The sequence below is a fragment of the Enterococcus alcedinis genome (genome assembly GCF_014635985.1).
Lineage (GTDB): Bacteria > Bacillota > Bacilli > Lactobacillales > Enterococcaceae > Enterococcus_I > Enterococcus_I alcedinis.
In genome coordinates this window covers 115,343-167,879 of record NZ_BMDT01000005.1, presented here as the reverse complement: position 1 = coordinate 167,879, position 52,537 = coordinate 115,343, and the positions used below count along the sequence as shown (strand labels likewise).

General features: G+C 37.5%; 45 protein-coding genes and 1 riboswitch (1 of these 46 only partly in view). Of the genes, 33 read left to right on the top strand and 12 right to left on the bottom strand.

The features are described 5' to 3' along the window. The 3 genes from IEV09_RS07225 to IEV09_RS07215 all read right to left on the bottom strand — a co-directional run. Positions 1–214 (bottom strand): VOC family protein (locus tag IEV09_RS07225; protein ID WP_188367612.1); only part of this gene is annotated, 214 nt, incomplete at its 3' end. Between the two features lie 155 nt (positions 215–369). Further along, positions 370–813 carry a MarR family winged helix-turn-helix transcriptional regulator gene (locus IEV09_RS07220; protein WP_188367611.1) on the bottom strand — a complete coding sequence of 148 codons (444 nt, stop codon included), beginning with the start codon at positions 811–813 and terminating at the stop codon, positions 370–372. Between the two features lie 93 nt (positions 814–906). Beyond that, complete coding sequence (locus IEV09_RS07215; RefSeq protein ID WP_188367610.1) at positions 907–2,085, bottom strand: MFS transporter; 1,179 nt, start codon at positions 2,083–2,085, stop codon at positions 907–909. A 211-nt stretch (positions 2,086–2,296) separates the two neighbouring features. Here IEV09_RS07215 and IEV09_RS07210 point away from each other — a divergent pair, with 211 nt between their 5' ends. After that, a complete protein-coding gene (locus IEV09_RS07210) occupies positions 2,297–2,941 on the top strand; it encodes an MBL fold metallo-hydrolase (RefSeq protein ID WP_188367609.1) in 645 nt (214 codons plus the stop codon). Positions 2,942–3,029: 88 nt separating this feature from the next. Beyond that, positions 3,030–3,437 carry a YbgA family protein gene (locus IEV09_RS07205; RefSeq protein WP_188367608.1) on the top strand — a complete coding sequence of 136 codons (408 nt, stop codon included), beginning with the start codon at positions 3,030–3,032 and terminating at the stop codon, positions 3,435–3,437. Positions 3,438–3,491: 54 nt separating this feature from the next. Here the strand turns inward: IEV09_RS07205 and IEV09_RS07200 are convergent, their stop codons facing one another. From IEV09_RS07200 to IEV09_RS07190, 3 genes are all read right to left on the bottom strand, one after another. Beyond that, positions 3,492–5,177 (bottom strand): ABC transporter ATP-binding protein, encoded by a 1,686-nt coding sequence (locus IEV09_RS07200; protein ID WP_188367607.1) that lies wholly within the window; start codon positions 5,175–5,177, stop codon positions 3,492–3,494. Positions 5,178–5,436: 259 nt separating this feature from the next. Continuing rightward, positions 5,437–6,711 (bottom strand): helix-turn-helix domain-containing protein, encoded by a 1,275-nt coding sequence (locus tag IEV09_RS07195; protein WP_188367606.1) that lies wholly within the window; start codon positions 6,709–6,711, stop codon positions 5,437–5,439. A 143-nt stretch (positions 6,712–6,854) separates the two neighbouring features. After that, positions 6,855–7,079: a PF20097 family protein gene (locus IEV09_RS07190; RefSeq protein ID WP_188367605.1), complete on the bottom strand. Its 225-nt coding sequence runs from the start codon at positions 7,077–7,079 to the stop codon at positions 6,855–6,857. A 184-nt stretch (positions 7,080–7,263) separates the two neighbouring features. Here IEV09_RS07190 and IEV09_RS07185 point away from each other — a divergent pair, with 184 nt between their 5' ends. From IEV09_RS07185 to IEV09_RS07140, 10 genes are all read left to right on the top strand, one after another. Then, positions 7,264–8,043, top strand: a complete 780-nt coding sequence (locus tag IEV09_RS07185) for an HAD-IIB family hydrolase (RefSeq protein WP_188367604.1) — start codon at positions 7,264–7,266, stop codon at positions 8,041–8,043. Positions 8,044–8,726: 683 nt separating this feature from the next. Next, a complete protein-coding gene (locus IEV09_RS07180) occupies positions 8,727–9,038 on the top strand; it encodes a hypothetical protein (protein ID WP_188367603.1) in 312 nt (103 codons plus the stop codon). Then, entirely contained in the window at positions 9,039–11,015 is a 1,977-nt protein-coding gene (locus IEV09_RS07175) for a V-type ATP synthase subunit I (RefSeq protein WP_188367602.1), read from the top strand. Position 11,016: 1 nt separating this feature from the next. Then, complete coding sequence (locus IEV09_RS07170; protein ID WP_188367601.1) at positions 11,017–11,490, top strand: V-type ATP synthase subunit K; 474 nt, start codon at positions 11,017–11,019, stop codon at positions 11,488–11,490. A 10-nt stretch (positions 11,491–11,500) separates the two neighbouring features. After that, complete coding sequence (locus tag IEV09_RS07165) at positions 11,501–12,097, top strand: V-type ATP synthase subunit E (protein ID WP_188367600.1); 597 nt, start codon at positions 11,501–11,503, stop codon at positions 12,095–12,097. A 10-nt stretch (positions 12,098–12,107) separates the two neighbouring features. Next, positions 12,108–13,109 (top strand): V-type ATP synthase subunit C, encoded by a 1,002-nt coding sequence (locus IEV09_RS07160; protein ID WP_188367599.1) that lies wholly within the window; start codon positions 12,108–12,110, stop codon positions 13,107–13,109. After that, positions 13,102–13,419, top strand: a complete 318-nt coding sequence (locus IEV09_RS07155; protein WP_188367598.1) for a V-type ATP synthase subunit F — start codon at positions 13,102–13,104, stop codon at positions 13,417–13,419. Before IEV09_RS07160 ends, IEV09_RS07155 begins: the two co-directional genes overlap by 8 nt. A gap of 18 nt (positions 13,420–13,437) precedes the next feature. Continuing rightward, positions 13,438–15,216, top strand: a complete 1,779-nt coding sequence (locus IEV09_RS07150) for a V-type ATP synthase subunit A (protein ID WP_188367597.1) — start codon at positions 13,438–13,440, stop codon at positions 15,214–15,216. After that, the gene (locus IEV09_RS07145) at positions 15,217–16,596 is read left to right on the top strand and encodes a V-type ATP synthase subunit B (protein ID WP_188367596.1); all 1,380 of its coding nucleotides are present in this window, start codon (positions 15,217–15,219) and stop codon (positions 16,594–16,596) included. 6 nt (positions 16,597–16,602) lie between these two features. Next, complete coding sequence (locus IEV09_RS07140) at positions 16,603–17,247, top strand: V-type ATP synthase subunit D (protein ID WP_188367595.1); 645 nt, start codon at positions 16,603–16,605, stop codon at positions 17,245–17,247. Positions 17,248–17,430: 183 nt separating this feature from the next. On the opposite strand, the gene IEV09_RS07135 is transcribed toward IEV09_RS07140, so the two are convergent. Both IEV09_RS07135 and IEV09_RS07130 read right to left on the bottom strand, forming a co-directional pair. Continuing rightward, on the bottom strand, positions 17,431–18,045 hold the full coding sequence (locus IEV09_RS07135) for a sugar O-acetyltransferase (RefSeq protein WP_188367594.1): 615 nt from the start codon (positions 18,043–18,045) through the stop codon (positions 17,431–17,433). A gap of 252 nt (positions 18,046–18,297) precedes the next feature. Beyond that, positions 18,298–19,755: an amidase gene (locus IEV09_RS07130; RefSeq protein ID WP_188367593.1), complete on the bottom strand. Its 1,458-nt coding sequence runs from the start codon at positions 19,753–19,755 to the stop codon at positions 18,298–18,300. A 112-nt stretch (positions 19,756–19,867) separates the two neighbouring features. Continuing rightward, positions 19,868–19,966: riboswitch (TPP riboswitch) on the top strand. Positions 19,967–20,068: 102 nt separating this feature from the next. On the opposite strand from IEV09_RS07130, the gene IEV09_RS07125 reads away from it, so the two are divergent. The 8 genes from IEV09_RS07125 to IEV09_RS07090 all read left to right on the top strand — a co-directional run bounded on the left by IEV09_RS07125 (position 20,069) and on the right by IEV09_RS07090 (position 25,972). After that, on the top strand, positions 20,069–20,365 hold the full coding sequence (locus IEV09_RS07125; RefSeq protein WP_188367592.1) for a thiamine-binding protein: 297 nt from the start codon (positions 20,069–20,071) through the stop codon (positions 20,363–20,365). After that, positions 20,334–21,140: an ABC transporter permease gene (locus IEV09_RS07120; protein WP_209651427.1), complete on the top strand. Its 807-nt coding sequence runs from the start codon at positions 20,334–20,336 to the stop codon at positions 21,138–21,140. The genes IEV09_RS07125 and IEV09_RS07120 overlap by 32 nt, the downstream gene beginning before the upstream one ends. Next, positions 21,103–22,101 carry an ABC transporter substrate-binding protein gene (locus IEV09_RS07115; RefSeq protein ID WP_188367591.1) on the top strand — a complete coding sequence of 333 codons (999 nt, stop codon included), beginning with the start codon at positions 21,103–21,105 and terminating at the stop codon, positions 22,099–22,101. Before IEV09_RS07120 ends, IEV09_RS07115 begins: the two co-directional genes overlap by 38 nt. A 5-nt stretch (positions 22,102–22,106) precedes the next feature. Then, on the top strand, positions 22,107–22,847 hold the full coding sequence (locus IEV09_RS07110; protein WP_188367590.1) for an ABC transporter ATP-binding protein: 741 nt from the start codon (positions 22,107–22,109) through the stop codon (positions 22,845–22,847). A gap of 90 nt (positions 22,848–22,937) precedes the next feature. Continuing rightward, positions 22,938–23,891 carry an oxygen-dependent tRNA uridine(34) hydroxylase TrhO gene (gene trhO, locus IEV09_RS07105; RefSeq protein WP_188367589.1) on the top strand — a complete coding sequence of 318 codons (954 nt, stop codon included), beginning with the start codon at positions 22,938–22,940 and terminating at the stop codon, positions 23,889–23,891. Between the two features lie 178 nt (positions 23,892–24,069). Further along, positions 24,070–24,387 carry a PadR family transcriptional regulator gene (locus IEV09_RS07100; RefSeq protein WP_188367588.1) on the top strand — a complete coding sequence of 106 codons (318 nt, stop codon included), beginning with the start codon at positions 24,070–24,072 and terminating at the stop codon, positions 24,385–24,387. Further along, a complete protein-coding gene (locus IEV09_RS07095; protein ID WP_188367587.1) occupies positions 24,384–24,971 on the top strand; it encodes a DUF1700 domain-containing protein in 588 nt (195 codons plus the stop codon). The genes IEV09_RS07100 and IEV09_RS07095 overlap by 4 nt, the downstream gene beginning before the upstream one ends. Then, positions 24,968–25,972 (top strand): DUF4097 family beta strand repeat-containing protein, encoded by a 1,005-nt coding sequence (locus IEV09_RS07090; protein WP_188367586.1) that lies wholly within the window; start codon positions 24,968–24,970, stop codon positions 25,970–25,972. Before IEV09_RS07095 ends, IEV09_RS07090 begins: the two co-directional genes overlap by 4 nt. A 53-nt stretch (positions 25,973–26,025) precedes the next feature. Here the strand turns inward: IEV09_RS07090 and IEV09_RS07085 are convergent, their stop codons facing one another. Next, entirely contained in the window at positions 26,026–26,496 is a 471-nt protein-coding gene (locus IEV09_RS07085; RefSeq protein WP_188367585.1) for a TspO/MBR family protein, read from the bottom strand. Positions 26,497–26,675: 179 nt separating this feature from the next. Here IEV09_RS07085 and IEV09_RS07080 point away from each other — a divergent pair, with 179 nt between their 5' ends. The 10 genes from IEV09_RS07080 to IEV09_RS07035 all read left to right on the top strand — a co-directional run bounded on the left by IEV09_RS07080 (position 26,676) and on the right by IEV09_RS07035 (position 38,276). Beyond that, the gene (locus IEV09_RS07080; RefSeq protein ID WP_188367584.1) at positions 26,676–27,557 is read left to right on the top strand and encodes an SPFH domain-containing protein; all 882 of its coding nucleotides are present in this window, start codon (positions 26,676–26,678) and stop codon (positions 27,555–27,557) included. A gap of 21 nt (positions 27,558–27,578) precedes the next feature. Further along, a complete protein-coding gene (locus IEV09_RS07075; RefSeq protein WP_188367583.1) occupies positions 27,579–28,061 on the top strand; it encodes an LURP-one-related/scramblase family protein in 483 nt (160 codons plus the stop codon). 113 nt (positions 28,062–28,174) lie between these two features. Then, positions 28,175–28,906 (top strand): MurR/RpiR family transcriptional regulator, encoded by a 732-nt coding sequence (locus IEV09_RS07070; protein ID WP_188367582.1) that lies wholly within the window; start codon positions 28,175–28,177, stop codon positions 28,904–28,906. 165 nt (positions 28,907–29,071) lie between these two features. Further along, the gene (locus IEV09_RS07065; RefSeq protein WP_188367581.1) at positions 29,072–30,511 is read left to right on the top strand and encodes a 6-phospho-beta-glucosidase; all 1,440 of its coding nucleotides are present in this window, start codon (positions 29,072–29,074) and stop codon (positions 30,509–30,511) included. A 2-nt stretch (positions 30,512–30,513) separates the two neighbouring features. Next, positions 30,514–32,670 (top strand): glycoside hydrolase family 3 N-terminal domain-containing protein, encoded by a 2,157-nt coding sequence (locus IEV09_RS07060; protein ID WP_188367580.1) that lies wholly within the window; start codon positions 30,514–30,516, stop codon positions 32,668–32,670. A 154-nt stretch (positions 32,671–32,824) separates the two neighbouring features. Beyond that, positions 32,825–33,832 (top strand): LacI family DNA-binding transcriptional regulator, encoded by a 1,008-nt coding sequence (locus IEV09_RS07055; RefSeq protein WP_188367579.1) that lies wholly within the window; start codon positions 32,825–32,827, stop codon positions 33,830–33,832. A gap of 12 nt (positions 33,833–33,844) precedes the next feature. Next, positions 33,845–34,786, top strand: a complete 942-nt coding sequence (locus IEV09_RS07050; RefSeq protein WP_188367578.1) for an ROK family protein — start codon at positions 33,845–33,847, stop codon at positions 34,784–34,786. Positions 34,787–34,873: 87 nt separating this feature from the next. Then, positions 34,874–35,734 (top strand): ABC transporter permease, encoded by an 861-nt coding sequence (locus IEV09_RS07045; RefSeq protein WP_188367615.1) that lies wholly within the window; start codon positions 34,874–34,876, stop codon positions 35,732–35,734. A gap of 17 nt (positions 35,735–35,751) precedes the next feature. Continuing rightward, positions 35,752–36,624 (top strand): carbohydrate ABC transporter permease, encoded by an 873-nt coding sequence (locus tag IEV09_RS07040; RefSeq protein ID WP_188367577.1) that lies wholly within the window; start codon positions 35,752–35,754, stop codon positions 36,622–36,624. Positions 36,625–36,641: 17 nt separating this feature from the next. Continuing rightward, on the top strand, positions 36,642–38,276 hold the full coding sequence (locus IEV09_RS07035) for a type 2 periplasmic-binding domain-containing protein (protein WP_229731677.1): 1,635 nt from the start codon (positions 36,642–36,644) through the stop codon (positions 38,274–38,276). A gap of 668 nt (positions 38,277–38,944) precedes the next feature. Here the strand turns inward: IEV09_RS07035 and IEV09_RS07030 are convergent. Together IEV09_RS07030 and IEV09_RS07025 are read right to left on the bottom strand one after the other, a co-directional pair. After that, positions 38,945–40,168, bottom strand: coding sequence for an MFS transporter (locus IEV09_RS07030; protein WP_188367576.1), 1,224 nt, complete (start codon positions 40,166–40,168; stop codon positions 38,945–38,947). A gap of 168 nt (positions 40,169–40,336) precedes the next feature. Further along, positions 40,337–40,966: a TetR/AcrR family transcriptional regulator gene (locus IEV09_RS07025; RefSeq protein ID WP_188367575.1), complete on the bottom strand. Its 630-nt coding sequence runs from the start codon at positions 40,964–40,966 to the stop codon at positions 40,337–40,339. 241 nt (positions 40,967–41,207) lie between these two features. Between IEV09_RS07025 and scrK the strand changes: the two genes are divergently transcribed. Continuing rightward, positions 41,208–42,080, top strand: coding sequence for a fructokinase ScrK (gene scrK, locus IEV09_RS07020; RefSeq protein ID WP_188367574.1), 873 nt, complete (start codon positions 41,208–41,210; stop codon positions 42,078–42,080). Between the two features lie 38 nt (positions 42,081–42,118). Beyond that, positions 42,119–42,979 carry an AraC family transcriptional regulator gene (locus tag IEV09_RS07015; RefSeq protein WP_188367573.1) on the top strand — a complete coding sequence of 287 codons (861 nt, stop codon included), beginning with the start codon at positions 42,119–42,121 and terminating at the stop codon, positions 42,977–42,979. A gap of 105 nt (positions 42,980–43,084) precedes the next feature. Here the strand turns inward: IEV09_RS07015 and IEV09_RS07010 are convergent, their stop codons facing one another. Further along, positions 43,085–44,593 (bottom strand): AcpB/EbpR/MafR family transcriptional regulator, encoded by a 1,509-nt coding sequence (locus IEV09_RS07010; RefSeq protein WP_188367572.1) that lies wholly within the window; start codon positions 44,591–44,593, stop codon positions 43,085–43,087. 706 nt (positions 44,594–45,299) lie between these two features. Between IEV09_RS07010 and IEV09_RS07005 the strand changes: the two genes are divergently transcribed. Continuing rightward, positions 45,300–52,537 carry the 5' portion of a SpaA isopeptide-forming pilin-related protein gene (locus IEV09_RS07005; RefSeq protein ID WP_188367571.1) on the top strand. The gene runs 322 nt beyond the window's last position, so only the first 7,238 of its 7,560 coding nucleotides appear in the window; its start codon is at positions 45,300–45,302; its stop codon lies off the right edge, out of view.

The following is a 52,537-nucleotide window of genomic DNA, read 5'->3' as shown; positions in this document are numbered from 1 at the left end:
ATCCATTTCCGATTTCGTAAGGTTCAGCATCATAATTGTAAGTTAGTTCGATTTGCACAGAAGAACCTGGTGAATTTAAGTAAATTAAATCAAATTTATTTTCAGGGAACTCTCTACGGCTCGCCACTTCAAAATCGAATAAATTCGTATAGAAGTCTAAAGTCGCTTCAATATCTCTTACACGTAGGCAAATTTCAACAAGTACTTGGTTCATAAATATCATCCTCCAATAATTTCTTAATCTTAATTTTAGCATGAAACGGTTAGATACGCATTTTTTCAGGCTTATCTCTACGACTCTAAATGAAAAGGTGCCTTATTTACATCGGATTAGCCCAAGCCGATGAATAATAGATCAGTTTAAAAGACTCAATCAATTTCCTCATCCAATTTTGTTTTCTCTTCATAAATGGTATGCAAAATCTTTTTTAAGACGTTATAGGTAACGTCTTTTTCTTCCTCGGTTAGATCTTTTGTAAAGATGTCCACAATTTCTAGGAATACAGCATCAATCACAGGCGCGGTCTCTCGGCCTTTCTCGGTGAGATATAGACGATGGACACGCTTGTCGTGTTCATCTTTTTTGACTTCCACATAGTTATTTTTCACTAGATTTTTTACAGCTTTGGCGGTGGTTGATTTACCGACATAGAGGTACTCGCTTAATTCTTTTTGGCTAATGCCTTCATTTTTTGAAATCACGTAAAAAAAGTCGTGTTGCCCACTTTTAATATTTAAGTCTTTCAATTTATAGTTAATGATACTTTGCCCATTTCGATAAATGGCTGCATTGTATTTACTAATACTTTTCATTGTATTTGAGTTCAACTCCTTTAAAATCAGTTTCATTATAGCACAAAAGAAAGCCTCCTCATGTGATATAGAGAAGGCTAAGCAGTTTGATATTTAAATTAATCTTGAACTGGGATCGATTTTTTTTCGACCAATGATGAAATAAAGTGTAAAGGCAATAACAGCAGAAGCAGCTGCCCAAAGGTACATTTGTGAATACCCAATGCTTGCTGACACGATTCCTAGAATGATTGAACCAAGACCAATGCCGGAATCAAAAGCAGTCAGGAAGGTCGCGTTTGCCGCACCTAGACGATTCGATGGGACGCCAACCATCGCCATTGTTTGTAGGCTTGATTGGGTTGCGCCAAAACCAACGCCATAAATAAAGGCAGTCACTAAAAAGAGAGGTAAACTAGAGGCAATCGACAGCAGTCCCATTGCAATGACCACAAGAACTAAACCTGGAATAATCGCAAAATCGAAACCAAGGGTATCAATGATTTTACCAAATAAAGGTCTTGTAATGAATAAGGCGATGGCATAAACCGTGAAGAAAATCCCGATATTCGCTATTCCTTGTTCTGCGGCATACAGTGGTAAGAAACTAGTTAAGGCGCCATAAGTGATGGAGACAAAAAAGACGATAAAAGAGGGGTTCAGAGAGGACTTTTCATATAATGAACCGTTTGTTTTATTCGTTGATTGAGTCGTTGTCTCTTTGTATTTTAGTCTAAACGTCGCAATAAATCCTAAAGTAGCTAAGATTGTTGAGACATAAAAAAGCATGCTTGATCCATATCGTGCAATGAGGGATAAGCCAATTACGGGTGCAAGAGCCATCGCTAAACTACTTGTTAAGCTGAAATAACCCATGCCTTCGCCGAAACGTTTCTTAGGAATATTATCTGCTGCAATCGTACTTGAAGCCGTGCTGACGGCTCCCCAGCCAAAGCCATGAATGAAACGAATAAAGAGAATCACACTGATGACTGAAAAGATTGAATAAGACAAGACAGATAAGATGAAAATAATTAATCCGATAACAAAGACTTTTTTACGTCCAAGTTTGTCTAGTAGTAAACCTGAAATCGGTCGAATGATGACGGAAGAGACGACGAAGATTCCAGTGACTAACCCAATGACTGAGTTTGATCCACCGAGTTCTTTAATATAAAGGGGTAAGGTAGGTAATAGCATTTGAAAACTAAAAAAGATGAGTAAGTTGATTATATTGATGATAATAAAATTTTTAGTCCAAAGTGTTTCATTGTTTGTGTTCTCTTTTTGCATGACAGTATTCTCCTATATTCAAAATGGTTTCTATAGAAACTAATTTAAATATAAACGAAACTAGTTTCCTTTGCAACTATTATTGTTTTGAATTAAAAATCTGAATCATTCGCTACAAAGGAAAGTATTTTTTGACGAAGAGGACAACAGAAAGGCTCTCCATTTTTGGTATAATAGATTGGACGAATATAAAAAGAAACGAGGTCAGTCCATGGAAGTTATCGAATTAAGTCAAAGGCACATCATATTTAAAGCAGAACTTGAAGGGTGGGATTTACATCTTCACCTGATTAAAGCACAATACCAAAATTATTTAATTGATACAGGAATTGGTGAAAAGAGTCTAGTGCCTATTTGGGAGTATCTAAAAGGAGAGACGAAACCACTTGTGATCATCAATACGCATTATCATTGGGATCATATTTATGGTAATTACCATTTTTCAAAGAATCTGATTGTGTCTCATCAAATGTGTCGTGAATTGAGTTTCGAAACATGGCAAGAGTCGTTAGTACAAGCGAAAGCTTATACGGATGAGGTTGCTGAGCTGAAACTTGCGAATCTCGTTTTTGATCATCAGCTCGCTTTTCCCGAGGATGAGTTAGTTATCTTTCATACACCGGGGCATACACTTGATGGAATTAGTATTTATGATGCGCGAGAAGGTGTCTTGAATATGGGCGACAATCTTGGTGATACGTATGATGAAATTGTCCCGACGTTGGATAGCTCGAAAGCAGTCTATCTTGAAAGTCTGAATAAGTGTAAGGAATTGAAGCCCAAGATCTGTATTTCAGGGCACTGCGGCATTCAAAATCCTGATATTTTGGATAAGGTTATCAGGGAGTTGGAATAAAATAGGAAAAATTTTGATGAAAAAGATGATGCTCAGATGTATACGAATAAGAACTATAGATGAAAAGGCGTTTGGAGTGTGAAATCAAATGGAAGATAAGGAGTGTCAATTATTAAAGGAATTTCAAATTTCATGGTCTAAGAAGAAATATTGGGTGATGTCTCGTTCGCAACAAGCCTATAACCAAATTCGTTTTCTAGCGAAAGGTAATGAATGGTCATCAGAAAAACAAAAGCAATACGAAAAAATTTTAATTGATTTAGAACAAATTAAGCCAACAGATAGAACGCTGCGAGTTGCTTATCAACACGTCTGGGGCTATTTTAAAAAAGTTGCGACAGAAGTTGAAAAACAACGCTATATCAAGTTAATTGATGAAATCCCACTTGATAGTCATCAGTTGGAGGACTTTTTAAAAGCGCTTAGTTTGAAATACAATCAAGCGTATTTATTGCAGATGAAGTGGATCTTGGTAGACGAAATAGAGGCGGAATAGTAAAAAAACATCGTTCAGGACACGTGCTTGAACGATGTTTTTTATAGCGATTGACTAAGTTTGCGCTGTACGCCACAATTCTCCAAAATAGGAATCATGTGTTAATAGTTCATCAAATCGACCAGTAGAAACTATTTTTCCAGATTTAAAGACATAAATTTGTTCAACGTCCTTCACAGTATTTAATCGATGAGCAATCGTGATGATTGTTTTCTTTTTAAGAAACTGCATCAAGTTTTTCATGACTTGTTCTTCAGTGATGTTATCCATGGCAGAAGTAGCCTCATCAAGAATGATGATTTTTGCATCGGAAAAATAGAGTCGAGCTAAAGCAATTCTTTGTCGTTCACCGCCTGAAAGGGTCATCCCTCGTTCGCCGACTGCGGTATCTAGTCCGTTTGGTAGGGAGGAATAAAAAGCAGTGAGGTTGACATGATTGAAGACGTCGATAATTGCTTGATCGGGAATCGCTTGATCAAAAACAATGTTTTCTCTTAATGTGCCATTAAAAATTGGCGACTCTTGGGATGTATACGAAATATGATCGTATAAAGCATTCAAGTTGAGGCTAGACAAATCGAAACCATCAATCACGATGGATCCAGCACTTGGTTTGATTAATCCGACAAGTAGTTTCACAATTGTCGATTTTCCAGAACCACTTTCGCCAACGAAGGCAACGGAATGTCCGGCATCAATTTTTAACGAGAGTTGTTCAAAAAGTTTTTTTCCAGGATAAGAAAAATCAACCTGCTTAAAATCAATTTTGCCAGAGAGGGATGGAATCAATTTTCCTAACGTTAAATGTGGATCTTCAGGTAAATCTAAAAATTCTGTATAACGCTGGAAGGTGCTTTTATCTAATTTGTATTGTACGAACAAGACATTTAGTATCGCGATGGGAGAATAGGCTTTATCGACTAATGCGAGTAAGGCAACTAAAGCACCGACGGATAAGGATTGATTTTTCCAACTAATGAATAAAATCATTACTTTGATGGCGATGATAAAGAAGGCGAAAATCGCAAAGAATGCTTCATGAATCAATTTCATACGTGTTTTTGATGCGATAATTTGTTCAGCAGCCTGCGTCGTTTTTTCGAGCTCTTGTGGGAATTTTTTATGGAGCCGAAAAATGACTAATTCCATCAAACTACGAATCAAATAGCTATTAAACTGTTCCTCATTGTTTAGAATATGGGATTTTATATGATACAGATACTTTAATAGCAGGTTCGTCGTAATAAAAATAAGGAGATATCCGACTGCGATATAAAGCATAATCTTCGGATCGATTGCTGCAATAAAAATCAAACTAAACAAAATACTTGGTATAAGTTCGCGAAATAATCGGAAATAAAAATCAAAAAGAATGGCTTTTCCGGAATTGGCACCGCTTTCTATTCTTTGGATGAGGTTTCCCGTTCCTAAAGCTTGGTAGGCATTATAATCAATGGTGCTTACTTTTTTCATTGCCTTTAACTTAAAATCCAAGTAGATGCTTTCCGAGAGTTTTGCCCCAGGATATTCATCGAAATAACTGAATCCACAGATGAGTAATAGGACAAGCGCATAGATTAAAATGGTTTTGAAAGAAAGGTTATGGCTCCCGAAATCATCCAAGACTTTTTGGAAATATTTGGCACTAAAGGTATTGAGTAAAGCCAAACCGATTCCTAATAGTAGATAGAGGGTAACCCATAATTTTTTATTTTTTAAGATGTCAAAAAAGTGTTTCATAACTGTACTCCTTCTAATTTTTATTTGTGGTAAAAATTAGTACAGTTGAAACTGTTAGCAACTTACATCTAGCTCAGCACAATCGGCTAACAGTTGATTACAACTGTACTGAGCAGTTACCGAGTTGTTTACCTGTCATTTGGGCACGTCCTTTCGCGAGAATTATTCGTAATATGATAGTAGCATAATTGCTTGACGTATAGCTATAGTGTAAACAAAAGTACCTCTCGATAAGAGGATTCTAATCGAGAGGTGCTATTTATTCGATAAATGCGAGTTTTTCGTATTTTTCAATCAGCCAATTGGTCATGGCAATATTGGTTTTTGCTAAATCAGAATATTTATCATAACCAGTAAAATAAGCGACACAAATCAGTTGAATCGCGATAACCACTAGTGGAATTGATGTTTTTTCGATTTCAGTGAGTGTTGCAATCTCATCGTATCCTTTCATCGTATCATGAAACAAAGTAAACCATTTTTCTTCTGAGAAATCCTCTTGGCTAAATTGATCAGCTAAAATCGATGTTGTAAAGTAACAAGGATCAAAGATTCGAACGTTTATTTCAGTCATATCAAAATCAATCAACGTAAAGGAATCGTCCACGAGTAAAATATTCGAGCTGTTTAAATCGCGATGAATCAGTTGTTTGTCTAATTTTGGATGATTTTCAATTAGCGCATCCATATACGCTAATTTCGCTTCATTTTCCCATGCTAAGAATGGACTTCCGACTGGGAAGGCCCAATTGGATAATGTCTCAAGTAAGTTCGTTTGCGGGAAATCACCGGTAATCTCTTTTAACATTAAAGAAGTTTGACCGATGAGTTCACCATAAAAACGCCCCGAATAGTCAGAAGAAGATAAAATGTTTTTTGATAGCCAAGGATTTCCTTGCGATTTTGTCATTAAAAGGTACCATTGATTGCCAAATTCAAGGAAATCGGCTCCTTTTGTTGTTTGAATAATCGTAAAATCTTGTGGTAACGAAGGAATAATCGTCAAGTTTTTATTTAAATTCTCTTGGTTTTCAAAAGCTTTCAGTAGGTAGCTGTCATTAATTTCCCAAACGAATTCTGAGATATTCCCAGTGTTCGGGTAGATGGCTGCTTGAATGGTCTCGATGGGAAAATCCCAATTGCTTAGTAGTTTTCTTAGTTGATTTTGATTCATAAATTTGTAACGCTCCTTATCCATTTGTATTTTGTAGGGTTTCATTGCACTATTTGATTTTAAATAATTTGAAGGAGACATCCCATACTCTTTTGAAAAAGCTCTAAAAAATCCTGAGTAGGAATCAAAACCGTACTCGAAGGCTGTCGCTGTGATTTCACGCCCTTTTTGTATCGCGTAAAGCGCATGAATAAGGCGTCGACGAATAATGTATTGCTTGATCGGCAAGCCTGTTACCGCTTGAAATAATTTGTAAAAGTGAAAGAGTGAGTAGTGACTCATTTCAGCTAATTCTTTGATTTCAATTGTTGATGTCAGGCTTTCTTCAATATAATCTAAAATGTTTTGAAAATGATTCAACGCGATATTCTCCTTTGTTTTATTTAGATTTATCTTAACAGTCTTTGGTAGAATATAGAGTGCTAAAATTGCGATTTTTGTATTTTGTATAAAAAAATACCCACCAAACAAATTCGTTTGGTGAGCATTTTAAAAACCTATAGTTATTTTGTTTTTCCATTCATATCGATAACCATTGTCTGGCAATCATGGCAAACGAAAGCTTCTACTTTCGGACGACCAAACATACCTGAACTTTTAAAAGTAATCGCATTTTTAGCTAATACGCCTAGTGTTAACTTTTCGTTACCTGGCATCCATTTTAATGCGTAACGATCCCCTAATAAATTCCCTGCTACCATTTCATTTTCACATTTTGCGCAATTCATTCAATCATTCCTCCAAAGATGTAATTAAAAAATTCTGTTTCAGTGAATTAAAAAATGAACTTTTTAATTATACCGCATTTTGATGACAAAAAACCACTATTTTGTTTGAATGAAATTAATGGCGAAAAAAGTGGGTTGTCGAGGTATAATGAGAACGACTATTGGTTTAATGGAGGGCGATTTGATGAAATTTGTTTTTGATTTAGATGGGACGATTTGTTTTAAAGGACAACCAATTGTACCTGAGATTCTTCAAGCGTTGCATGAATTAACTGAATTGGGTCATGAAGTGATTTTTGCTTCGGCTCGACCGATTCGTGACATGCTACCGGTGATTGCTTGTCCTTTTCATGGCTATCCCATGATTGGTGGAAATGGTTCGATGATTTTTCTCAATGGTGAAATCGTGCACTCTACGACATTTTCTCTACATGAAATGCAGTTAATCAAGCAATGGATCGAAGAGCATCGAACAACCTACTTAATAGATAGTGACTGGGACTATGCATATACTGGATCCAAGACGCATCCAATTCGTAAAAATGTCGATCCTGCTAACTTAGCGCAATGTTGTCCATTAGAAGCGTTAGATACAATTACGAAAGTTCTTTTTTTGACAGCAGACCGAATGGAGAAACTGGCAGAAAAGTTAGAAGAACTAGACGTTTATGTTCATCGCCATGGCCAAGAAAATGTCCTTGATGTGAGCCCAAAAGGGGTGCATAAATGGTCAGCTTTGCAAAGAATGGGTGTGGAGGAGCAAGCTTATATTGCTTTTGGTAATGATGCGAATGACCAGACGATGTTTGAAAACTCATTGTATAGCGTACGAATTGGTTCGTATGAGTCGCTAGAGTTATTCGCAAGTGAGACAATCGAATTAGCCGGGGATTACGAACAAACGATTGTGGAGCGAATACAGGAGCTAGGAAGACAGTATCACGGATATTCATTACCTGAATGAGAAACTGAAGGTAAATTCGAACAAGTGAGTCTTTCAATTGCTCGAATTTAGTGGAGTTTTTAGAAAGGGCAGGCTTTGGTTACCCGTTTATCCATCAAATGTTCATGTGAGAACGAAGGCCTGCGACTGATGTCGTAGGCTTTTTGAGAATCTATCCCACTTTTTCCAACAACAATTACTTCAGCACTAGCTATGCAGATAGAAACAGGTCGTTTTCAAATAAATTTTGGATTAAAGTTCGAAAGGGAGCGATTATTCATAATACTCACTAGGAAGTATTGAATGAATGTATTTGCGATGACGCGTTCACATTTTCTTAGTAGATACTTTTTTCCGATGATGAAGTGATGTTTGGTTCGAAGATTCAATAAAAAAATTCTAAGTTTCATTAATTTATGCAAAGCAGAGACAACCAGTGTTACTATTTTACAATGGAAAATGGATTAGAAAAATCGTCTGTTACTTAAAAAATCACTAGAAAGAACCGATGCCGAGATTGTAAAGGTTTTGGATATTAATGAAGGAAAAAATCGAAGGAATTGGATTTTTATGAGAAGATTGTGTTTTTTTTTAGAAAAAACTCACAGATTCCTTGACGTGGTTATTTATTTTCGTTAACATTTATGTAACAGTTAAGTTTACCTGTAATAGCTTTCATAGGAAATGAGTAAGGAGGAGATTGAATGAGTGTAGATGCCATTCAAAAAATTATTGAAGCTGAAGTTGAAGCAGAAGAAATCATTCAAGAGACAGCCGCATTGATACAAGAAAAAAAACAAGCGAGTCAAGAAGCGCTTGATGCCTTTCGTAAAGAGTTACGTGAACAAGAGAAAGCTGAACAACAGCGATTGCTTGAACAATCGGAATCAGAGTTTGCACAACTAAAAGCACCTTTAACAACGAAGACCAATGGAGAAATCGAGAAATTACAACAAGTCTCTCCAGCGTTGCGTGAAAAAGCCATCGCAAAAATGATTGAAGAGGTGGTGGGTTAATTGGCCATTGTTCAAATGCAAAAATTTCATGTGTTAAGTTTCAAAAAGACACACGAAAAGCTGCTACAAAGCTTGCAGAATTTTCAAAAAGCAGAGATTTTACCAGCAGATGAAGGGATTTTGCTTTCAGATAACCATTTCTTGAAAGATGATTCATCCGCGATGACCGAAAAATTAGAAAATCAATTGGCTCGGGTTTTATGGGCGAAGGACTTTCTAGCAAATTATTTACCTAAAGCATCTTTTATTCAGAAATTAAGAAATCAACCGCCAACATATACCCTGGCACAATTAGAACACATCACCGAAACATCTGATTGGGAAACATTCGTTGAGGATTTACGCGCAAAAGACCGTCGTCTACGAATGATTGCTCAAGAAAAACAAGACCTTTCTAAAGAAGAAAACGAACTGAATCGTTGGCGCTATTTCGACGAATCCCCTGCAGTTCTCAATGAATTAAAGCATTCTGTCGGACTGTTAGGCACGATATCGAATGAACAAATACCCACTTTAAATCATGAACTTGAGAAATATCCAAGTTCTTACTATCAAATCATCCAACAAACAACTTCAACAACGTATTTGTTGTTACTTTTCCACAAAACCAATCAACAAAAGGTTCGATACTCGTTATCAACAGTTGGTTTTGATGAATATCACTATCCTTTCCAAGGAAAACCACAAGAGGCTCTTTCAGAAGTCAAAGAAAAAATGGCTGCTATTATTGCAGAAGAAAAAGAAATTAAAGCAGCACTCAGTCAAATGAAGGCGGAAGCACTTCAAATGAACGTGATTGCCGAGTACTATAGTAGTCAAGTTGTGAAAAGTCAGAGCAAGGAACGCTTGTTTCAGTCGAAAGCAGTCACAAGTTTAGCGGGTTGGGTTCCAACAGCTGAAGCTGCGAAATTAGAGGAACAAATCAAGCACGCTACAAATAATGAGTATTACTTAGTATTTGAAGAAGTTCGAGAAGAAGAAATCGCAGAAGTTCCAATTTTACTTAAAAATAATCGTTGGGTAGCACCTTTTGAGACATTGATTGAAATGTATAGTTTACCGAAATACGATGAAATTGATCCAACCCCGTTTATGGCACCTTTTTACGCCTTAGCATTCGGAATGATGGTTGCCGATTTTGGTTATGGTTTAATCTTATTCTTAGCGATTCTTTTGGCTAAAAAAATCTTCTATTTTGAAGCAGGGATGAAACGTAACCTGACATTCTTTCAGTTGTGTGCCTTACCGACGATGATGTGGGGCTTAATTTATGGTAGTTTCTTTGGAATGACCATGCCGTTTCAGTTGCTATCGAACCAATCCGATATTACGGAAATTTTATTAATCTCAGTTATCTTCGGTTATATTCAAATTTTCTTTGCTTTAATTTTGAAGTTTTACTTATTATGGGCGAAGAAAAAACAGAAATTCAATGCAATTTTCCAAGCAGGTTCATGGATGTTATTCCTGATTAGTGGTGCACTTTTAGCTTTAGGATTGACCATTTTACCCGATTCAAGCTTAAGCACAGTTGGTGGAATTGGCTTTGCGGTAGCGTTGATTGCCATTGTTATCGGTGGAAGTGTTGAAGGTGAAACATTAGCTGGTAAAATTGGTTCCGGTTTATACGGTTTAATGGATTTAACGAATTACATGAGTGATTTAGTCAGTTATACGCGTTTAATGGCGCTAGGGGTTGCCGGTGGTAGTATTGCGGCGGCATTTAACTTAATTATTAGTTATTTCCCACCCGTTGCACGCTTTACAATCGGTGCCTTACTCTTTGTCTTATTGCATGCGATTAATATTTTCTTAAGTTACTTAGGAGCCTATGTTCATGGGATTCGCCTACAGTACTTAGAGTTCTTTGGTAAATTCTTTACCGGTGGAGGACGCGCTTTTAAACCACTAAAAGCAAGTAATAAATACGTGACGATTGTGTCAGATGAAAACAAACAACAGGAGGAACAAGAATAGTATGGAAAATTGGATTAGCTTTTTTTATGAAAACGGTGGCTTACTTTTTGCCGGATTAGGTGTTGCAACAGCAACAATTTGTGGAGGGATTGGTTCAACAATTGGTGTTGGGATGACGTCTCAAGCAGCAGCAGGATTAATTGCAGAAGAACCAGAGAAATTTGGTCAAGCGTTGATCTTAGAGCTTTTATCAGCAACTCAAGGACTATACGGATTCGTTATTTCCTTCATGATTTTCTTACAAATTACGGGAGACATTAGTTTCCAACGTGGATTATTCTTATTTATTGCATCATTACCGATTTCATTAACGGCAATTGCCAACGGTTTATGGCAAGGTCGTGGATCAGCTGCAGCAATGCAAATTTTAGCCAAAAAGCCAGAACATACGACAAAAGGGATTATTTTTGTAGCGATGATGGAAACATACGCTATCTTAGGATTCGTTATTTCTTTCTTATTGGTGATGAGCTAGGAGGAAAACAATGTCTGATATTACAAAATTAACGACAAAAATTAAAGACGATGCGGTTAAAAAACAAGCATCACTTGTTAAAGAAGCTGAAAAAGAATTAACGCAAAGCGAACATTTGAAAAAGACGCAACTGGAAAAAGAATCAGTAGAACATCTTAAACGTTACGAACGTGAATTACAGCGTGAGTTGAGTTTAAAAGTTTCAGAGTTACATGTGAAATCACGTAACCGTGTATTAGCAGCAAAACAACAAATTTTAGATGAGTTGTTTGAAGAAGCAAAAGTAAGATTACAACAATTACCTGCGGATCAAGTCGAAGCATTTGTGTTACGAAAACTGCAAGTGACACAATTAACTGGTGAGGTTGAATTGATTTTTGGGGACAAAACACAACCGTTAATTACAGAAGAAATGATGCAAAACTGGCAAAACACCTTGGGAGACGAAGTCACATTGAAACGTGTAAAACATCGGATTCCAAATCGTAGCGGTGTCGTATTTAGACAAGGTGAAATTGAGTTCAACTATATCTTCGAAGCGTTATTAGAGTCAAAAGAAGAGGATTTAAGTTATCAATTAATTGAACTTATTTTTGAACAAGAATAGGAGGGATTTCTTGAAAGACATTCAATACAGCAGTGCAAACGTGCGTATTCGGACCTACGAAGGTCGATTGCTTGATCGCTCTGTTTTTGACCGTTTGCTAAGTGTTGAAAGAGCAAGTGATTTATATTCTATTTTGCTTGAAACACCATATGGCGACTTTATTGATGAAAAGACATCAAAACATGATTTTGAAGAAGTGCTTTTATTAGAAGAAAAGCGGACGTTTGACCTAGCCTATGAATTGGCACCTCTAAAAGCAGTAGTGGATATTTTTACTTTGAAGTATGATTATCACAACCTAAAAGTGCTCGTAAAAAGCTGGTACACAAAGGAAGATTTGAGTGACTTACTTTTACCTTTTGGGGCATTTGATCGTAATCTTTTGAAAGAATTGGTACAAACAAGAACGCACAAGGAAGCACCACAAGTCTTGATTGATTGTTTAGAAGAAGTCTTTTCATATATTGAAGATTACGAGGAAGTCCAAGGTATTGATATTATTTTCGATAACTATTACTGGCGTCACTTTTTAGAAGTGGCGGAAGCGTCAAAAGAAGCCGATTTTATTGAACTGGCGCAACGCATGATTGATTTGTTTAACCTATCAACCATTTTAAGAAGCTATATGATGGGACGTAAAAAAGGCTTTATGAACGCCGTGGTCGCAGAAGGTGGAACATTGCCGACGGAGCAATTAGTCAGTCATATTCAACGCTCTCTAGCCGATTTTGGTGCGTACTTAAAAAGCACACCATATGGTAGTGTCAGTGATGTAGTCATTGAGGGGCTAAAAACAACAGGAACATTAAATCATTTTGACATGTTAAAAGATGATTTTACGATGCGCTATTTTAAGGAAAAGAAAATGATTCCTTTTGGTCCAAGTGCGATTTTGGGTTATCTTTATGCAAAAGAAACAGAAATCAAAAACCTACGCATGATCTTTATTGGGAAAATCAATAAAGTGCCAGTAGAAAAGTTAAGAAGTCGGGTGCGTGATTCTTATGTATAAAAAAATTGGTATGTTAGGTGGAAAAAACTCGATTTTACCTTTTAAAGGCTTAGGAATTGATGTTTTTCCGGTCACCGACCTTGAAGCAGCGAAAAAACAATTAGAAGAAATGGCACCGGATTATGGCGTGATTTTTATCACTGAACGAATTGTTGAACAGCTCGAATCAGAGATTGCACATTACGACGATCATGTGACACCGGCAATCATCCCGATTCCAAGTAGTAGCGGAGTCCTAGGAATTGGCATGGATCGCCTGAAAAAAACCGTCGAAGAAGCCATCGGTATGGCCATTTTACAAGATGATTAAAGTAGAGGAGGAACGTCTTTGGCAATTGGAGAAATTATCAAAGTTTCCGGTCCTTTAGTCCAAGCGATTGGCTTACATAATGCGAAGATTCATGAGATTTGTAAGGTCAGTGATAAAGGATTATTGGGAGAAATAATAGAGTTAAAAAAAGGTATTGCATCGATTCAAGTTTATGAAGAAACAAATGGTATTGGTCCAGGTGAAGTAGTCGAATCAATCGGTACGCCACTTTCGGTTGAGTTAGCACCGGGATTACTCGGTCAAATGTTTGACGGGATTCAACGCCCTTTAGATAAATTTATGGCGCAAGCTCAAAGTGATTATTTAGAGCGTGGGATTACGATTGATGCCCTGGATTGGCAAAAAAAATGGACTTTTGTTCCAAAGAAAGCCGCAGGTGATACAGTTGAAGCCGGCGATATTATCGGTGTTGTTCAAGAAACCGAAGTGGTTGAACACCGTGTGATGGTACCAAATGGCGTCAGTGGTGTGATTAAAGAAATTAAAGCGGGGAACTTTAGTATTACAGAACCCGTTTGTATTTTGGAAACAGCCAATGGCACAGAAAAGAAATTACCGATGTTGCAACGTTGGCCAGTTCGTAAACCACGTCCAAGCCGTCGTAAACTGAAACCAGGAAGCCCATTGATTACCGGTCAACGCGTTGTTGATACGTTTTTCCCTGTGGCAAAAGGGGGATCGGCTGCTGTACCGGGACCTTTTGGTGCGGGGAAAACCGTTGTACAACACCAAATCGCTAAGTGGTCAGATGTGGATATTGTCGTTTATGTTGGTTGTGGCGAGCGCGGAAATGAAATGAAAGACGTTATTAACGAGTTCTCTGAATTGATTGACCCAAAAACAGGTAAGTCATTGATGGAACGTACCGTTTTAATTGCGAATACGTCGAACATGCCAGTAGCAGCGCGTGAAGCATCGATCTATACGGGTATTACGATTGCTGAATATTATCGTGATATGGGCTATGACGTAGCAATCATGGCTGATTCAACTTCGCGTTGGGCAGAAGCTTTACGTGAGATGAGCGGTCGCTTACAAGAAATTCCAGGTGATGAAGGGTATCCAGCGTATCTAGGTAGTCGAATTGCGGAATACTATGAGCGCGCGGGTCGTTATGAAACGCTAGGTAGCGATAATCGTGAAGGAAGTATCACTGCCATCGGTGCCGTATCACCAGCTGGTGGGGATATTAGTGAACCGGTAACGCAAAATACGTTACGGATTGTTAAAGTCTTCTGGGCATTAGATAGTGCCCTTGCCCAAAAACGTCACTTCCCATCAATTAACTGGACGAATTCCTATTCCTTATATGAAAATGAATTACTCGAATATTTAGATGAATTATTTGACGGTCAATGGTCCAAACAAGTTCATGAAGCGATGACATTGTTACAAGAAGAAGAGCGTTTAGATGAAATTGTCCAACTAGTTGGAATTGAAGCACTCTTACCAAAAGACCGAATGACGCTAGTGATTGCTCGTTCGATCCGTCAAGATTACTTGCAACAAAATGCTTTTGACGATGTTGATACGTTTACTTCGAGAGAAAAGCAATTTTACTTATTGCGCAATATCTTATCGTTTTACCATGAGTCCTTGCGAGCGATCGAATTGGGTGCTTATTTCAATGAAATCATTCAAGGAACGATTGATTTACGTGAGAAAATTGCACGTAGTAAGTATATTTCTGAAGAAAATCTTGATCAATTAATGAACTTAGAAAATGAAATCAAAGAAGCATTGCAACAAATTGTTGAAAAAGGGGGGATGGAATAAATGTTAAAAGAATACCGTTCCGTCTCTGAAATTTATGGGCCGATTATGGTCGTTGAAAACGTAGAAGGCGTGAAATACGATGAACTGGTTGAAATTCGGACTGACAGTGGTGAACTCCGTCGTGGACAAGTACTTGAAGTGACAAAAGATAAAGCGATTGTCCAAGTCTTTGAAGGAACGAGTAACTTAGGTGCGGAAGAAAGCCGGATTCGTTTCCTAGGAACTGGTTTAACCGTCGGCGTCTCACAAGACATGCTTGGACGTATTTTTGATGGCTTAGGACAACCGATTGATGATGGTCCACGGATCATTCCAGATAAACGAGTCGATGTAAATGGCGCATCAATTAATCCGATGGCACGTGCCTTCCCAGATGAATTTATCCAAACGGGAATTTCAGCGATTGACCACTTGAACACGCTTGTTCGTGGACAAAAACTGCCGATTTTCTCATCTGCTGGAATGCCGCATAAAGAAATTGCTGCACAAATCGCCCGTCAAGCAACGGTACCAAACGATGAGGGCAACTTTGCGATAGTTTTTGGTGCGATTGGGATTCCCTTTGAAGAATCTGAATTCTTTATCGATGAATTTCGCAAAACAGGTGCACTTGATCGTTCGGTGATGTTTTTAAACTTAGCCAATGACCCAGCGATTGAACGGATTGCGACACCAAGAATGGCATTAGCCACAGCCGAATATTTAGCCTTTGAAAAAGGCATGCATGTCTTAGTTATTTTGACAGATATGACGAACTACTGTGAAGCCTTACGTGAAATTTCAGCGGCACGTCGTGAAGTTCCAGGTCGTCGTGGTTACCCAGGCTACCTTTATACCGACCTTGCAGGGTTGTATGAGCGTGCCGGTATGTTGACGGATAAACCAGGCTCAATTACACAGATTCCAATCCTAACGATGCCAGATAATGATAAGACCCATCCAATTCCAGATTTAACTGGTTATATTACGGAAGGTCAAATTATCTTATCGCCAGACTTAGAAAAACGAAATATCAATCCACCAATTGATGTCTTACCAAGTTTATCTCGTCTAAAAGATAAAGGAACAGGCGAAGATAAAACCAGAAAAGACCATGCAGATACGATGAACCAAATGTTTGCCGCCTATGCAGATGGAAAAGATGCGAAAGAATTAGCGGTTGTTTTAGGCGAAACAGCCTTATCAGAAATTGACCGTAAATATGCAAGATTTGCCGATTTATTTGAAAAAGAATACTTAAACCAAGGATTCTATAATAATCGTAGCATTGAGGATACGTTAGATTTAAGCTGGAAATTACTAGCAACCTTACCAAAAACGGAACTGAATCGAATCAAAGAAGAATACATTGAAGAATTCTTCCCAGAGACGAAGGAGTGACAGTAGATGGCAATTTTAAACGTGACACCTACACGGATGGAACTCAGTCGTTTACGCAAACGACTTAGGACCGCAACACGTGGTCATAAGCTTTTAAAAGATAAACAAGATGAGTTGGTGCGCCAATTTATCCAGATGGTTAAGAAGAATCAAACATTACGTAAGGAAATGGAACAGGCGCTTTTCCAAGGGATGGAAGGTTATGTACTCGCATCAGGTAGTATTCCTGATCACGTTTTACAAGAAGCATTCTCGATTCCTTTAAATACCGTGTCACTCGATGTTCAAAGTAAGAGCATTATGAACACCGAGGTTCCTGTTTTTAATACGATGTTTAGTGAAGAAACCGACGTTGATGATTTCTCATACGGATTTATGTCGACGACGAGCGAACTCGATGCCTCACTGGGGCATTTAGATTCGATCTTGCCATTGATGTTACAACTTGCTGAAGTCGAAAAAACGTGTCAGTTAATTGGTAAAGAAATTGAAAGTACGAAACGCCGAGTCAACGCACTCGAGTACTTAACGATTCCCAATTTAACCGACACCATTCAATACATTGAAAATACCCTTGACGAAAACGAACGTGGCAACTTGACTCGTTTGATGAAGGTCATTGATATTTTAGAAGACGAAGCCAATCAATAGAAAAATGGGCATGAGAAAAGTCATTTTTCTCTGAAAAACTGCAAGAGAATTCGAGCAAATTGGTTTCAATTGCTTAAATTTAGTGAAGATTTTCGAAAGAGAAGAATTTTGGTACCCGTCTATCAATCAAATATTTAGATAAAAAGAAGGAGTTGCGATTTACATCACAGCTCCTTCTTTTTGCTATTCCAAATCAATCAACTTGTCTTTATCGTAAACAAGTAAGTCCTTTTCATTGATTTCACGTAAGACGCGGCAAGGGCTTCCGACAGCGACAACGTTTGCCGGAATATCTTTTGTTACGACACTACCGGCACCAATAACGGAATTCTCACCAATCGTCACACCAGGCATGACGATGCATCCAGCACCAAGCCAGACGTTATTTTTAATATGAATTGGCAAATTATATTGTGCTTGCTTGATGCGTAAACCCGGATGTATCGGGTGTGTACCTGTTGATAAAACAACGTTTGGCGCAATCATCACATGATCGCCAATAAAAATAGCTGAATCATCGACTAACGTGAGATTGAAATTCGCATAAACGTGTTTACCTAAGTGAACGTGCTTTCCGCCCCAATTGGCATTTAGCGGTGTTTCGATGTAGCATCCTTCACCAATTTCGGCAAACATTTCTTTCATTAAAGCTTGTTTTTCTTCTTGTTTGGAAGGAGGCAGTTGGTTAAAAGCAAAGACCCTATCTAAATAAATCATTTGTTCCGCTGTTAATTCTGGTGCATCTGCATAGTACAGCTTGCCCGTGTGCATCCGTTCAAGAGACTCTTGTAAATCCATTAAATTCCCACCTTTAAGCGTTTTCTTTATTATACTGGATATCCTTTTGAAAAGGGAAGAGAACTTTCGATTTACTATGCCTTTAATACACGGTTTCCACTGACTCAGAGCAAAGCGACTTTTTCCATACCTTTACTGCACGGGTTCCAAAAGTCTACTCTTCGGTCATTTCAGAAATCTTATCAATCGAAAAACCCTCGATTGTTAAGATTCCTTCCACTGACTCAGAGCAAAGCGACTTTTTTCACACCTTTAGTTCACACCTTTTGCTAATTGAAATTTTTTGGCGTGTTCAAATTCATAGCCGACTTGTAAAAGGAGGTCTTCGCGTCCTTTTGCTGCCATGAATTGGATACCCAACGGTAAGCCTTCCTTGGTGGTAAAAGTCGGTAAGCTGATGGCTGGTTGTCCCGTTAAGTTGGCTAGCTGAGTATAAGGAGAGAGTGCGAGACTTTTTTCAAACATGTCGTAAATGATTTCAGTGGCTTCTTTTTTTGAATGGAATTCAATATTCGCTAATTTGGCACGAATCACATCGCTTTGTAAATCGGTTTCGATTTTTGGTGCGACGTGAGCAGTGGCTGGCGACAAAAAGAGATCATAGTCTGTTAATTGTTGTTCCATTTCCACGGCAGCAGCATCCCACAAATTTAAAGAATGAATATAGCTCGCAGCCGATAATTTTTTCCCGTATTGATATAGGCCCCAAGTCATCAGTTCCATATCGTTAATCGTCAAATCGCGTTTCAAATAAGTTGAAATATTTTCAAACATGGCTGCTGTTTCAGCACCGTTCATCTGATAATAAGAGCGAATCAGTTGTTCGCCATCGACTGGATAATCAATTTCGAATACTTCATGTCCTTGTTCGGTTAAGAAATGAATCGCTTCGTCAACCGCTTGAATCGCTTCTTTTGAAACGAAACTACCAACAGGTGAAGTCGTTGAATAAGCAATGCGTAATTTTTTATTTGAAGGCTCATGTTGTGTCCATTCTGCATGAGGTGCTTGGTAAGGTGCTGCGGTTTCCGTTCCACGCATTGAGTAAAAAAGGGTTTTTGTATCACGCATGGAGATTGTTAGGCCAAATGAAATCGAGGCACCTTGCCATCCGCGCCACCCATCTGGTCCAACAGGCATCGTCCCACGTGTTGGTTTCAAGCCAATTAAACCAGTAAAGGACGCCGGGATACGAATGGAACCACCACCATCACTGGCGCCGGCAATTGGAAAAATACCTGCGGCAACAAGTGCAGCAGCACCACCACTGGATCCGCCAGCTGAACGAGAGAGGTCAGCTGGATTACGTGTGTCGCCATAAATTGTCGCGTCGGTGACGTTTTTAAAACCAAATTCAGGTGAGGTGCTTTGTCCGATTGGAACAAGGCCGATTGCTTCTAGTCTTTGCACAAAATGATTGGTGTTATTTGAACGGACGTCACGAAATAATCGACTACCAGAAGTATTTAACCAACCTTTTTTTGCTTGACCTAGCATTTTTAACGGAATCGGTACACCTGAAAAAGGGGTTTCATCAATCTTTGGTGTCGCGTGATATTGTTTGATTGCCTCTTCTTTTTCAAACGTCACTAAGGCATTCAAATCAGGATTGAGTGTGGCGATTTTCTTTTCTAAGTGTGTCACATACTCATTAAATGACACTTGTTTTGTTTTTAACTGGTTTGCCCAGTATAAAGCATCTTGGACCATTTTCTTCACCTCATACGTAATTTTTTGAATAGAGCGCTTAATTTACGATAACATATTTTCCGTGCAAAGGCTCATAATGTCTGCTATACTATTTTCGAGCAACAACAATTACATACAAATGCAGAGGGACGCGGCCGCGTTGAGAAGGATAAAACCTGACTCTTTGAACCTGTTGGTTAATACCAGCGTAGGGAGCATGTCAAGAATCAATTCAATTTCTATTTGAATGAGTTTCGGCGTTTTCTCTATGTCTGGAGAAAACGCCTTTTTGTTTTGCTTAAAAAATTCAAATAATAGAAAAGAGGATGCAACAATGGAAGCAAGTATTGCGATTCAAATTTTACCCAAAGTAGAAAGTACCGAAGAAACGATTCGGATTGTCGATGAGGTCATCGCTTATATTGCTAGCACTGGTTTACATTACCAAGTTGGCGCCTTTGAAACGAGCGTGGAAGGCGATTTTGATACCTTGATGACTATTGTAAAAGAATGTCAATTAATCGCAATTAATGCCGGTGCACCAGGTGTTTCATCTTACGTGAAAATTGCTTATCGCCCAGAAGGAGGCGTTTTAGGAATTGAAGAAAAAACCAAAAAGCATCAACATTAATTTTTCTTCATTTCTAACGATTATTGGCGTACTCATTCTTTGGCAAGTCGTGACTTATTTGGAGTGGATTCCAAATTTTATGCTACCATCGCCAATTGAAGTAGGGAGAGCCTTTCTTTCAGATTTCCGATTATTATTATTTCATGCAAAAATAACCTTGATTGAAGCAGCACTCGGTTTGTTTTTTGGTATCCTATCTGGTGTGAGTGTTGCCATTTTAATGGATCATTTTCCACGGGTACGAGAGGCGTTCTATCCGCTACTCGTACTGACTCAGACCGTTCCAACGGTTGCATTAGCACCGCTTTTAACGATTTGGTTTGGCTTTGGCATTTTACCCAAAGTCGTTCTAATTGTGATTACCATCTTTTTTCCGGTTTCAGTCGCAATGCTAAATGGTTTTTCGTCAGTTGATCCGGATGAATTACGTTTAATGCATTCAATGGGAGCGAGTCGCCGGCAAATCTTGTGGCATATGAAGCTCCCCGCAAGCTTAGGTGATTTTTTCTCAGCCTTAAAAATAGGTGTGACCTATGCAGTGATTGGAGCGGTGATTTCTGAGTGGCTAGGTGGTTTTGAAGGGCTCGGTGTCTATATGACGCGCGTCCGTAAGTCTTATGATTTTGATAAAATGTTTGCGGTGATTTTCTTAATTTCACTGTTGAGTTTAATACTAATGGCCCTCGTAAACGGGCTTGAAAAATGGGCGATGCCTTGGAAAGAAGAGGAAGAAAAAAATGAAAACGAAACGACTCGCTCTATTCGTATTAAGTAGCTTATTTGTTTTAACTGCTTGCGGCCAATCAGCAAGCAATCCATCAGGTGAAGCGCTTGAAAAGATTACTTTTGTATTAGATTGGACCCCAAATACCAATCATACCGGGCTCTATGTTGCAAAAGAAAAAGGTTATTTTGAAGAACAAGGACTAGAAGTTGAAATTGTCCAACCATCAGAAGATTCAGCTTCGATGTTGGTCGCAAGCGGTAAGGCACAATTTGGTATTTCAGCCCAAGATTCACTTGCAGCTAATTATGCTTCTGAAAAACCGTTACCCATTACGAGTGTTGCCGCTGTTTTACAACACAATACATCTGGTATGATGTCGCGTAAAGGTGAAGGATTGAATCGTCCAAAAGGCTTAGAAGATACGACATATGCGACATGGGATTCACCAGTGGAACAAGCGATGATAGAAAATGTCATGACCAAAGATGGCGGTGATTTTACTAAAGTGAAATTGATTCCAAATAACATTGTCGATGAACCTTTAGCGCTTAAAGAAAAACAAGCCGATAGCATTTGGGTCTTTTATGGTTGGGGTGGCGTTGCGGCTGAACAAGCAGAAGTGCCAATCGACTACTTTTATTTCAAAGACTTAAATCCAACATTTGATTACTACACACCAGTCATTATCGCAAATGACAATTTTTTAGCAGATAATGAAGAAGTGGCAAAGAAATTTTTACAAGCAACGAAAAAAGGCTATGAGTTTGCGATTACTTCACCAGAAGAAGCGGCGGATGCGCTATTAAAAGCCGCGCCAGAATTAGATAAAACACTCGTCTATGCGAGTCAAAATTGGTTAGCTGATCAATACCAAGCAGACGCTACACAGTGGGGCGTGATTGATCCTGAACGTTGGAATGGTTTTTATTCATGGTTAGGAGAGAATCAATTGGTTGAAAAAGTGATTCCAGAAAATACGGGCTTCACGAATGACTATTTAACGGAGTGAAGTAGATGTCGAAATTAATTGTCGAAAATTTATCTAAGAATTTTTCAGGACAAGCAGTGTTAAAGGGGCTGAACTTTTATGTCGATGCCCACGAAATCGTTAGTATCATTGGACCTAGTGGTGTCGGAAAATCGACGCTCTTTCATTTGATTGCTGGATTATTGGCGCCAAGTAGCGGCGATATCAGACTAGACAATCGTTCCATCATCAATCAACCTGGAAATGTGTCTTATATGCTTCAAAAAGATTTACTCTTACCTTATAAAACAATTGAAAGAAATATCGCGTTGCCACTCATTTTAAAAGGGGAAAAGAAGCAAGAAGCACTCAAACAGGCCAATCATTTGTTAAAAGAATTTGATTTAGCACACGTCGCAAAGGTATATCCGAAAGAACTTTCAGGTGGGATGCGCCAACGAGTGGCTTTGTTGCGGACCTATGTCTTTTCGGCGAATTTTATCTTACTAGATGAACCTTTCAGTGCACTCGATCCTTTTACAAAAAGTGAGATTCACGAGTGGTACTTGCGGATTCATGAGCAATTAAAATTGACCACTTTGTTTATCACCCATGATATTGATGAAGCCATCAAGTTATCGAACCGTATTTATTTATTAAAGGGACACGAACAGCAAGAGTTCGAAGCAATTACGATTGATCAAACGGCAAAAAAAATGGACGAATTTGAGTTATCGTCAACCTTTTTAAACTACAAGAAAACCATTATGCATCGCTTGTCGCAATAAGCATGTGGAATAATGTTCAAGCAAATAACTCGTGTTTAACTTCTCAATCAACTATACTATCTAGGTATAATTTTTAAGGAGGAACGATATATGGACTATCGTGTATTACTTTATTACAATTATACTAAAATTGAGAACCCTGAGATTTTTGCAAAAGAGCATTTGGCCTTTTGTAGGAGTATTGGCTTAAAAGGTCGAATTTTAGTAGCAGAAGAAGGCATTAATGGTACGGTGTCGGGCACCATTGAGGACACACAGAAGTATATGGATTGGATGCACAATGATGAACGTTTCAAGGAAACTTGGTTCAAAATTGATGAGGCTGAAGGCCATGCTTTTAGAAAAATGTTTGTACGCGCGCGCAAAGAACTTGTCGCATTAAACTTAGACGAAGATGTTGATCCGTTACGCTTAACTGGTGAATATTTAGATCCAAAAGCGTTCAAAGAAGCATTATTAGATGAAGATACAATTGTGTTAGATGCACGTAATGATTATGAATTTGACCTAGGTCATTTCCGAGGCGCGATTCGTCCGGATATTCGTAATTTCCGTGACTTACCGCAATGGATTCGTGAAAACAAAGAAAAATTTATGGATAAAAAAGTTGTCACTTACTGTACGGGTGGTATCCGCTGTGAGAAATTCTCTGGTTGGTTATTACGTGAAGGTGTCGAAAACGTTTCTCAATTACATGGTGGAATCGCGATGTATGGGAAAGACCCAGAAGTTCAAGGCGAACTATGGGATGGTAAAATGTACGTCTTTGATGATCGTATCAGCGTAGAAATTAACCACGTGGATAAGAAAGTCATTGGTAAAGATTGGTTTGATGGCACACCATGCGAGCGCTACATCAACTGCGCCAACCCGTTTTGTAACCGCCAAATCATCGCTTCAGAAGAAAACGAAGCGAAACACTTAGGTGGTTGTTCAATCGATTGTGCGACAAACGAAGCGAACCGCTACGTGAAGCGCAACAATCTTTCTGAAGCAGAACGTGATGCACGTATCGAAGCATTGCAAGCAACCGTTTCAATTTAATAAAAATAGTAGAAAAGCAGACTAGAACACAGCGAAGTGTTTTAGTCTGCTTTTTGTTTATAGACGTTCAAATAATTATTCTTGCTTTTTTTATTTCTATCCGTTACTATATGTATAAAGTTTATATATAGAAATTTTATATATAGAGGGAATTATTAAATAAAGGATGTGAATGAGTATGCACTATCCAGTTTCATCGGCATTAATTGAATGTATTATTCTATCAGTTATTGAAACAACCGATTCTTATGGCTATGAAATTAGCCAAACAGTCAAACTCGTGGCGAATATTAAAGAATCGACACTGTATCCAATTTTAAAAAAATTAGAAAAAAATGATTTTCTATCGACGTACACACAAATTTATCAAGGACGTAAACGCAAGTATTATTCACTCACAAGTTCGGGGCGCTTACACCTGGAATATTTGAGAGATGAATGGGCCAAATATCGTGATGGCTTGGATGCAATTATTAAGGGAGGGACTCGCGGATGAATCGTGAACAGTACTTACAACAATTAAAGAAATATTTGAAAAAAATGCCATCAGAGGACTACGTGGATGCGATGGATTATTTTACCGAATACTTTGATGAAGCCGGACCTGAAAATGAACAAGCTGTAATGGAAACACTCGGTTCACCCAAACAAGCGGCGAATGATGTATTGAGTCAACTTTTCGAAAAACAAAAGAATCCTTCGAATCAAAAATGGTCGGCTAAACAACTTTGGGGTGTTAGTTTCTTAGCAATTTTAGCAGCTCCAATCGGTATTCCTTTGGCAATCACGGTGATTGCATTGTTATTTTCAGCTATTTTATTGTGGCTGTCATTTATTCTAGTCCTCGCATCACTTGCTCTTGCTGGATTTTTAGCTGGCGTGAAATTAATCTTGCGTGGAGTGATTGCCGCACCATTTTCATATGGTGGTGCTTTAATCCTGGTAGGTTTAGGTGTATTGATGGTTGGTATCGGCTTACTTATGCTACTAGCGATACCAAAACTTTGGCATTCTATGAAAAAATTCACGATTGTTAGCTTATCAAAACTGACAATGAGAAAGAAGGTGTCTCTTTCATGAGAAGGCAGAAAAAATTCTTCCAATGGGGAAGTTTACTCATCGTAATGGGATTCTTGATGATCATGGCTGGTTTTCTTTTAGGTGGGAAAGATTACGTTGCACAAGCAGATTTAAACAATTTGAATTGGAATCAGCAAACGGCGATCCCTGGAGAAGTGAGTGTAGAAAAAGAACCGCTTGCTGATTTCACAACGATTGATATTCAATTTACGAGGGCAGATATTGCGGTTGTTCCTTCAACGAATGAGCAAGCATTTCTTTCTTATCATATTGTGAATCCCAATAATGGCGGAGAAATTGACTATCAAGTGGAGAATTCAAAATTAACGATTCAACAAGGCACAACGAAAAAGAACTTCGTATCAATCGATCTATCCTTTATTCAGTACTTGTTCAACTCAGACGCAATCAAAGCAGGGCAAGAAACGAAATTAACACTCTACTTACCTCAAAAAACATACGACCAAGTGGCAGTCGATAATGAACTAGGTGCGATTACGATTCAAAATCTAACAGCCAAAGAAGTAGAACTTGAATCGAGTACTGGGGCAATCGACATCACAAATAGTCAGTTTGAAGTCTTTAATAGTCAAAATAGTTTAGGCAAGTTAAGTGTTAGTCAAAGTCAGTGGCAAAAAGGTGAATTGGCAACCGATACGGGATTGATTACACTCGAAGCAGTCACAGCCCGAAATAGTCAGATTCAATCAGATCTCGGAGCAATCAATTTAGTTGATTCAAGTTTTGAAGACAGTACGTTCAAGACCGATACCGGACACATTCGATCTCAATCAACTGACTTTACAGGGAAAACAAAAGTAACGACCGATCTTGGGAGACTCTCCTTTGATTTCACGGAAGAACGCTTAGCAACAACGAATTTCACCATAAAAAGCGATCTTGGGAAAATTACAACACCGCCTCAGCTAGAGATAAAAGACAAAAATCGACCCGATTCATTTGATGTGAAAAGCGATACTGGTTCGATCACGATTCAGTAAAGAAAGTAGTCGAAAAAAAAGCTTAGATAAAAATCTAAGCTTTTTTTGCTTGTTTAATTTAAGAAATAGATAGAATAAGTTAGTACTGTAGCGAAGGTAATCCAAGCATAATAAGGTAGTAACAGAAAGAAAGTGACACGGTTAGCTGAAAATAAAAATCCTTGCAGCAAGGAAAGTACGAGGAATAAAATCGTAATATCGATGAGTGCTGCTAAAATATTTTTTTGATTGAAAAATAAAAAGCTCCAAAGTAAATTTGCAATCAGTTGAACCGTAAATAATGTGAGTAATAATGAACGATTTTTAAGATGGGTTTGTATCCAAATCGTATAAAGCGCAATGCCTAACATTAAGTAAAGAACAATCCAGACAGGACCAAATAGCCAGCTTGGCGGTGCGAAGGATGGGAGTGTTAGCGAGAGGTAATACTCTTTAGGATTATTCATTGTGAGTCCAGATAGTGAACCTAGCGCAACAATACCAATCATTGAAAACCATAACCGTTTATCCTTTATATGTGTCATCTTTTGCCAACCTTTCTTCTTGATGAATAAAAACGAGTGAATTTATACCTAGCGCAACAAGTATCTTTATTTAAGTTTAAATAATTGAGAAAAATCTGTAAAGAATTTAGGTCTTTAGATGGATAGCACTTTTCAAAATATGTGCGATAATATAGATAGATTAAGGGAGGAATGGAAAAATGAAAGATAAAAATACGTTTCACGTAAATGGGTATTTAGGGTTATTGGTCTTGATTGGTCTATTAATTGGAGGAGGATACCTCTTTTTTATTGGAGTTGAAACCGAGACAAGTTGGAAAATTATCACGGCGATTTTAATGGGATTGATTGCTATTATTTTTATGAGTTCATTAACGATTGTCAGTCCAAATCAATCAAAAGCGATTTTGTTTTTTGGTCAGTATTTGGGTACCATTAAATCTAATGGGTTATTTATTACGACACCTTTCACACAAAAAATAAATGTCTCTTTAAAAGTCCGTAACTTCAACAGTTCATTACTAAAAGTGAATGATTCAGACGGGAATCCAGTTGAGATTTCTGCTGTTGTCGTTTATCGAGTGAAAGATACAGCCAAAGCTTTATTTGACGTTGATTATTATCAGGAATTTATCGAAATTCAAAGTGAAACAGCGATTCGCCATATTGCAACACAATATCCTTATGACACCTTTAATGACGATGACATTACCTTACGAGGAAATACCGGTAAAGTGTCAGAGGAATTAGCAACCGAATTACAAGAACGTTTGGGTGTTGCAGGTGTTGAGGTAATTGAAACACGCTTGAATCACTTAGCTTATGCCACAGAAATTGCCAGTGCGATGTTACAACGCCAACAAGCTAAAGCGATTTTAGCAGCGCGTCAAACAATTGTTGAAGGGGCTGTTTCAATGACACAAATGGCGCTTGAACAAATTGAAGAAGGGCAAGACATGACGTTCAGCGATGATCGTAAAATTCAATTAATCAATAACTTACTCGTTTCAATCATTACAGATAAAGGCACACAACCAGTTATTAATACCGGCGATGCGACGAGAAATAGTAACGACAACTAAAAAACGAAAGGGAGTAGTCGAGTGAAAAAGCTTTATATTAAACAAAAGGTTTTCAGTATTGGTGAAAAATTTACGGTTTATGATGCACAAGAACGTCCACAATATCATGTTCAAGGAAGCTTCATGCAACTGCCAAAAAGTTTCAGAATCTTAAATAAACATGACGACGAAATTGCGGTCATCACAAAAAAGATTTTTAGCTGGCTACCAACCTTTTATGTCGATATCCGCAATCAGCCACAAGTTATAATTAATAAAGAATTAACGTTCTTAAAAGCCAAATACCATATATCAGCCAAAGGCATCGAAGTTGAAGGCAACTGGTGGGACATGGATTTTCAGGTCTTACGCAAGGGACGACCAATTGCAGATATCAATAAACGCTGGTTCACTTTTGGCGATACCTATGAAGTGACGATACTAGATGAAGCATACGAAGAAATGATTATTTCATTAGTGATTGCGATCGACTGCGTGAAAAATGATCAGCAGGATTCTTCTTAGATACGAGTATGAAGAATGGTATATAAAAAGTAAGGAGATTTTATCCTTACTTTTTTTTATTTACACTCTTATGTTAATATAAGCGTAGTAATGATAACTATGGGGGAATGAATATGTCTTTTTTTGGAAAAATTGATTTTAGTACCTTATCTGATACCGATAAAGCAATCTATCATTATCTTGCTTCGAATAGTGATAAAGTGCCATACATGAGAGTTCGTGAAATTGCAACGGAATCACACACATCCTCATCTTCGGTGATGCGTTTTATTCGAAAAATTGGTTATGAAAGTTTCTCGGAGTTTCGAAAAGAGTTTCGCGGTGGTGATACGATTCAAACAGGAAAATATTCACTTGTTTTTCCGATGCTAACAGTTGATCAATTCACACGGAATTTAGAGGATAAATTACAAATAATTGCTGAAAAAATAATCGAGTGCGATAATATTATTGTATTTGGTATCGGGAATTCTGGCTATGTTTGTGACTATATTGCTAGACGTTTGGCGATTTTAGGGTGCAATGCATTTTCGATGACCGACGCTACCTATCCAATTGGGGCGAAACTTAAAAATACAACAGATAATATTTTGATAGCGGTATCCGTTTCAGGAATGACGACCGAAATATTAGAAACGGTGAATAGTTTACGACATGAAGAGGATATGACAATTGTTGCTGTTACAAGCGATGGTAGTAGTCATTTAGCAAATATGGCAGATTATGTACTGGACTACCGAGTGGACCGTTATCGAGTAAATCATCATGATGATTTAACAAGCCAAGTGTCTTGTATCTTTTTATTAGAATCCCTGACAAATGTTGTTGCGAGTCTTGAAAGATGAATAGTAAAAAACCACCACTCTGGTACGCTATGTACCAAGGTGGTGGTTTTTCCATAATCTTTGATAGCAAACCAATAACACTACAGAGCATTGTTTCTCTAATATTTAATCTTATACTGATAGGTAGATAGATTTTTTTATTTGAATTGAAAGAGGTGCCTATAAATGGAACAAAGTTTTAGTAAAGATTTTTTGTGGGGTGGGGCAGTTGCCGCTCACCAAATTGAGGGTGGATGGGACGAGGATGGAAAAGGTGTGAGTATTGCTGATGTTATGACAGCAGGCGGAAACGGTATCCCTCGAAAAATTACAGATGGTGTACTTGAAGGTGAGAATTATCCCAATCATGAGGCGATTGATTTCTATCATCGTTATAAAGAAGATATTGCGCTCTTTAAGGAACTAGGATTGAAAGCGTTTCGAACATCAATTAATTGGGCACGTATTTTTCCTAATGGTGATGATACCGAACCAAATGAAGCAGGACTAGCCTTTTACGATGCGTTATTTGACGAGTTACTTAAAAATGGAATTGAGCCTATTGTAACCTTGTCACACTTTGAAATCCCATATAATTTATATAAAACTTATGGTGGATTTAAAAATAAAAAAGTGATTGATTACTTTGTGCGCTATGGTGAAACAGTGATGGAGCGCTATAAAGAGAAAGTAAAATATTGGATGACATTCAATGAAATTAACAATCAACAAGATGGCGAATATGATGTGCACCTTTGGACGAATTCAGCAGTGATTTTGGAAGAAGGCGATAATAAAGAAAAGATTATTTTTCAAGCGGGATTGAACGAATTAATCGCAAGTGCCAAAGTTGTAAAAAAAGGACATGAAATTAATCCTAGTTTTCAAATTGGTTGTATGATGGCTTATGTCCCAGTTTATCCGTATTCTTCCAATCCGGATGATTTAATGGCAGCCAACAAATTAATGCATCGCCGCTTCTTTTATAGTGACATTCACGTTAGAGGTGAAATCCCAACATATACACTAAAGAAATGGGAGAAAGAGGGTCTGAATATTGAATACACGGATGAGGAGCTTCAAGTTTTAAAAGAAGGAACAGTGGATTATGTAGGGTTTAGTTACTATATGTCGAATGCTGTCACAACGCTGCCCGACGTGAAAGGCAATGCAGTTAAAGATTACCCATCAGCGAAACTGGTCTCAAATCCATATATTCAATCGAGTGAATGGGGATGGCCGATTGATCCTGTTGGTTTACGCTATACATTGAACTTAATTTATGAACGTTATCAAGTCCCAATGTTTATAGTTGAAAATGGTTTTGGTGCATACGATAAGGTTGAGGAAGATGGGAAAATTTGTGATCCTTATCGTATTGATTATTTAAAATATCATATGTCGGAAATGAAAAAAGCGGTTTTAGAAGATGGTGTGGATCTAATGGGCTACACACCTTGGGGGATTATTGATATTGTCAGCTTTGGTAGCGGAGAAATGGAAAAGAGATATGGAATGATTTATGTAGATAAAGATAACCAAGGAAATGGTACCTTAGAACGTCGGAAAAAAGAATCATTTACTTGGTATAAGAATATTATTGCAACAAATGGAGAGGAGCTATAATTTTGGAAAAAACAGATTTAAAAAAATTATTATCTGAAATGACCATAGCTGAAAAAGTGGGGCAACTTGTCCAATTAACACCAGATTTTTTCTTAGCAGGTGGTGAAATTACAGGACCGATGCAAGAATGGAAGATGTCTAAAGAGCAACTATTTCAAATTGGATCGGTTTTAGGAACCCATACGAGTGAACAGGTAATGAAAATACAAGAAATGTATTTAGAAAAAAGTCGATTAAAAATTCCATTGGTTTTTATGGCTGATGTGATTCATGGTTATGAATCAATTTATCCAATTCCGTTAGCATTAGCCGCAACATTCAGTCCAGAAATTGTAGAAGAGGTGGCAAGACTATCATCCAAAGAAGCAACTGAAGCAGGTGTTCATGTAACATTTTCTCCTATGGGGGACCATGTGATGGATGCACGTTGGGGACGTGTTCTAGAGAGTAACGGAGAAGATCCAACGCTATCATCTGCGTTAACACGTGGTTATGTCCGAGGATACCAAGGAAATGATTTGAGTATTGAAAAAAATCGTATGGCGGCTTGTGTAAAGCATTTTGTCGGATATGGTGCGGCACAAGGTGGGCGAGATTATAATACCGTTGATATATCACATGTCAATTTGTATCAAAATTATCTACCAGCCTTTCAAGCAGCAATCGATGAGGGTGTTGAACTTGTCATGACTTCCTTTAATACGATGGATGGTATTCCGGTGACTGGGAATAAACAAATGATTCAAAAAGTGTTACGGGGAGATTTAGGATTTGAAGGAGTGGTGATTTCAGATTGGGCTGCAGTTGTAGAATTGATCGCTCACCGTGTGGCGGCAGACAAAAAAGAAGCCGCAGAGTTAGCATTTTCAGCAGGAGTTGATATGGATATGATGAGTGACTCCTATCAAACACACTTAGCAGAAATAGTGCTAGAAAAAGAACAGCAAGAAATTCTAGATGAAGCCGTATTCCGGATATTAACATTAAAAAATACATTAGGATTATTTGAAGACCCATATCGAGGATTGAAGGAACAAACACCAGAACAACTAAAACAGACAAAAAAAGAATTAAAACAGTCGATCTTATCTATCTCAGAAAAAACACCAGTGCTCTTAAAAAATGAAGACAATGTGTTGCCTCTGAAAGAAGGTCAAAAAGTCGCGTTAATTGGTCCTAAAGCAAGGTCACAAGATATTCTAGGCGCTTGGTCATGGATTGGTGAACAAGAAAAAGCGATATCTTTAGCAAAGGGACTTAAAGAAAAAGACCTCGACTTATCGATTTTAGCAATGGAAGATGGTCAAAATGTGACCGAAAATGAAATTGAACAAGCGATTCAATTAGCAAAAGAAAATGAAATCGTATTATTAGCTGTTGGTGAAACAAGTGAGGAATCAGGCGAAGCAGCTAGCTTAGTAAATATTCGTCTATCACGAAATCAAGAACAATTGATCCATGCTGTATCGAAAGTAAATGCGAATGTAGTTGTTGTTTTGTTCAACGGGCGTCCGCTCGACTTATCGAATATTGTGGTGGATACAAGGGCAATTTTAGAAGTTTGGTTTCCTGGTTCAGAGGGAGGAAGAAGTATTGCTAATTTACTAATGGGTGAAGTCAATCCAGAAGGGAAATTGCCAATGAGTTTTCCAAGAGCTGTGGGGCAATTACCTTTATCTTATATGAGTCTATCGACAGGTCGTCCAATGCATGATGGAAATAACGATCAAAAATATATCTCTCGTTACATGGACGAAGCAAATGATCCATTATTTTCTTTCGGACATGGATTATCTTATTGTCAATTTGAGTGTTTAGACAATGGAATTTCCCAGCATTCATTTACGGAGGATCAAACGGTCGAAGTACAAGTTTTAGTGAAAAATAAGAGTCAAATTGCAGGTGGAACAACGGTACAATTATATATCGAAGATGTTGTTGCTCAAGTGGCTCGTCCAGTAAAAGAATTAAAAAAATGGGAAAAAATCTATTTAAATGCGAAAGAAGAGCGAATGATTACTTTTGAATTAAGCAGTGATGATCTTAAATATATCCATCATGACTTATCAATGAGCGCAGAAAAAGGACTATTTAATCTTTCAATTGGTTTAAGTAGTCAAGAGCGAAGCATTCACCATGAATTGCTTTATGTCGTTTAAACCAACAACCCGATTGGTACGTCACGTACCAATCGGGAACAGTAGTCAATGTCATGATAAAAAAACCATAAAACAATCGAAGTATTGAATTTGAAAACGTTTTTATGTATAGTGATACTAGTTATAAAAACGTTTTTATTATGGTGGTGAGAAAATGACAGGAACACAAAGAGTGACAATTAGAGATGTCGCTAGAGAAGCAAATGTATCGATTGCAACGGTTTCAAAGGCATTAAATGGTGTGGATGTTGTACGACCGATAACTAAAGAAAAAATTATCCTAGCAGCTGAGAAATTAAATTATGTTCCCAACATTATGGGCAAACAATTGAAAGCGCATAAAACAGGGATGATGGGATTTTACACTACAAGTATTGGTGGACCGTACTTTAATGTTTTAGTCGATGCGATTGCAAAAGAATCAGAGAAAAAAGGTTACAGTTTAAATGTGTTGGTTTCGAGTAATAAAAAAGTTGTTATGAATAATGTTTTAGGTGGTATGGTCGATGGTATCATCAGTTTTGAAGATATGATTGGACCCGATGAATTAGAGATATTAAAAAAGGAAAAAATTAAAGCCGTTTTTATTGATCGTAATATTGAATCACAAACAATCGGTAGTGTAGTTTTTGATTCTTATCAAGCTGCAAAGAAATCGACAGAAAACTTATTAATACTGGGACACACAGCGATTGCTTTTTTAACTGGAATCGAAGGTAATTATGATAGCGATGAACGTTTTTTTGGCTATCGAGATGCTTTATTACAAGCAGGGATTCAAGTGAAATCAGAATGGTTGATTTCAGGATATTTTGAAGAGGAAGCCGCTTATGAAGCGATGAAAAATTTCTTTAACAGACCTCATAAAATAGTACCAACCGCTTTTGTTGCTGGGAATGATGTGAGTGCGATTGGTGCTGTTAAAGCATTAAAAGAGTTGAATTATCGTATTCCAGAAGATTTTAGTATTACGAGTTTTGATGGAATTGATCTGTTGAATTATTTTTCACCGAGTATTACAACAGTCAAAAATCCAATCTATGAACAAGGGAAACTAGCAGTTAATCATTTAGTGGATCTAATTAATGACCAAACTCAGGGAAAATCATTTATCCTCGAAGGAAAATTGTTAGTAAGAGAATCGGTCAGAAAATTAGAGTAGGAAGTGTCGAGAATGTATATAGGTATTGATATTGGCGGTACGTTTATCAAATATGGGGTAATCAATGAATTGGGTGTGAGTATTGAAAAGGCGAGTATAGCAACCAACCATACGAAAGAAATCTTATTTGCAGATTTAGTGGAATTGGTTAAAACGTATCAAAAAAAATACCCATCAATTGTTGGCGTGGGAATTAGTGCGCCAGGAGTTATTTTGAAAGACGGTACCATGCAGACAGCAGGTTCTATCCAATCCTTATATGGTGCGAATATAAAGGAATTAATAGAACGTGAATGCCAAATATTAACGATTGTTGAAAATGACGCGAATGCTGCGGCAATTGCGGAGCAGTGGATAGGTAATGCGGAAGGAATTCAAAATTATATATGCTTAGTAATTGGAACAGGGATTGGTGGGGGCATTGTCATCAACGGTGAATTATTTCAAGGCGCACATGGAAGGGCAGGTGAGTTTGGTTGGATGCTCGTCAAAGATATGCCTAAAACAGGTAGTATTGAAACGGCATCGTTCAATCAACGTGCATCCGTCATAGGAGGACTATGTTTCCAGTATCAAAAAGAATTAAAAAGGCACGGAATAAATGAAGTAATAACAGATGCACGTTTGATCTTTAAGCGTGAGGCATCAGGTGATTGTGTAGCTGAAAAAGTGATTGCGAATTTTTTTGAGGATTTAGCAGTAGGTTTGATTAATTTAATCAGTAACTTCGATCCAGAGCTGATTTTAATTGGCGGTGCAATTAGTAGTGATGCTGTCTTTATGCAGAGATTAAGTGAAAGTATGAAAGAGGCGCTATCAAGACATAAAAGTTTAGCCTATGTTCAACAATATCAAATTGCAACATTGGCACCAACTAAGCTTCAAAACGATGCAGGAATGATTGGTGCGGTTTATCAAGTACATAAAAAAGTTCAAAAGGGGATTCGTAAGTAAGGAGGAGGAATACCAGTGACAAATGAAAAACTTCCAAAAAAAACGAAGTTAAGTGATAAATTTAAAGCGCAATCATTTTATCAAGCAATGGTATGGCCAGGTGTCATTTTTATGATTGTTTTCAATTTTATTCCACTTTACGGCATTATTATTGCTTTTAAAGATTATTCGGTACTCGATACGATTGCTAATGCCGAGTGGGTTGGCTTGCAATATTTTCGAGAGTTTTTTTCAGATTCAATGTTTTGGACCGTTATTAAAAATACATTAGGTATTAGTTTTTTAAAATTATTATTTGGTTTCCCAGCAGCAATTTTATTAGCTATTTTAATTAATGAAATTGTAAATGTTCGCTTAAAAAAGATTGTGCAAACAGTCTCTTATCTGCCACATTTTTTATCTTGGGTTATTTTAGGAGGTATGTTTATTTCGTGGTTATCAGAAACAGGCCTAATTAATAATCTATTACTGGATAGTAATCTAATTAAAGAACCAATCCGTTTCTTAACGGACCCAAGTAAATATTGGGCGATTGCTGTCATTTCTGATATTTGGAAAGAAGTTGGTTGGAATACGATACTCTATATAGCAGCAATGACTGGTATTAATCCTGCTCTGTATGAAGCAGCTAAAATTGATGGTGCAAGTAAATGGAAGCAAATTATTCATGTAACAATACCATCAATACGACATATTATTGCTTTAACTTTCGTACTTTCTGTAGGTGGCTTGTTAGGATCGAATTTAGATCAAACATTAGTACTACAAAATCCTATCAACTATCAAACAAGTGAAGTCATTAATTCATTTGTGTATAAGATGGGTATCCAACAAGGTGATTTCTCTTATGCTACAGCCATTGGTTTATTTGTTTCTGTTATATCATTAATTTTAGTGGTAGGCAGTCATTTATTAACCAAAAAAATTAGTGATACGTCAGTATTTTAAGGAGGAGAACGAACAAAATGACTAAGTATTCAAAAGACGAAAAAATATTTAATGTAGTGAACGTGATTTTCATGTTGTTCTTTTTAGCGATTATCGCTCTACCTCTTTGGAATATTGTGGCGCTTTCTTTTAATGATGCAACAGATGCTGCTCGAGGAGGTATTTATTTTTGGCCACGAAAATTATCATTAGAGAGTTACTTAACGGTATTTGAGGACAAGGCGATTTACAAAGCTTTTATTGTATCGGTAGCAAAAACGTTTATTGGAGTTATTTTACATACGGCATTTACCTCTCTCGTCGCATATGGGATGAGTCGTAGGAACTTAATAGGAAGAAAAATATATATGAACATGGGAATTTTAACGATGTTCGTATCCGGTGGAATGATTCCAACATTCTTACTCTTTAAGTCATTAGGTTTATTGAATAATTTTTGGGTCTATATTATTCCAGTATTGTTTTCATTTTACGATATGGTTATTTTAATGAACTTTTTTAGAAGTATACCGTATTCATTGGAAGAGTCAGCAGAAATGGATGGAGCGAATCCTTTTATTATTTTCACCAAAATTATTTTACCGCTCTCGTTACCAGTATTAGCGACTATCGCATTATTCCACGGGGTTTTCCAATGGAATGATTATATGACTGCGAATATTTATGTTGATAATCGTGATCTTTACCCGTTACAAATGTTACTTTATCGAATTGTTTCTCAAAACTTATCACCTGCAGTAGCAACGGGAGCTAACGTTGTTCGAAATACAACCTCTCAATCGTTACAGTTGGCAACGATGGTCGTTACGACGGTTCCAGTGGTGGTTATTTACCCATTCCTACAGAAATACTTTATCCAAGGGATGACTCTTGGTTCAGTAAAAGAATAAAAAGGAGAGAATTTAATATGAAGAAAAAAACAGTGTTGTTGAGTCTAGCGCTAGCAAGTATGACCGTAGTAGCTACTGCGTGTGGTGGAACAGGTGCAGCAGAGAGTAAAAAAGACTTAGAATTGCCAGAAGCCAGATTTGAAGCAGATAAGGAAACACCAAGTTGGGAAAAAGATACGGATCATAACGCTAAATTAAAATGGTACGTCAATTTTGATTGGTACGCACAACCAGGATGGGGTGTAGATACCGTTACACGAAAAATCAAAGAAGACTTAAATATTGAAGTTGAATTTGTTTCAGGGAATGATGAAAATTTAAACACCATGCTAGCAGGTGGTGATTTACCAGATTTAATGACGTTTGATAAAAATCTATCTGCGGCACAGGAAGCACCAAAATTTGCCTTGCCTATCAATAAGTTAGCTGAAAAATATGATCCATACTTCCTGGAACACGCAGCGAAAAAAGAATCGGTAAAATGGTTCACTTTAGAAGATGGAAATATCTATGGTTATCCAAGTTTCTCAGCAACAAAAGAGGATTATGATGCTGGAAATGTTGTTGGAGACCAAGTATTTATCGTTCGTAAAGATATCTACGAAGCGATTGGGGAACCAGATATGTCCACGCCAGAAGGGTTTTTAGATGCACTAACGAAAGCAAAAAAATTCGCGCCAAAGTCAGATGATGGTTCTGAGTTAGTTGCATTCGGATCAACAGCGGTTGATATTGCAAATGGTGGCGATGGTGCATACGGTGGGATTGTACAAGATTTCTTAAATCTCCCTCCAACAGTTGATGGTAAATTTAATGACCGTGATGCGAACGAAGAATACATTGCTTGGTTAGAGGTATTCCGTAAAGCATTTAACGAAGGATTTATCACAAATGATCAATTTTCTGATAACGATAATACAATGAAAGAAAAACTAGGGCAAGGTCGTTACTTTGCATACCTCCACACGAATACAAAAGGTTTAAACGAATTTATGTCTGATAATAATGCTAGAAATCCAGAACAAACATATATTGCAGTTGATGGACCAAAAAATTCAGAAGGAGAGCAATCAACATTTACTGGTGGTAATATTGGTGGATGGACGCAAACCTTTATTACAAAAGAAACAAAAGAGCCACAAAAAGCAATCGAATTACTAACCTACCTAGCAAGTGAATACGGTACAATGGTCACAACGTTTGGTATTGAGGGAGAAACGTATAATCTTGTTGATGGAAAAGTAGAGTATGCGAAAGAAACAGAAGACTTACGTAACTCTGATATTGCTCGTTTCGATAAAGAAGTTGGTTTGGGGTCGTACTGGTTCGTAAGTAATGATAACTATGCGATTGAAAAGGGACAAGCACCGGCAACATCAATTCGTCAAATGGTTGAGTGGGCGTCAGATAAATTAGCACCACGATTTGAAACGGAAGATATTGATCCAAAAGAAGGAGCCCAAGCACGTAACTTAACGAAAATTAATACGGAACGAGTGCAAGCTTTAGTAGCGGTTATTCAAGCTGGATCAGAAGAAGAAGGGCGTCAAATCTGGGATGATTTCTTAACGAATCGTGAAAATAGTGGCTGGAATGATATTGTAGAACATCGTAATGAAAAAATTGCTGAGAATATTGAGAAATTAAAATAGACTAAAAGAAAGAGGGAAGCGAATGTTTTCAATAGAGAGTAAATTTTATCGATTGACAATTTATATCTATCACCTTGTATTGGTCAATTTTTTGTTTATTGTAACAAGTGTGTTGATTGTTTCGCTTCCAGCCTCTTTTCTGTCGCTCGTTGCAACAATAAAACAGATTGAACGTCCAGGAATAGTAAAAGGTTATTTTAGAAATTTTAAACGAGTATTTTTTCAAACGATACCTTTAGGGCTATTTAATGTTTTTTCTGTTTTATTTGCAATATCAATTCAATCAATTCAAATAGAAAATTCTTTATTTTTGAAACTGATTGTGTCTGTTTTCTTATTTTTCTTATTTTCGTATAACGTAAATCTTTATTTGATTTTGAACCTGTTCGAAAAGAAAATCAATTATTACCAGGTATTTCAGCAAAGTTTTATTTGGAGCCTAGGCAGTTTTTATCAAAATATTTTGCTATTAGTCGGGCTATTAGGTTTATACCTCTTATTCTTTTTTCAATTCCCAATCGCCTTAAGTCTATATGGTGTGAGTGTACCGGTATTCGCCTATACAAAATTATTTGATTATCAACTTATGAAAGCGCAAGGAAATTAGAATAATCGCCTTATAACATGCAACTAAACTTGTCTGTTATAAGGCGATTTTTTCTGTTATTCTATTCCATTTCCGCGACGACTTTTTTGCTATATTGTGCAATAAACAAGGTAATCCCACTCACGATGACAACTAGAATGACAATCGACTCGCCGGTAAATAAACTACCCAAAGCGCCATAGATTAATTGACCGAGTGGCATAGCGGCGGTGGATAAGACCATCACGAACGCCATCACACGTCCAAGGAATGCTGTTTTGATATTTAGTTGGATATAGACGATAAGCTTTAATGAAGTAAAGGAAAATAAGGCCATGATGAAACTAATTGTTGCTAACAGGAGCCAAAAAGCTATTGTATTATTTTGTAGGAAATATAAAGGAACAATTAAGCATAGGAAAGTAAAACTGGCTAATATTAGCGAAAGATAAATACTACGAGGACGAAAATCTTTCCCTTTTATGCCATAAAGCACCGTTCCGATTAATCCTCCAAGAGCAAAACTCATATTCATCACACCGAATTGACTGTCTGTGACTTGCAATTGAATACGAGAGATATAAGGAATCATAACCTGAATAAATGAAGATAAAAATAAATTTAGTAATAGAGCAATCAAACATATTTTTAAAATCGTCTTTTTGAGCTTTAAGTAAGCAATCGTTTCATTAAAATCCGCTACAACCATCTCTTTTAATGAAAGAGTCGTCAGTTCTCGAGTAATTAAAGGAATCTTCAAGATAAGTTCGCAAATAATCGCTCCGATAAACAAGCTACTCGCCCAAATAAAAATGAGGTGTATTCGATCGAATTGATAAAGAACACCAGCTAAAATAGGACCAAAGATACCACCTAGAATACCAATGCCACTAATCAGACTATTCGCTTGAGGAATTTCTTTTTGCGAACAGATTAAAGGAATGGCAGATTGAACAACGGGTGTTTCAAAAGCTGAAATCATACCTAATACGACAGTTAGTAGTCCAATCAAAACAATCGGATTTTCTAAAGAAGTGGTCCATGAGAAAAGTAATGCAAAGAGAAAGTAGCTACTATCCATTAAAAGCATTAATTTCTTTTTTGAAAAACGATCGGCTAAAATACCACAAATTGGCAAACAAATAACACGACCAATAATCGATAATGCGGTAATAAAACTAAAGGTCCACAAGGATTTTGTTAGATCCAGGACGTAGAGTGAAATGGCAAACTGCATAATTGTGGTACCTAGTAAGGAAAACAGTTGGCCAGCGGTTAGTAAAAGAAACGACTTATTTTTTAACATAGAAACCTCTTTTCTATTAAACCTCTAATCGGTTAATTTTTGATAGCGTTAAGAATAATGAGCTGAAGCGGATAATTGAATGATTCCAATCGATTTATCTGAACAGTTTTTTTGATTTCTCCTTTACATACTACTGGTATGTTAAAGGTTAAAAAAATAGCAGAACAGCTATTTTTTTAGTTGATCAATCAAGACAGAGGCGATTTGTAACGTATCGTCATCAATTAAAGGCACCCCTAATCCTTCAAATGTTTTCTTAATAAACAGAATTTTCCGTTTGAGTTCATTTGCTTCTAAATCATGAATTTGAAAACCAATCCATAAATTTAAAAGTAATAAAATAAGTTCAGCAATTTCTTTTGGAAAGTCTGTTTGAATCGATCCATCTTGAATCCCTTCACGAATAACCTTTTCAAGTTCAGGCACAAAGGTTTCAAACGATTGAATGTATTGCTCACCAATAATGCGAGGTGTTTTTAATAAAACACCAGCTGAATAGGCAATCGATTGTTTTTTGAAGGAAGAAAGTTCCGATTTAATTGAGTTTTGAATTTTTTCAAAACCAGTCGCTCCGTTCCAATCAAAAAAAGTATTGCCATTATCTGAAGCGCTCATTAATGTTTCGAAAATTTCAAACTTGGATTGAAAATGATGGTAGATGACACCTTTAGTCATTCCACCTAAACCATCGACAATATCTTGGATTGATGTGTTGTCATAACCTTTTTCTAAAAAAAGTTTTTCTGAGACAGCTAATATTTTTTTCCGTGTTTGTTCAGGATTTCTTGTTTTTTTCATAGGAACCTCCAATAACATACCAGTGGTATCTAGTTTATAGTGAGAGAAGAATAAAGTCAAACAAGAATGATGTTTTTTCTTAATATAAAAAAAATGGTCGTATTGCACATAAAAAAATCTATTTTTTGGAAAGCTCTTACAAAAGTTGTTTTATTCGATGAGAATTTTAGAAAAAGGGTAGCTTTATCAGGTGAAAATCTTTAAAATAGATATATTAAAGCGTAAAAGGAGATTTTCGTCTATGTTATATGGATCTATTGAAGCTGGCGGAACAAAATTTGTTTGTGCCGTTGGTAATGAAAAATTAGAAATTTTGGAGCGTGTAAGCTTTCCAACAACGACGCCTGAAGAAACAATGCCTCAAGTTATTGAATTCTTCAATCAATACAAAGAAGAATTAGGCGCAATCGGTGTAGGTTCATTTGGGCCAATCGATATTCGTAAAACATCAGAAACATATGGTTACATTACATCAACACCAAAATTAGCTTGGCAAAATTACAATTTTTTAGGTGCAATGAAAGCAGCTTTTGATATTCCAATGGCATGGACAACCGACGTAAATGCCGCAGCGTATGGAGAATATGCTTTTGGTAATGGTAAAGGCAAATCAAGCGTCGTTTATTATACAATTGGTACAGGCGTAGGCGCAGGCGCATTACAAGATGGGAAATTTATCGAAGGATTTAGCCATCCTGAAATGGGGCATATGCTTGTTGTCCCACATAAAGATGATGATTTTGAAGGTGCATGTCCTTTCCACGGTAACTGTTTAGAAGGTATGGCAGCAGGTCCAGCAGTTGAAAAACGTAACGGACGTAAAGGTCAAGATATTCCACAAGACGATCCATTCTGGGAAATTGAAGCAGAATACATTGCACAATGTGCGTATAATACAACATTAATGTTCTCGCCAGAAGTGATTATTTTTGGTGGTGGCGTAATGAAACAACGTCACATGGTTGAAAAAGTACATGCTGCGTTCACTCGTATCATGAAAGGCTATGTTGCAACACCAGCTTTAGAAGAATACATTTTAACACCAGCGTTAGAAGACAATGCAGGAACGATTGGTTGTTTAGCATTAGCTGAAAAAGCGTTAAAAGAAGCGTAATTGACGAAGAATAATAATAGTGAAATGGGGGTGAAATTGTGAGTCTGTATTTAGAGATACCACAATTGAACCCCCAATTTCCATATCGCGCCTTTTTAAATGACGGCATGACGATTGTTTATCCGCATTGGCATAAAGAAATTGAAATTATTTATGCGAGTCGGGGAGCGGTAAAAGTAGGGATTAAAGATACGGTCGTTGAAGTGACCGAAGGGGAAATTTTAGTGATTGCCAATGGTGAACCACATTATTTTTTAGCCTCACCAGACAGTGAACGCTACGTGTTTCAATTTGAATTGCGTTTATTTGATGAATCCTTTTTGAGAGGGAAAGAAGAAAGTCTTGTTTCGCTCTTTGCTAAAGGTGAAGCATATAGTCGTTATTGGCCGGAACATTTACAAGAAAAAACACGAGAGTTACTCGTCGAATTGTATGAATTAGAAGTCGAACAGCCAAAAGGAAAAAACTATGTGGTCTTATCGAATTTGGCTCGTTTCATCGGTGAGTGCTATGCGCATTTGCCAAGAAAAGCCGAAGAACATTTGACACCGACCCCGAATGCGATTCATCGAAAAGATACATTGGAGCGGTTGAACAGTGTTTTTGAATACATTGAAAGTCGTTACCAAGAATCGATTACCCTTGATGAAGTCGCAAAATTCGTCGGTTTCAGCCCGTACTATTTTACGCGTTTCTTTAAAAAAAATACAGGGCAAACCTTTGTCCAATTCCTAACAGAATATCGTATCAACCGTGCCAAATTTATTTTAGCCCAAGAAGAAATTCCGATGATCGAAGTTGCCGAACGCGCCGGATTCACCAGCGTCAAAACCTTCCACCATGTCTTCAAAGAAGAAGTCGGTATTTCGCCATTACAATATCAAAAAAAGATGAAATAAAAAAAGAATGAATCTTACTACACGATCAGTCAATTGACCGTGCAGTAAGATTCATTCTTTTTTCAGTAGAGAAGAAATCGCTGTCGAAGGAAGATTTTTTAAAGCTCATGTTGACGGCGATTGTATTTTTGCCATCATTAAGTTTTGGTCTTTGGTCAGTGTAGCAATTACGGAACGCATGCTTTCCCAATCGTGTGTTGTTGGGACGCTATTGATACAAATAAGAGTGTTTGACTGTATGTTTAGATGAGAAATATTGGTTAAGACGATGGCGTATTTGGCACTTTCTTCGTACGCTTCTTGCTCGTTTAACGCTTCAAAGAGGCTGATTTGAACGTGATTCCCAAAATGATAATCGATCAAATCTTTTAAAAAGTGCGAGTGTTCAATGTCGTAATCACAAAAGATACCGATCGAGATTGGTTGAATTTGGCGGTCAAGTTCTTGTAAGAGATTTTTCCAATGAATAATCATCGTATATAAGACAGTATTGAAAGAAACATCGGTCCATTCAAAGGAAGGATAAAATTTCAAGTTGTGTAATTCTTGTTTGAGTATCGTCATAAAATTCGGAAAATCTTTTTCAATGCTCTTGATAAATTGGGAGTGCTTATCAAATAAGATGTAGTTATTCCCGAAGAATAAATGTTGTAAATTAAAGACTTCTTGAATGACCTGAGTTTTGTTAGACATGACAATCGGAATTCTTTTGTGAAGCGTGTCTAAAAACAAAGTGAAATTTGCGAGGAATTCATTTTCGGAAAGTGAATGTTGGATAGCGTTTAATGTCTGTTGATAGGAATCGAGTACGAAACTAGGGGCTAAGAAGACAGAAAAAACATCTTTTATGACAGAAACAGTCCCTTCAAAACCAAATAAAAGTGAAAAACGCTGCTGAAAATCAGGCGCCTCGACGAGCATCGAAATCAGGTCGTCGTATTGCGTCGTTAAATGCTCAATTGAGAGCACGTGCTGGTGCGAAATACGAGTAATATTGACTAACCCAATCACACGGAGGAGCTTCATATCTGGGAAATTTAATGGGAAATCAAAGACTTGGGCAAATGTTTTGATTAGCGAATCAACAAGTGCAACTTGTTCCTCTAAGAAGGGTAAATCAGTATCCGTGTATTTCTCTAATATTAGATGAATAAAAAGATTTCGAATATTGCCTTCGTTTCCGCTTAAAACATAAGGCGGGTGATTGAATTGTATTTCCTTTGTTTCGAGATGGGTTTTTAATTTTGCAACAATTCGTGAAAACGTTGAAGGACTAATAAATAATGTGGTACAAATTTTTTCAGTAGTGAGTGCGTCTTCAAATAAAAGCAGTTCGAGGAACGTTATTTCTGTACTCATTGTTAAGATTTTTCGATAAATAAAATCAATGGAAACCGTATCAGGGTAAATTAATCGGATACCACTTTTCGGAGAAGTTTCGATAAAAAAGGGTGGAAAATGTTTATTGATCTCGAGGATATAGTTATTTAGAGAGCGTGTGGAACAACCTATTTCTTTAGCGAGTGGTTTTAGAGTCACCCATTCATCTTTTTCGAAAAGGGTCTCAATTAATAATAATTGGCGATAAGTGCTTGTAGCTAGAATCGTTTTCACAATCATCCCTCATCTATCTGTCTATATTTTTGAAATTTAGAATAGTCTAAATGACACGGAAAAGCAAGTTTTAAGTTAGAGAAGAAGAGGCTGTTCGTGCTACTTGCTAAAAAACACTCAAGAAATGTCAGATGATGCGTCAAATGAAGAAAAAGTTGGTGAGTATTTGGTTTGGAAAAAAGGTATTATAAATACGCGTTTGAAGGCGTGGAGTATTTAAAAAACATTTTTTAGATGCTCCAAGCGAAGATTTATTCATTTTAATTCAAAAAACAAGTCGGTATAGTTGAACGGTTTTTCAAGAATTAGAAGAATTCAAGTAGATCGTTCTTTAATCAAAATGGATGATAAGTTGAAGCATTTTAGCAGATTGATGAGAAGGTGAGGATAAAAAAAGTGTCGCACAGAAAATATCATTTGAGCAAGGTTGAGCCGCAAAAGATAATGCACACAATAAACGAAAAAAGCATTAGATAAGCTTTTAAAAGAAAGATTTTGAAGCCCAAAACGAATCAGGATCGAACACAATAAGTTTAGTCTATAAAAATGAATGCGATACGGGTGTATTGTTATGAAATTACATTTCTGTTTGGTACAATATGAACATGCAGTATTTTATAATATCTTGAGGTTTTATTTTTAATTTTTAAAGATTGAGTTGTGTTTGTTTTAAAAATGAATAAGAAAAGGAAGTGTATGTAAGGAAATGAAGAAAAAATGGACAATTGTAACGTTAGTCGTACTACTGATTCAGTATTTTTCACCAGTAATTGCACTAGCAGAAACCATTGGTACGAGTGTAGGAAACACATTGAATGTATCAGAAGTACTCGTTGTCGATGCCAATAATGTTGACCCAAACAATGTGCAACTAACATTAAAAGGGCAAGCGACAGTAGCAGATGTAGCATCAGCAAAAGCAGAAATAAAACTGTCCGGAATACAGGCAAATGCAAATGGCACAGTGACTAATAGTGGACAACAAATCGTAGGAGCGTTTCAGGCAAGTGGCAGTTCAGTAAAAATTCAAATGAATGACGGACATACAGGTTCCTTTGAATTGAAATTAAACGGACAATTACTCGATAGCTTAACAGCGACGCAAGTGATTGGAGCAACTGTCAATCAGAGTGCAGCAAGTGCAAGCATTACGCTAAAACAGCCTCTCGCTGTAGCAAATAATGACGAAGCAGCTTCAACTGAGTTACCAAGTACTCCAGAAACAACCGTTGAAAGCTCGATAACGGAAAATACCGGAACAAGTGAAAGTACAGAGGATATAGGCAACACTGAAAGTACAACAACAGAAACAACGAGTACCCAAAGTACGACCGAAGGAAGTACAGGCGACACCGAAAGCACAACGGAATCAAGTACTTCAAAACCAACCAAAGTACAGGCTAAAAGAGATGCAATCAATATCGATGATCTTTTTCCAAATGGGAAAGAATTCTTTACTAGTGTCGAGATTTTAGGCGAAGACGGTCAACCAATCAATGGCAAACCAATCAATGTTGGTGATCCACTTAAGATTAATTTTGAATATTCCATTCCAGAAGATATCCGTGATCAGATGCAACCAGGAGATTTTTACGAAGCAGAGTTGCCAGCAGACATTAAAATCAAATCAACGATTAATTTTGAATTGAAAAATGAGCTAGGTGAGGTTTATGGAACGGGAAGAATTGGAACCGATGGGAAAATCCACATCGTGTTCAACGAGAAAGTCGATGACGAATCTGCAATTCATGGAACCGTTACCGTATCAGGAGAATTCCAAAAGCATGAAGGGTTAAAACCTGGACCTGGTGAAATTGAATTCCCATTTGTTGAAGAAGAAGAAGGAATTCCAGTCATTGTAAAACCAGAAACGGAAGAAACGATTCGAAAAACCGGTCATCCAGATCGTCAAACCAATCCAAATGAAATCGTTTGGAATGTGGATGTTAACGTGGGTTTAGATACGCATAACAATGCGGTAGTGACAGAAACGTTCCCGACAGGTACGACATACGAAAGTGTTAAAGTATATAAAGTCAAAGTAGATATGGATGGAAAAGTCATCGAAAGTGGCTTCGAAGAAATGGTCGAAGGCACACACTATACAGTTGATGCAGCAGGGAATGTTTCCTTTATCGGAGAGATTACCGATGCATACCGCTTAGAATATACGACTTCAATCGATCCTAATACGAAACCAGGATCAGAAGGTGGGACGGTTAAGTATAAAAATACTGCGACTATCGCTTCCGATGAATTAACCAATCCGATTCCAGCAGAAGCGACAATTACGTCGAAATACAACAAAGCACTTGAAAAGTTAGTTCCAACATACGATCCGAAGGAACAATCGTTCACTTGGACGGTGCGTTATAACTATGTGGAATACGATATTCCGACAGAAGATGCTCATTTTATCGATGGATTTACAGATAACATGATTTTAGATGAAGATTCATTTGTCTTAAATAGAGTTAATTTTGATGCACAAGGAAATCCAGTTCCAGGAGAAGCGTTAACGACGCCGGAAGATTATACCTTAATCCCTAGAAAAGACGGCAAAGGTTTTGAAATTAAATTTAATGGAAAAATGGATTATGCCGTCGATATTAAATATAAAACACTCATTAACGAAGAAGTGACAGGCAACCAAGATTATAGCAATTCAATCATTGACGGTTCTGGGAATACAGGTGAAAACACAGGTGGTGCGAAACAACAAGGGTTAATCAAAGGTATCCAAGACGTTGATTATACGAACAAAACCATTACGTGGAAAATTGATGTCAATCAAAACCGTTACGAGTTAAACAATTGGACATTGAAAGACCAAATGAGCCCAGGATTGAAATTATCCGATGGCACAAACAGCTTTGTGATTAAAGATATTACAGGCAATAAAACATTAGTTGAAGGTACGGATTATACGATTGCCTACAATGAAGCAGCCGGTACAATTAACGTTGCCTATATTAACGATTACAAAAAAACGAATCATCAATTCTCTATTACATATCAAACTGATTTTGATACACCGGCTTTACATGAAGCGGGCTTGACAGAATTCTTGAATACGGCAACCTCACACTGGACGAATGAAGATGGAACGGAATTAACTTCAGAAGACGAAGAACCGTTTACGCCGAATAAAGAAGAAAGCGAAGATGGCTTTAAGAGTGGGAATTACAATGCAGAAACGAAAAGAATCACTTGGACATTTGGGATTAACTACAACGCTCAAAAACTAGGTGATGTTCAAATTAATGATCCAATCACATCGAACCAAAAATTTGTTGGCGGAAGCTTAAAAGTTTACCGTTATACCATTGGTAAAGATGGTAAAGTAATCAAAGGTGCGGAACTTACAGCAACAGAATGGGCTCGTTTCGCAGTGACTGAACCAACAGAAGCAGCAAATGCACTAGGTATTAACATTACTGCCGTTGAAGCAAATGATCAATTCTATTTTGAATTTGAAACGTCATTAGAAGGCGAAGTTGTTAATTCAGGAAGCTCATATAAGAACATCGCAACCGTCGATGCAGAATTAGTTGAAGGCACGTTTGATATTGAAGGAACCGTATCGATTGCAAACGGTGGTTCTTTAATTCAGAAAAGCGGAAAACAAGATGAAGATGGTTTCTTGAATTGGTCAGCAACGGTTAACCCAAGTCAATCAACAGTCTATGATGCAAAAATTACCGATACACCGACGCCAAATCAAGTGATTGATGAGCAGTCTGTTATTTTATACGAAACAACAGTCGATGCTGCTGGGAAAATTACAAAAGGTGGCCCATTAGATCCAACGAAATATGTCGTATCGTTAACCACTGATGGCGTAACGGGACAACAAGTATTAGAGATTGTCTTTACCGATGAGAAAATCGAAGAAGCTTATATTTTAGAATACAAAGCCCTCTTGCTATTAGAAAATCCAAATGGTGAAGCGGTGTCGAATAAGATTAAGTTAGAAGGAACAAATAAAGTCGAATTAGTTGAAGAAATTGAAATCACTGTCGAGGCAGAAGTTTCAGAAGGTGGCGGTACGGCTGTCGGAGAAGCTGGTCGACTAGAAATTCGCAAAGTCGATGCCAACGGTGACATTTTAACAGGTGCGACTTTTGAGCTATGGGACAAGAAAAACGTTCAAAAGCTACGTGAAGGGGACGTTTCTAAGGAGGGGACGTTACTATTTGGGAAACTTCCTTATGGCGAATACATTTTGAAAGAAACAAAAGCACCAACAGGACACACGATTCCAGATGATTTAGTTACTGGACGTAAAGTAACAATCAATAAAGAAACATCCGCAGTAGGTTTTTACTTAGATATTGAGAATGCACGCAATCGTGTGACACTAGAAAAAGAAGCCAAAGACGGGAAAAAACTAGTCGGAGCCATCTTTAAATTAGAACAATTGATTGATGGGAAATGGCAAGTAGTCAAGGGAAAAGAAGCCTTAACGACCGATTCAAAAGGTCAAATTATCGTTGAAGAGTTAACTGAAGGGCAGTATCGTTTTATCGAAACCAAAGCACCAGAAGGGTATATTTTAGATCAGACGCCAATTGAAGTCACGGTTGTCACAAATGAAAATCATCAGACACCAGAAGTCAAAGTCACAGCTAAAAACTACCAAGGTAGCGTGAGTTTCATAAAGAAAGATGGCAATACTCTGTTAGCTGGAGCAGTCTTCAAAGTGAAGCAATTGACTGACGGTTCAGGCAAAGAAGTTAATAAAGAGTTACCTGGTACATATACATCGAAAGCAGATGGTAGCGTCACAATTTCAAATCTTGCACCAGGCACGTATGAAGTAACCGAAATCACAGCACCAAATGGCTACTTACTCAATACGCAAAAAATCAAATTTGAAATTGAGAATGAGCATGCAGGCGAACCAGCATTCGTCGAATTAGCTGATTTCTTGAACTACAAAGGAAGCGTCGAGTTAATTAAGACGGATAAAGATCAAAAAGGATTATCGGGAGCCATTTTCCAAGTCAAGGATGAACAAGGAAAGAATGTTGGCGCACCAGTAACGTCAGCGGCTAACGGAAAAGTAACAATCGAAGGCTTAGCACCAGGGAAATATACGTTAAATGAAACCCAAGCACCAGACGGATATATCCAAAATACACAACCAATTCCATTTGAAATTGCAACTTCATCAAATGGTAAACCAGAAGTGATTCAAACCGGCAACTTTGTAAACTACAAAGGCAGCGTTCGTCTGAAGAAAATTAATGCACAAAACGACGGATTAGAGGGTGCCAAGTTTGAGTTGTATAAATTGGAAGGTGATTCGACGACTTGGACACGATTAAGTGAACATACTTCTGTCCTAAAAGGTCAAATCGAAATCAATGATTTAGCACCAGGGAAATATAAATTAGTCGAAATAGAAGCACCAACAGACTATGTCTTAAATAGTTACCCAGTATTTTTTGAAGTAGCAGAAGCGCACCAAGGAGTCGTATCCCTACAAAATCTAGGAGACTTTCAAAACTTCAAAGGCGAAGCGGTCATTAACAAAACCGATGCTGACGGACAACCATTAGCGGGTTCAAAATTTGATTTGTTTGAATTTGTTGGCGGAAATGAAGTACTTAAAGCAGAAATTGAATCCAATGAAAATGGGGAACTAAACTTCCCACTACTTTCACCAGGATCGTATAAAATGATTGAAACGCAAGCACCAGCAGGACATTTAGTGAATGCGAACCCTATCTACTTTACGGTAGAACCATCATCAGGGGGTGTAACACCTGAAAAAGATGTGTTTGAATTCAATAATTACCAATCAACCATCGAGTTTACGAAAACAGATGAAAATGGCGTATCATTACTTGGAGCGACATTTAACATCTATCAAGCGACAGAGGATGGTGGTAAGACGGGTACTCCGCTAAATCCAGAACCGTTAACATCACTTAATGGCCTCTACACGTATGTTGGACTAGAAGTTGGTAAATACGTATTAGAAGAAGTGGACCCAGCAATTGGCTTCATTAAGAACACAGAATTAATGCCTTTTGAAGTCAAATCACAAATTGGTGAACCTGAAGTGATTGAGTTACCGAACTTTATCAACTACCAAGGAGATCTTTCATTCCTGAAAAAAGATAACGCCGGTGAAGCATTAGCAGGCGCAGAATTTACGATTACTTCAGAAATCGAAGGTTTTAAACCAATCACCGTTGTGGCTGGTAAAGATGGAAAAGTAAGCTTTGAAAACTTAGCACCAGGCGATTATCAAATCACAGAAACAAAAGCGGCGTCAGGTTACATTTTGAATACGAAAGTTATCGATGTAACGATCGATGCAGAAACAGCTGGAGCACCAGAAGCAATCGAATTAGCTGATTTCGTGAACTACAAAGGCTCGGTTTCATTCTTTAAGACAAGCGAAGATAAGCAACTGTTAGCAGGTGCAGAATTTACGCTTTACCAAGGAAAAGAAACAATCGAAACCGTGACAGTAGGTAAAGATGGAAAAGTTCAATTTACTGAACTGTCACCAGGTGAATACACCATTAAAGAAACGAAAGCCGCACCAGATTACATTTTAAACACAGCAGAAATGGCTGTAACGATTGTGGAAGAGTCACTCGACCAAGAAGCGATCGATGTTCAATTGGATAACTTCATTAACTATAAAGGCTCGATTTCATTCATTAAGACAGATAAATTAGGCAATGCTTTAGAAGGCGCTGAGTTTACACTGACTTCAGAAAAAGAAGGATTCGAACCAATTATCGAAACAGCAGATGCAGAAGGAAACGTTCGATTTGACGCGTTGTCACCAGGCAACTATACCGTTAAAGAAACGAAAGCGGCACCAGGTTACATCCTAAATACAACGGAAATCCCAGTAACCATTGTGGAGGAATCTGACAATACAGCAGAAATTGCGGTAACATTAGACGATGTTGTCAACTACAAAGGTTCAGTTTCATTCGTTAAGACTGATAAATTCGGTCAAGGTTTAGCAGGTGCAGAGTTTACATTGACGGCAGAAAAAGAAGAATTCGAACCAATCACTGTCGTTGCAGATGAAGCAGGAAACGTTCACTTTGAAGAATTATCACCAGGCAATTACACGATTAAAGAAACAAAAGCCGCATCAGGATTCATTTTAAATACGACTGAAATTCCTGTAACGATTGTTGAAAATGCGGAAGAAACAAATGCTATTGATGTGGTACTTGATGATTTCATCAACTATAAAGGCTCGGTTTCGTTCCTGAAAGTCAATAGAGAGGGTCTTGGATTATTCGGAGCTACCTTTACATTATACCAAGGAGACGAAGCGATACAATCGGTTCAATCGGATATTGAGGGAATGGTTCAGTTTGAAGAACTTGCACCAGGTGAATATACGATTCGAGAAACGAAAGCCGCATTAGGGCATATTCTAAACACTCGCGTAATCCCAGTAACGATTACGGAAGAAGCTGAGGGAGCGAATGTCGATCTTGTCTTCCCAGAAGCGTTTATTAACTACAAAGGCTCGGTTTCATTCGTTAAGACGGATCAATTCGGCGAAGGTTTATCTGGAGCAGAATTTACATTGACGTCAGAGGTAGAAGGGTTTGAACCAATCACTGCCGTTGCGGACGAAGCAGGAAATGTCTACTTTGATGAATTATCACCAGGTAATTACATGATTGAAGAAACGAAAGCCGCACCAGGATATATTTTAAATACAACAGTGATGGATGTAACGATTACTGAACAAGCAGAAGATGAAGATCGAATCCATGTCACATTGGATGATTTCATTAACTACCAAGGAGCTGCCGAATTAACGAAAGTCGATAAGTCTGATGAGAAGAAAGTCTTGAAAGATGCTGAATTTAAATTGACAGATAGTCAAGGAAAAACAGTAAAAGACAAACTCGTAACGGATAAAGACGGGAAAGTATTGGTTGATCAATT

Bases quoted from the DNA above. Each gene is read 5' to 3' on its own strand.
- IEV09_RS07110 (WP_188367590.1), top strand. From the start codon at position 22,107: ATGTCGAAATTAATTGTCGAAAATTTATCTAAGAATTTTTCAGGACAA.
- IEV09_RS07145 (WP_188367596.1), top strand. From the start codon at position 15,217: ATGTTAAAAGAATACCGTTCCGTCTCTGAAATTTATGGGCCGATTATG.
- IEV09_RS07050 (WP_188367578.1), top strand. From the start codon at position 33,845: ATGTATATAGGTATTGATATTGGCGGTACGTTTATCAAATATGGGGTA.
- IEV09_RS07090 (WP_188367586.1), top strand. From the start codon at position 24,968: ATGAGAAGGCAGAAAAAATTCTTCCAATGGGGAAGTTTACTCATCGTA.
- IEV09_RS07200 (WP_188367607.1), bottom strand. From the start codon at position 5,177: ATGAAACACTTTTTTGACATCTTAAAAAATAAAAAATTATGGGTTACC.
- IEV09_RS07085 (WP_188367585.1), bottom strand. From the start codon at position 26,496: ATGACACATATAAAGGATAAACGGTTATGGTTTTCAATGATTGGTATT.
- IEV09_RS07030 (WP_188367576.1), bottom strand. From the start codon at position 40,168: ATGTTAAAAAATAAGTCGTTTCTTTTACTAACCGCTGGCCAACTGTTT.
- IEV09_RS07135 (WP_188367594.1), bottom strand. From the start codon at position 18,045: ATGGATTTACAAGAGTCTCTTGAACGGATGCACACGGGCAAGCTGTAC.
- IEV09_RS07215 (WP_188367610.1), bottom strand. From the start codon at position 2,085: ATGCAAAAAGAGAACACAAACAATGAAACACTTTGGACTAAAAATTTT.
- IEV09_RS07045 (WP_188367615.1), top strand. From the start codon at position 34,874: ATGGTATGGCCAGGTGTCATTTTTATGATTGTTTTCAATTTTATTCCA.
- IEV09_RS07100 (WP_188367588.1), top strand. From the start codon at position 24,070: ATGCACTATCCAGTTTCATCGGCATTAATTGAATGTATTATTCTATCA.
- IEV09_RS07025 (WP_188367575.1), bottom strand. From the start codon at position 40,966: ATGAAAAAAACAAGAAATCCTGAACAAACACGGAAAAAAATATTAGCT.
- IEV09_RS07185 (WP_188367604.1), top strand. From the start codon at position 7,264: ATGAAATTTGTTTTTGATTTAGATGGGACGATTTGTTTTAAAGGACAA.
- IEV09_RS07065 (WP_188367581.1), top strand. From the start codon at position 29,072: ATGGAACAAAGTTTTAGTAAAGATTTTTTGTGGGGTGGGGCAGTTGCC.
- IEV09_RS07125 (WP_188367592.1), top strand. From the start codon at position 20,069: ATGGAAGCAAGTATTGCGATTCAAATTTTACCCAAAGTAGAAAGTACC.
- IEV09_RS07190 (WP_188367605.1), bottom strand. From the start codon at position 7,079: ATGAATTGCGCAAAATGTGAAAATGAAATGGTAGCAGGGAATTTATTA.
- IEV09_RS07205 (WP_188367608.1), top strand. From the start codon at position 3,030: ATGGAAGATAAGGAGTGTCAATTATTAAAGGAATTTCAAATTTCATGG.
- IEV09_RS07155 (WP_188367598.1), top strand. From the start codon at position 13,102: ATGTATAAAAAAATTGGTATGTTAGGTGGAAAAAACTCGATTTTACCT.
- IEV09_RS07035 (WP_229731677.1), top strand. From the start codon at position 36,642: ATGAAGAAAAAAACAGTGTTGTTGAGTCTAGCGCTAGCAAGTATGACC.
- IEV09_RS07165 (WP_188367600.1), top strand. From the start codon at position 11,501: ATGTCTGATATTACAAAATTAACGACAAAAATTAAAGACGATGCGGTT.
- IEV09_RS07180 (WP_188367603.1), top strand. From the start codon at position 8,727: ATGAGTGTAGATGCCATTCAAAAAATTATTGAAGCTGAAGTTGAAGCA.
- IEV09_RS07140 (WP_188367595.1), top strand. From the start codon at position 16,603: ATGGCAATTTTAAACGTGACACCTACACGGATGGAACTCAGTCGTTTA.
- IEV09_RS07055 (WP_188367579.1), top strand. From the start codon at position 32,825: ATGACAGGAACACAAAGAGTGACAATTAGAGATGTCGCTAGAGAAGCA.
- IEV09_RS07115 (WP_188367591.1), top strand. From the start codon at position 21,103: ATGAAAACGAAACGACTCGCTCTATTCGTATTAAGTAGCTTATTTGTT.
- IEV09_RS07210 (WP_188367609.1), top strand. From the start codon at position 2,297: ATGGAAGTTATCGAATTAAGTCAAAGGCACATCATATTTAAAGCAGAA.
- IEV09_RS07130 (WP_188367593.1), bottom strand. From the start codon at position 19,755: ATGGTCCAAGATGCTTTATACTGGGCAAACCAGTTAAAAACAAAACAA.
- IEV09_RS07170 (WP_188367601.1), top strand. From the start codon at position 11,017: ATGGAAAATTGGATTAGCTTTTTTTATGAAAACGGTGGCTTACTTTTT.
- IEV09_RS07220 (WP_188367611.1), bottom strand. From the start codon at position 813: ATGAAAAGTATTAGTAAATACAATGCAGCCATTTATCGAAATGGGCAA.
- scrK (WP_188367574.1), top strand. From the start codon at position 41,208: ATGTTATATGGATCTATTGAAGCTGGCGGAACAAAATTTGTTTGTGCC.
- IEV09_RS07040 (WP_188367577.1), top strand. From the start codon at position 35,752: ATGACTAAGTATTCAAAAGACGAAAAAATATTTAATGTAGTGAACGTG.
- IEV09_RS07080 (WP_188367584.1), top strand. From the start codon at position 26,676: ATGAAAGATAAAAATACGTTTCACGTAAATGGGTATTTAGGGTTATTG.
- trhO (WP_188367589.1), top strand. From the start codon at position 22,938: ATGGACTATCGTGTATTACTTTATTACAATTATACTAAAATTGAGAAC.
- IEV09_RS07070 (WP_188367582.1), top strand. From the start codon at position 28,175: ATGTCTTTTTTTGGAAAAATTGATTTTAGTACCTTATCTGATACCGAT.
- IEV09_RS07095 (WP_188367587.1), top strand. From the start codon at position 24,384: ATGAATCGTGAACAGTACTTACAACAATTAAAGAAATATTTGAAAAAA.